General features: G+C 47.3%; 55 protein-coding genes (2 of these 55 only partly in view). 18 read left to right on the top strand and 37 right to left on the bottom strand.

Annotated elements, in window-relative coordinates:
* Positions 1 to 346: the final stretch of a galactose-1-epimerase gene (locus AAE250_RS13485; RefSeq protein WP_294602950.1), read on the top strand. Its footprint begins 779 nt before the window's first position; only the last 346 of its 1,125 coding nucleotides appear in the window; its start codon lies beyond the left edge, outside the window; its stop codon occupies positions 344 to 346.
* A gap of 37 nt (positions 347 to 383) precedes the next feature.
* On the opposite strand, the gene AAE250_RS13480 is transcribed toward AAE250_RS13485, so the two are convergent.
* Both AAE250_RS13480 and AAE250_RS13475 read right to left on the bottom strand, forming a co-directional pair.
* Positions 384 to 881 (bottom strand): cold-shock protein, encoded by a 498-nt coding sequence (locus tag AAE250_RS13480; protein WP_294602947.1) that lies wholly within the window; start codon positions 879 to 881, stop codon positions 384 to 386.
* Positions 882 to 954: 73 nt separating this feature from the next.
* Complete coding sequence (locus tag AAE250_RS13475) at positions 955 to 1,260, bottom strand: RNA recognition motif domain-containing protein (protein WP_294602943.1); 306 nt, start codon at positions 1,258 to 1,260, stop codon at positions 955 to 957.
* A gap of 319 nt (positions 1,261 to 1,579) precedes the next feature.
* Here AAE250_RS13475 and AAE250_RS13470 point away from each other — a divergent pair, with 319 nt between their 5' ends.
* The 4 genes from AAE250_RS13470 to AAE250_RS13455 all read left to right on the top strand — a co-directional run bounded on the left by AAE250_RS13470 (position 1,580) and on the right by AAE250_RS13455 (position 7,694).
* Complete coding sequence (locus tag AAE250_RS13470; RefSeq protein WP_294602941.1) at positions 1,580 to 3,226, top strand: diphosphate--fructose-6-phosphate 1-phosphotransferase; 1,647 nt, start codon at positions 1,580 to 1,582, stop codon at positions 3,224 to 3,226.
* 113 nt (positions 3,227 to 3,339) lie between these two features.
* Positions 3,340 to 4,209 carry a glycoside hydrolase family 25 protein gene (locus tag AAE250_RS13465; RefSeq protein WP_294602938.1) on the top strand — a complete coding sequence of 290 codons (870 nt, stop codon included), beginning with the start codon at positions 3,340 to 3,342 and terminating at the stop codon, positions 4,207 to 4,209.
* 902 nt (positions 4,210 to 5,111) lie between these two features.
* Positions 5,112 to 6,416: an ABC transporter permease gene (locus AAE250_RS13460; protein ID WP_294603310.1), complete on the top strand. Its 1,305-nt coding sequence runs from the start codon at positions 5,112 to 5,114 to the stop codon at positions 6,414 to 6,416.
* Positions 6,417 to 6,422: 6 nt separating this feature from the next.
* A complete protein-coding gene (locus AAE250_RS13455; RefSeq protein WP_294603313.1) occupies positions 6,423 to 7,694 on the top strand; it encodes an ABC transporter permease in 1,272 nt (423 codons plus the stop codon).
* Positions 7,695 to 7,768: 74 nt separating this feature from the next.
* On the opposite strand, the gene prmA is transcribed toward AAE250_RS13455, so the two are convergent.
* A complete protein-coding gene (gene prmA / locus AAE250_RS13450; RefSeq protein ID WP_294603315.1) occupies positions 7,769 to 8,611 on the bottom strand; it encodes a 50S ribosomal protein L11 methyltransferase in 843 nt (280 codons plus the stop codon).
* 238 nt (positions 8,612 to 8,849) lie between these two features.
* On the opposite strand from prmA, the gene AAE250_RS13445 reads away from it, so the two are divergent.
* The gene (locus tag AAE250_RS13445) at positions 8,850 to 10,268 is read left to right on the top strand and encodes a hypothetical protein (RefSeq protein WP_294603318.1); all 1,419 of its coding nucleotides are present in this window, start codon (positions 8,850 to 8,852) and stop codon (positions 10,266 to 10,268) included.
* Between the two features lie 37 nt (positions 10,269 to 10,305).
* Positions 10,306 to 11,958: a TonB-dependent receptor gene (locus AAE250_RS13440; RefSeq protein WP_294603321.1), complete on the top strand. Its 1,653-nt coding sequence runs from the start codon at positions 10,306 to 10,308 to the stop codon at positions 11,956 to 11,958.
* 120 nt (positions 11,959 to 12,078) lie between these two features.
* On the opposite strand, the gene AAE250_RS13435 is transcribed toward AAE250_RS13440, so the two are convergent.
* The 7 genes from AAE250_RS13435 to AAE250_RS13405 all read right to left on the bottom strand — a co-directional run bounded on the left by AAE250_RS13435 (position 12,079) and on the right by AAE250_RS13405 (position 17,616).
* Positions 12,079 to 12,984 (bottom strand): outer membrane beta-barrel protein, encoded by a 906-nt coding sequence (locus AAE250_RS13435; RefSeq protein WP_294603324.1) that lies wholly within the window; start codon positions 12,982 to 12,984, stop codon positions 12,079 to 12,081.
* A 20-nt stretch (positions 12,985 to 13,004) separates the two neighbouring features.
* A complete protein-coding gene (locus AAE250_RS13430; protein WP_294603326.1) occupies positions 13,005 to 13,475 on the bottom strand; it encodes a DUF6108 family protein in 471 nt (156 codons plus the stop codon).
* 13 nt (positions 13,476 to 13,488) lie between these two features.
* Positions 13,489 to 13,917 (bottom strand): hypothetical protein, encoded by a 429-nt coding sequence (locus AAE250_RS13425; protein ID WP_294603327.1) that lies wholly within the window; start codon positions 13,915 to 13,917, stop codon positions 13,489 to 13,491.
* On the bottom strand, positions 13,914 to 14,435 hold the full coding sequence (locus tag AAE250_RS13420; RefSeq protein ID WP_294603328.1) for an RNA polymerase sigma factor: 522 nt from the start codon (positions 14,433 to 14,435) through the stop codon (positions 13,914 to 13,916). The genes AAE250_RS13425 and AAE250_RS13420 overlap by 4 nt, the downstream gene beginning before the upstream one ends.
* Positions 14,436 to 14,556: 121 nt before the next feature.
* Complete coding sequence (locus AAE250_RS13415) at positions 14,557 to 15,114, bottom strand: NADH peroxidase (protein WP_294603331.1); 558 nt, start codon at positions 15,112 to 15,114, stop codon at positions 14,557 to 14,559.
* 69 nt (positions 15,115 to 15,183) lie between these two features.
* Positions 15,184 to 15,600 carry a Fur family transcriptional regulator gene (locus AAE250_RS13410; RefSeq protein WP_294603334.1) on the bottom strand — a complete coding sequence of 139 codons (417 nt, stop codon included), beginning with the start codon at positions 15,598 to 15,600 and terminating at the stop codon, positions 15,184 to 15,186.
* 117 nt (positions 15,601 to 15,717) lie between these two features.
* Entirely contained in the window at positions 15,718 to 17,616 is a 1,899-nt protein-coding gene (locus AAE250_RS13405) for a sensor histidine kinase (protein WP_294603337.1), read from the bottom strand.
* Between the two features lie 137 nt (positions 17,617 to 17,753).
* Between AAE250_RS13405 and AAE250_RS13400 the strand changes: the two genes are divergently transcribed.
* Positions 17,754 to 19,679, top strand: a complete 1,926-nt coding sequence (locus AAE250_RS13400; RefSeq protein WP_294603339.1) for an NAD(+) synthase — start codon at positions 17,754 to 17,756, stop codon at positions 19,677 to 19,679.
* Between the two features lie 198 nt (positions 19,680 to 19,877).
* Here AAE250_RS13400 and AAE250_RS13395 read toward each other — a convergent pair whose 3' ends face one another.
* A complete protein-coding gene (locus AAE250_RS13395; RefSeq protein ID WP_294600791.1) occupies positions 19,878 to 20,699 on the bottom strand; it encodes a transporter substrate-binding domain-containing protein in 822 nt (273 codons plus the stop codon).
* 11 nt (positions 20,700 to 20,710) lie between these two features.
* A complete protein-coding gene (locus tag AAE250_RS13390) occupies positions 20,711 to 22,807 on the bottom strand; it encodes a putative porin (protein ID WP_294600789.1) in 2,097 nt (698 codons plus the stop codon).
* A 420-nt stretch (positions 22,808 to 23,227) separates the two neighbouring features.
* On the opposite strand from AAE250_RS13390, the gene AAE250_RS13385 reads away from it, so the two are divergent.
* From AAE250_RS13385 to AAE250_RS13370, 4 genes are all read left to right on the top strand, one after another.
* On the top strand, positions 23,228 to 25,129 hold the full coding sequence (locus AAE250_RS13385; protein ID WP_294600787.1) for an ATP-binding protein: 1,902 nt from the start codon (positions 23,228 to 23,230) through the stop codon (positions 25,127 to 25,129).
* Between the two features lie 104 nt (positions 25,130 to 25,233).
* Positions 25,234 to 25,887 (top strand): response regulator, encoded by a 654-nt coding sequence (locus AAE250_RS13380; RefSeq protein ID WP_294600785.1) that lies wholly within the window; start codon positions 25,234 to 25,236, stop codon positions 25,885 to 25,887.
* 29 nt (positions 25,888 to 25,916) lie between these two features.
* Positions 25,917 to 26,510 carry a hypothetical protein gene (locus AAE250_RS13375; protein ID WP_294600783.1) on the top strand — a complete coding sequence of 198 codons (594 nt, stop codon included), beginning with the start codon at positions 25,917 to 25,919 and terminating at the stop codon, positions 26,508 to 26,510.
* Positions 26,511 to 26,544: 34 nt separating this feature from the next.
* Positions 26,545 to 27,777 (top strand): BACON domain-containing protein, encoded by a 1,233-nt coding sequence (locus tag AAE250_RS13370; protein ID WP_294600781.1) that lies wholly within the window; start codon positions 26,545 to 26,547, stop codon positions 27,775 to 27,777.
* An 87-nt stretch (positions 27,778 to 27,864) separates the two neighbouring features.
* Here AAE250_RS13370 and AAE250_RS13365 read toward each other — a convergent pair whose 3' ends face one another.
* From AAE250_RS13365 to AAE250_RS13265, 21 genes are all read right to left on the bottom strand, one after another.
* Positions 27,865 to 28,176: a HigA family addiction module antitoxin gene (locus tag AAE250_RS13365; protein ID WP_294600779.1), complete on the bottom strand. Its 312-nt coding sequence runs from the start codon at positions 28,174 to 28,176 to the stop codon at positions 27,865 to 27,867.
* Between the two features lie 9 nt (positions 28,177 to 28,185).
* Entirely contained in the window at positions 28,186 to 28,503 is a 318-nt protein-coding gene (locus AAE250_RS13360; RefSeq protein ID WP_294600778.1) for a type II toxin-antitoxin system RelE/ParE family toxin, read from the bottom strand.
* A 361-nt stretch (positions 28,504 to 28,864) separates the two neighbouring features.
* Complete coding sequence (locus AAE250_RS13355) at positions 28,865 to 29,407, bottom strand: 2-oxoacid:acceptor oxidoreductase family protein (protein ID WP_294600776.1); 543 nt, start codon at positions 29,405 to 29,407, stop codon at positions 28,865 to 28,867.
* Positions 29,408 to 29,425: 18 nt separating this feature from the next.
* On the bottom strand, positions 29,426 to 30,187 hold the full coding sequence (locus tag AAE250_RS13350; protein WP_294600774.1) for a thiamine pyrophosphate-dependent enzyme: 762 nt from the start codon (positions 30,185 to 30,187) through the stop codon (positions 29,426 to 29,428).
* A 12-nt stretch (positions 30,188 to 30,199) separates the two neighbouring features.
* Positions 30,200 to 30,373, bottom strand: a complete 174-nt coding sequence (locus AAE250_RS13345) for a hypothetical protein (RefSeq protein WP_294600772.1) — start codon at positions 30,371 to 30,373, stop codon at positions 30,200 to 30,202.
* Positions 30,370 to 31,455 (bottom strand): 3-methyl-2-oxobutanoate dehydrogenase subunit VorB, encoded by a 1,086-nt coding sequence (locus AAE250_RS13340; protein WP_294600770.1) that lies wholly within the window; start codon positions 31,453 to 31,455, stop codon positions 30,370 to 30,372. Before AAE250_RS13340 ends, AAE250_RS13345 begins: the two co-directional genes overlap by 4 nt.
* A 12-nt stretch (positions 31,456 to 31,467) precedes the next feature.
* The gene (locus tag AAE250_RS13335; RefSeq protein WP_004289820.1) at positions 31,468 to 31,695 is read right to left on the bottom strand and encodes a 4Fe-4S dicluster domain-containing protein; all 228 of its coding nucleotides are present in this window, start codon (positions 31,693 to 31,695) and stop codon (positions 31,468 to 31,470) included.
* Positions 31,696 to 31,713: 18 nt separating this feature from the next.
* A complete protein-coding gene (locus AAE250_RS13330; RefSeq protein ID WP_294600765.1) occupies positions 31,714 to 31,989 on the bottom strand; it encodes a tetratricopeptide repeat protein in 276 nt (91 codons plus the stop codon).
* A gap of 171 nt (positions 31,990 to 32,160) precedes the next feature.
* Positions 32,161 to 33,564 carry a glycoside hydrolase family 28 protein gene (locus AAE250_RS13325; RefSeq protein ID WP_294600763.1) on the bottom strand — a complete coding sequence of 468 codons (1,404 nt, stop codon included), beginning with the start codon at positions 33,562 to 33,564 and terminating at the stop codon, positions 32,161 to 32,163.
* A 177-nt stretch (positions 33,565 to 33,741) separates the two neighbouring features.
* Positions 33,742 to 34,182, bottom strand: a complete 441-nt coding sequence (gene rpiB, locus AAE250_RS13320) for a ribose 5-phosphate isomerase B (RefSeq protein ID WP_294600761.1) — start codon at positions 34,180 to 34,182, stop codon at positions 33,742 to 33,744.
* 29 nt (positions 34,183 to 34,211) lie between these two features.
* On the bottom strand, positions 34,212 to 36,221 hold the full coding sequence (locus tag AAE250_RS13315) for a transketolase family protein (protein WP_294600759.1): 2,010 nt from the start codon (positions 36,219 to 36,221) through the stop codon (positions 34,212 to 34,214).
* Positions 36,222 to 36,382: 161 nt separating this feature from the next.
* The gene (locus tag AAE250_RS13310) at positions 36,383 to 37,927 is read right to left on the bottom strand and encodes an alpha-N-arabinofuranosidase (protein ID WP_294600756.1); all 1,545 of its coding nucleotides are present in this window, start codon (positions 37,925 to 37,927) and stop codon (positions 36,383 to 36,385) included.
* Positions 37,928 to 38,382: 455 nt separating this feature from the next.
* Complete coding sequence (locus tag AAE250_RS13305) at positions 38,383 to 39,981, bottom strand: xylulokinase (RefSeq protein ID WP_294600754.1); 1,599 nt, start codon at positions 39,979 to 39,981, stop codon at positions 38,383 to 38,385.
* Between the two features lie 4 nt (positions 39,982 to 39,985).
* Positions 39,986 to 41,494: an L-arabinose isomerase gene (gene araA / locus AAE250_RS13300; RefSeq protein ID WP_294600752.1), complete on the bottom strand. Its 1,509-nt coding sequence runs from the start codon at positions 41,492 to 41,494 to the stop codon at positions 39,986 to 39,988.
* A gap of 34 nt (positions 41,495 to 41,528) precedes the next feature.
* A complete protein-coding gene (locus AAE250_RS13295) occupies positions 41,529 to 42,212 on the bottom strand; it encodes an L-ribulose-5-phosphate 4-epimerase (RefSeq protein WP_294600750.1) in 684 nt (227 codons plus the stop codon).
* A gap of 6 nt (positions 42,213 to 42,218) precedes the next feature.
* Positions 42,219 to 42,896 (bottom strand): NUDIX hydrolase, encoded by a 678-nt coding sequence (locus AAE250_RS13290; protein ID WP_294600748.1) that lies wholly within the window; start codon positions 42,894 to 42,896, stop codon positions 42,219 to 42,221.
* A 39-nt stretch (positions 42,897 to 42,935) separates the two neighbouring features.
* Entirely contained in the window at positions 42,936 to 44,630 is a 1,695-nt protein-coding gene (locus AAE250_RS13285) for a sodium:solute symporter (RefSeq protein ID WP_294600747.1), read from the bottom strand.
* Positions 44,631 to 44,658: 28 nt separating this feature from the next.
* Positions 44,659 to 45,798: an aldose epimerase family protein gene (locus AAE250_RS13280; protein ID WP_294600745.1), complete on the bottom strand. Its 1,140-nt coding sequence runs from the start codon at positions 45,796 to 45,798 to the stop codon at positions 44,659 to 44,661.
* Positions 45,799 to 46,011: 213 nt separating this feature from the next.
* Positions 46,012 to 47,166: a galactokinase gene (gene galK, locus AAE250_RS13275; RefSeq protein WP_294600744.1), complete on the bottom strand. Its 1,155-nt coding sequence runs from the start codon at positions 47,164 to 47,166 to the stop codon at positions 46,012 to 46,014.
* 65 nt (positions 47,167 to 47,231) lie between these two features.
* Positions 47,232 to 48,542, bottom strand: a complete 1,311-nt coding sequence (locus AAE250_RS13270) for an MFS transporter (RefSeq protein WP_294600743.1) — start codon at positions 48,540 to 48,542, stop codon at positions 47,232 to 47,234.
* A 42-nt stretch (positions 48,543 to 48,584) separates the two neighbouring features.
* Positions 48,585 to 49,682, bottom strand: a complete 1,098-nt coding sequence (locus tag AAE250_RS13265; protein WP_294600742.1) for an aldose epimerase family protein — start codon at positions 49,680 to 49,682, stop codon at positions 48,585 to 48,587.
* Positions 49,683 to 49,881: 199 nt separating this feature from the next.
* Between AAE250_RS13265 and AAE250_RS13260 the strand changes: the two genes are divergently transcribed.
* The gene (locus tag AAE250_RS13260) at positions 49,882 to 50,853 is read left to right on the top strand and encodes a type I phosphomannose isomerase catalytic subunit (RefSeq protein WP_294600741.1); all 972 of its coding nucleotides are present in this window, start codon (positions 49,882 to 49,884) and stop codon (positions 50,851 to 50,853) included.
* Between the two features lie 79 nt (positions 50,854 to 50,932).
* On the opposite strand, the gene AAE250_RS13255 is transcribed toward AAE250_RS13260, so the two are convergent.
* The 4 genes from AAE250_RS13255 to AAE250_RS13240 all read right to left on the bottom strand — a co-directional run bounded on the left by AAE250_RS13255 (position 50,933) and on the right by AAE250_RS13240 (position 53,323).
* Positions 50,933 to 51,196 (bottom strand): hypothetical protein, encoded by a 264-nt coding sequence (locus AAE250_RS13255; protein ID WP_294600740.1) that lies wholly within the window; start codon positions 51,194 to 51,196, stop codon positions 50,933 to 50,935.
* Between the two features lie 12 nt (positions 51,197 to 51,208).
* Entirely contained in the window at positions 51,209 to 51,568 is a 360-nt protein-coding gene (locus AAE250_RS13250) for a phage holin family protein (protein ID WP_294600739.1), read from the bottom strand.
* A gap of 23 nt (positions 51,569 to 51,591) precedes the next feature.
* Entirely contained in the window at positions 51,592 to 51,801 is a 210-nt protein-coding gene (locus AAE250_RS13245; RefSeq protein WP_005826568.1) for a YtxH domain-containing protein, read from the bottom strand.
* Positions 51,802 to 52,069: 268 nt separating this feature from the next.
* Positions 52,070 to 53,323, bottom strand: a complete 1,254-nt coding sequence (locus AAE250_RS13240) for a DEAD/DEAH box helicase (RefSeq protein WP_294600738.1) — start codon at positions 53,321 to 53,323, stop codon at positions 52,070 to 52,072.
* Between the two features lie 218 nt (positions 53,324 to 53,541).
* Here AAE250_RS13240 and AAE250_RS13235 point away from each other — a divergent pair, with 218 nt between their 5' ends.
* The 5 genes from AAE250_RS13235 to cysD form a co-directional block, all read left to right on the top strand.
* Positions 53,542 to 54,042, top strand: coding sequence for an SPOR domain-containing protein (locus tag AAE250_RS13235; RefSeq protein ID WP_294600737.1), 501 nt, complete (start codon positions 53,542 to 53,544; stop codon positions 54,040 to 54,042).
* Positions 54,043 to 54,264: 222 nt separating this feature from the next.
* Positions 54,265 to 55,089: a 3'(2'),5'-bisphosphate nucleotidase CysQ gene (gene cysQ, locus AAE250_RS13230; protein ID WP_294600736.1), complete on the top strand. Its 825-nt coding sequence runs from the start codon at positions 54,265 to 54,267 to the stop codon at positions 55,087 to 55,089.
* Between the two features lie 8 nt (positions 55,090 to 55,097).
* Positions 55,098 to 56,651: an SLC13 family permease gene (locus AAE250_RS13225; protein ID WP_294600735.1), complete on the top strand. Its 1,554-nt coding sequence runs from the start codon at positions 55,098 to 55,100 to the stop codon at positions 56,649 to 56,651.
* A 7-nt stretch (positions 56,652 to 56,658) separates the two neighbouring features.
* On the top strand, positions 56,659 to 57,267 hold the full coding sequence (cysC, locus tag AAE250_RS13220; RefSeq protein ID WP_294600734.1) for an adenylyl-sulfate kinase: 609 nt from the start codon (positions 56,659 to 56,661) through the stop codon (positions 57,265 to 57,267).
* A 20-nt stretch (positions 57,268 to 57,287) separates the two neighbouring features.
* Positions 57,288 to 57,671, top strand: the 5' portion of a protein-coding gene (gene cysD, locus AAE250_RS13215) for a sulfate adenylyltransferase subunit CysD (protein ID WP_294600733.1). The gene runs 528 nt beyond the window's last position; the window shows 384 of its 912 coding nt (coding positions 1-384); its start codon is at positions 57,288 to 57,290; the stop codon falls past the right edge of the window.

Here is a 57,671-nt window from a genome sequence, read left to right as displayed (position 1 = left end):
CTCGGATTATGATTTTGTGCAGTTGAAGAATGGTCAGGGTTACGACCATAACTGGGTGCTGAATGCCAAGGGTGACATCTCTCGCAAAGCCGCTACGCTCCAATCTCCGAAGACGGGCATTACACTGGATGTATACACCGACGAACCGGGTATTCAGGTCTACTCGGGCAACTTCCTGGATGGAACTCAGACCGGAAAGAAAGGTATTACCTACAACCAGCGTGCTTCCGTGTGTCTTGAAACGCAACATTATCCCGATTCGCCCAATAAGCCGGATTGGCCTTCGGTAGTGTTACGGCCGGGTGAGAAATACAACAGTCATTGTATCTTTAAGTTTTCACGATGATTGCATTACGAAGAAAAGAGGGCATGCCCTCTTTTTTTTATATATTTGTCTCAGTCTCCTTTTCTACCTTTGTGGAAGGCTTTTCTACAGGAGCCTTTTCTTTAGCAACATTTACCGCATTCATCCCTTTGGGGCCACGCTCCAAATCGAATGTCACGATATTGCCTTCTGTAATATCGGTAAGCACATTATTGATGTGGAAAAAGTATTTTTCGACTCCTGAAAGACTTTTAATGAATCCGAAGCCTTTGGATGTGTTGAAGAACTCGATCCGACCTCTCTGGATAACAGGTTCTTCGTCTTCTTTCTTGGGGGTTGAGATAATGATTTCTTCTAACTTTATCTCTTCTTTTTTGATGTTCTCATCGGGGGGAGTAGAGGTGAGCATTCCGTTTTCATCGACGTAAGCTATCATATCGTCGAAGGTGCTCTTGCTGGATAGCTTTTTTTCTTCTTTCTTTTTCTGTTTCTCGGCTCGCTTGGCGAGTCTTTTCTTTTCGTTTTCACGCTTGTCTGCGGTGATGGATTTAGCCATGTAGTCTATATTATTAAATTAGTTTATAAAAAAATAGGAGGTGCTTAACCTCCTATTTTGTAACGTAAGAATATTAATATCTTCTGGAGTTGTAGCCGCCTCTTCTGTCGCGGTTTCCACCACCTCTAGGTCTTTCTTCTCTGGGACGTGCAACGTTTACTGTGATAACCTTCTGGTCATATTCAGCACCGTTCAGTTCGTCAATAGCTTTTTGAGCAGCTGTATCGTCAGACATTTCTACGAATGCAAATCCTCTGGATCTTCCGCTTTCTCTGTCTGTAATTACTCTGGCTGAAGATACTTCTCCATACTCTGAAAATAAATCGTTTAAATCAGCATCAGTTGTGTTGAAGTTTAAACCTGAAATGTAAATGTTCATTTGAAATTGTAATTTAAATAAATAATAAATTTGGAGTGAGGAGGATAATTACAGAAGAGACCCGCTTAATAATACTATTCTATTAAAAGAAGAACTATACGATAATGATTCAATTCTCAAACTCTGGGGGCAAAGGTAACACAATAAATTGAAGAACCATATTTTATTTCATGATTTTGCACTAAAAAAGAATAATTGCTGTACTTTTCTTTGGGTCACCCAAAAGAAAAAGTACATTCCTTGCATATATTACGAAAAAACGCGAAATTTGCGACGTTTTAAGCTGAACTTTACTAACACCTTTAAATAATTAAAAGAAATGACTAAAAGTGCATTACAAATTGCAAGGGCTGCTTATCAGCCCAAACTTCCGAAAGCGCTGAAAGGAACTGTTAAAGCTGCCGAAGGTGCTGCTACCCAGTCTGTAGCCGACCAGGAAGAAATCAAGAAGCTGTTCCCCAATACGTACGGAATGCCTTTGATTAAGTTTGAAGCTACCGACGAGGCTGTTGACTTCCCCGCAATGAACGTGGGCGTTATCCTTTCCGGTGGTCAGGCTCCCGGTGGTCACAATGTGATTTCGGGTATCTTCGACGGTATCAAGAAACTGAACAAAGACAGCAAGTTGTACGGTTTCATCCTGGGCCCCGGTGGCTTGGTAGACCATAACTATATGGAACTGACTGCCGACATCATCGACGAATACCGCAACACGGGTGGTTTCGATATCATCGGTTCGGGACGTACCAAACTGGAAAAGGAAGAACAGTTCGAGAAAGGTCTTGAAATCCTGAAAGAACTCGGCATCAAGGCACTGGTAATTATCGGTGGTGATGACTCCAACACCAACGCTTGTGTACTGGCCGAATACTATGCTGCCAAGAAGTGCGGTGTACAGGTAATCGGTTGCCCTAAGACTATCGACGGTGATTTGAAGAACGATATGATTGAAACTTCTTTCGGTTTCGATACTGCTTGTAAGACTTACTCAGAAGTAATCGGTAACATCCAGCGCGACTGTAACTCAGCCCGCAAGTACTGGCACTTCATCAAGCTGATGGGTCGTTCTGCTTCTCACATCGCTTTGGAATGCGCATTGCAGGTACAGCCCAACATCTGTATCATCTCCGAAGAGGTAGAGGCTAAAGATATGTCTCTGGACGATATCGTAACCAGCATCGCCAAGGTAGTAGCCGAACGTGCCGCTCAGGGCAACAACTTCGGTACGGTTCTTATCCCCGAAGGTCTGGTTGAGTTCATTCCGGCTATGAAACGTCTGATTGCCGAACTGAACGACTTCCTTGCTGCCAATGCAGAAGAATTCTCTCAAATCAAGAAGTCTCATCAACGCGATTATATCATCCGTAAGCTCTCTCCGGAAAATGCTGCTATCTATGCCAGCCTTCCCGAAGGTGTTGCACGTCAGTTGTCACTGGACCGTGACCCGCACGGAAACGTACAGGTATCTCTGATTGAAACTGAGAAACTGTTGTCCGAAATGGTTGGTACGAAGTTGGCTCAGTGGAAAGAAGAAGGTAAGTTTGTAGGCAAGTTTGCTGCACAGCACCACTTCTTCGGTTACGAAGGACGTTGCGCTGCTCCGTCAAACTTCGATGCTGACTACTGCTACTCTCTGGGTTATGCGGCTTCGGCACTGATTGCTAACGGAAAGACCGGTTATATGTCTTCCGTACGCAATACTACCGCTCCTGCCGATGAATGGATTGCAGGCGGTGTGCCCATCACCATGATGATGAACATGGAACGTCGTCACGGCGAAATGAAACCGGTTATCCAGAAGGCGCTGGTTAAGTTGGACGGTGCTCCCTTCAAGGCATTCGCTGCTCAGCGCGACCGTTGGGCGATGGAAACAGACTATGTTTATCCGGGTCCTATCCAGTACTTCGGTCCGACGGAAGTTTGTGACGAGCCTACCAAGACGTTGCAATTGGAACAAGGTAAATAAATTCTGTTACCTGTCTTGATATAAAGAACACAAATTACACGAATTACGCAAACTCTCCCTATCTTTGATTTGTGTAATTTGCGTAATTTGTGTTCTTTCTTTAATATACCGATATGCCAGCTAAAACCAATACTGCCACCCGCCGCAAAACTACTGCCACCCGCCGCCCTTCTTCTTCTCCGCGGGGAAAGAAGAAGAAGCCGCAGCCTCGCACCATGCCCGCATGGTTGCGTTATCTTTTGTCGGCTTGTATCGTATTGGTGTTTTCTGCCGGGTTCTATTGGTTCTGCATCCGTCCTTATGCCTATCGCTGGAAGCCTTGTCCCGGTGAGAAGGGGTATGGCGTCTGCATGCCTTGCGATTACGAAGTGCATGGCATAGATATATCCCACTACCAGGGCCGCATCGACTGGGAGCAGTTGATACGCAACAAAGAAGCTCGCTTCCCCTTACACTTTATCTTCATGAAGGCCACCGAGGGCGGTGATCATGGTGACGATACCTTTACACAGAATTTCGACCAGGCACGCAAACATGGTTTCATCCGTGGTGCTTATCATTACTTTCTGCCCAAAACGGATGCACACAAGCAAGCCGACTTTTTTATCCGCACCGTGCAACTTTCCGAAGGCGACCTGCCCCCGGTGCTTGATGTAGAGACTACCGGCAAGAAATCTCCCCAGGAACTGAAACTTGCCGTCAAGACCTGGCTCGACCGGGTAGAGGCTCACTATGGAGTGAAACCGATTCTTTATACTTCCTATAAATTCAAGATGCGCTATCTCAGCGACTCTATTTTCAATGCCTATCCTTACTGGATAGCCCACTACTATGTGGACTCCGTGCGCTACGAAGGCAAGTGGCACTTCTGGCAGCACACCGATGTGGGTGTTGTGCCCGGTATTAAAGAAGAAGTCGACTTGAATGTTTTCAACGGAACGCTGGAAGAATTGCGGGCACTGACTTTGCAGAATAGAAAGTAGACGATACAAATCAAGTCTTCTTTTACTTTTTACATACTTTGCTTCCACACTACCACCCACTTCCCGCATCCCTTTATTCATCGGCATTTGCGATGCTGTGGAAGCAACTGAAAAAGGTGGAAGCAAAATTTGCTTCCACACTCTTAAGAAGTAATGTTTCGTCACTGAGTTTAAATTTAACGTGAGTTCGATATAAGATGATTGACTCATATCTGACAGGTTATAAGCAAGAGTATCTCAAACTCCTCCGCCTGAAAGGGGAGGTGCCCGTAGGGCGGAGGGGTTTTACATCCGCAGGGACTTATGTATTGCAAAGTTACTCTCTGCTTATGTGAAACCCCCTCCCCCCTACGGGGTACTCCCCCTTTCAGGCGGGAGAGTTTGAGATACTCATGTTTATCATTTCATTCATTTCTATCATCAATATGAGTCAATCATCTTATATCGAACTCACGTTAAATTTACCATAGCTTAATGTGTTTAGTACGGTTGTACAATACATCTGTGCCTTGTGCTGAATAGGTGCGGAGTACGTACTTCGTCTGCAAAAGTCTTAGAGATACCGATGCCTAACGGCCGTGAGCAGACATGTTAATGGCCGTTAGGTAATCGCTTTACGGCCGTTAACATGCTTGCTCACGGCCGTTAGGTGTTATGAAACCTTTGTGCAAAAGAAGACAAATGCAAAGGTGTAAGTGAAGGAATGCCTGTGCTTTTACTAAAAGGAATGCTTGTGCTTTTACTAAAGAGAGCGTGCGAGGAAATTCCCTTTTTATAGTGCCCGATAGCGGACAGGTGTTCATTATCGGACAATGCCTCTTCTTCGTCTTCTCTTGATAATCTGCTCGTTATCATTTTGGCGTGTTTTTTGTTTTCTATTTTACAGTTAATACATAATCTGTATGATAGGAAAATACTTACGGCAATCTTTCATGATGCTGAAACAGAATCTGTTGTTCAGCAGTTTCTACATTGTCGGTACCGGGTTGGCTATCTCTATGGTCATGGTGCTGGCTGTACTCTATTATATAAAGGTAGGGGATATTTATCCCGAAACTCATCGTAACCGTATGCTCATCGCACCTTCGGTACACATGCAGAATATTAAAGATACGAGTTGGAATAATACTTGGAAGTATTCCGGCATTTTTGTCAAGGAGTGCTTTTATTCTTTGGATGGAGTAGAGGCCGTAACTGCTGTGAACGATGCGGAAAGCTGGTTTGTTAAAGTAAAGGGTGTGAAGCGTCCCCTTTCTGCACTGGTGAAACTGACTGATACGGGCTTCTGGAATGTGTTCGATTTCTCTTTTATTCAGGGACACCCCTTCACGGAAGCCGATTTCCAAAGCGGCATCCGCACGGCAGTTATTTCGGAAGACGTGGCCCGTCGTGTTTTCGGAAAGACGGAGGTAGTGGGGGAGTATGTGAAACTGAATTATACGGATTATCGCGTTTGCGGTGTGGTGAAGTCTCCGAGTTATGCCATGAAACTGAGTTATGCACAAGTCTGGCTTCCTTATACATGCCTTCCGGGGTATGTGGAGGAGAATGACCAATGGGGAGTTATCGGACCGTTCCAGGTAGCTATTTTACTGCCTTCGGTGACGGATGAAGACAGAGTAAAGTCGCAGGTGGACGAGTATGTGCGCAAGTTCAATGCTTTGCCGCACGAGGACTATCAGCTGGTGATGCACGATCAGCCTTATCTTTATTGGAAAACGTTGTTCTATGCCAATGATATGGAAGACTTGGATTTCTTTATGGTAGCCCGGAAGATGGGATTGTGGCTGTTGATGCTGCTACTGGTGCCGGCGCTCAATCTGTCGGGGATGATCTCTTCGCGCATGGAACGGCGGTTGCCCGAAATGGGAGTGCGCAAGGCATTCGGAGCTACCGGAGGGCGCCTCTTCTCACAGATTGTTTGGGAAAATCTTTTACTGACGTGTCTTGGCGGCATCATAGGGCTGGTAATTTCCTACGGTATGGTGGTGTTTGCCAAGGACTGGCTGCTGACTATGCTGGATGGGGGAATGAGTCCGCTGCCCGACAGCGTGCAGATGAGCATAACGACAGATATGTTGTTCAATCCTACCCTGTTTCTGATTGCGTTTGTGGTCTGCATTGTGCTGAACATGGTTTCGGCATTGATACCGGCCTGCATTGCATTGAAGAAAGATATTGTTTATTCGCTCAACAAACAAAAATAACGAACTATGCTGCAACAAATCATAAAGTTTCTGTGGAACAACCATCGGCATAATCTCTGGATTATGTTGGAACTGACGGTAATAGCCATTGTAAGTTGGGCTGTCATCGACCCCTTGTTTGTACTGAATTACAATCAGTCCATTCCGGACGGTTATGAGCCGGATGGTTTGTATCGCCTGGAACTGACACGCAACAAGATGGATACTATTTCTGACCCTGCGCAAGACTATGAACGAATCATGAGGGGATTGCGCAACTATAAGGACATTGAATCGGCCACTTGTATTGTTTCGGGGGCTTATCCCAGTTCGCCGGGAAATAATATGAACGAAGTATTCAGGGACTCGGTAAGGGTGCGTATGACGTATATCCCTTTCTTTACTCATTCCGGCTTTTTCCGCACCTGGCGCTTCCGTTCGGCGAAGGATGGGAGTTGGGAGACGCTCGAGAACCTGGAAGTGCCGAAAGGCAGTGTGATATTGACAGAAGATGCAGCGATGCTGCTGTCCGGTGGCGCCGACCTGACGGGGCAGAGTGTGTACAGCGTTTATGACAGTACGGAAATTCCTGTTGTGGGAGTGATGCAGCCCATCAAGATGAGGAACAGCATGCAACCTTACTTGGTGCGGATGATTTCTTTGGGCGACGAGAGTCAGATGCCGGAATGGGCATACAACCGGAGTATGCGTATTTTTTTCCGTACCAGGGCAGGAGTGCCGGAAGGGCGTTTTATAGAGGAGTTTATGCCGTGGGTGGACGAGAATCTTTCCTCCGGATCGCTGGTATTCAGTAAACTGTCTCCTTTTCATCAAGTGCAGAGGGATAGTGATTTGCGGGAAGGGGTGACGAACGAGATACGGATGAAGTACGTTTTGGCCTACTTCTTTATGATTAATTTGCTGCTGGCGGTGAGCGGAACTTTCTGGCTTCATACGCGTACGCGCCGGGAGGAAATCGGTATTCGGTTGTCCTATGGTGCTTCGCCGGGAGGCATCTGCCGGATGCTGTTAAGTGAAGCTTTTGTGATGACGACGGTGGCTGTGGTTGTGGGCTGTTTCTTATACTTCCAGTGGGTTTATTATGAAGGCTTTTATGTATTGAACGATAGGGTGCCGGGAAATGACAGCCTTTATCTGACTAATCATTTCCTTGCACATTTCTGCATCGTTTCATTGATTGTTTATGTGGTGATGCTGGCAGTGACGTGGTTCGGAGTGTATATTCCGGCACGTAGCATCAGCAGGATCTCACCGGTGGAGGCGCTGAGGGACGAATAAAAAGGTGATAAAGTGATAAGGTGATAGGGGATTATCACTCTATCACCCTATCACCCTATCACCTTATCACTCTACTATTTTATCACTTTTATTGCTGCCCATCGATTCTTTTCCTGATAATGAACGAAGTGCAGTCCGTTGCGTTCCGCTTCTGCCCGGATAACGGGGATGTTGTCCACATAAAAACCGCTCATATAGAGTTCTGAACCGGGGTGCATGCAGCGTACATATTGCTTCATGTCATTTAGCAGGATATTGCGGTTGATGTTGGCAATCACTACGTCGAACGGGCCTTTGCCTTCCAGCGAAGAAGCGTCGCCCTGGAATACGTCAATGCTGTCTACGTTGTTCAGTTTGATGTTTTCGAGGGAGTTGCGCACGCACCATTCGTCTATGTCGATGGCTGTGCAGGGAGCTGCACCGCGCATGCATGCCAGGATGGCAAGGATGGAAGTTCCACAACCCATGTCGAGCAGGGATTTGCCTTGCAGGTCGCTGTCCAGCAGTTCACCGATGATGAGGCTGGTTGTTTCATGATGCCCCGTGCCGAATGCCATCTGGGGATTGATTACGATGTCATACTCAGCTTGGGGGACGTTGTTGTGGAATGTGCTGTGAATCACACAACGCTCACCGATGACGATAGGCTGGAAGAAATTCTTCTCCCATTCCTCGTTCCAATCTTTGTCTTCAGCTTCCGTATAGCTGTAAGCTATCTGTGCGTCGGGTAGCGGGAAATCGGCAAGCGCTTCTTTCAAGGCTGTTTCGTTGTAAGAGTCCTTTTGTATGTAGGCGGTGATTCCGTCGGCCTGTTCAACAAAGCTTTCAAAACCTACTTCACCCAATACTGCGGAAAGTACGTCGTTCACTATTTCTGTGCACGGAGTGGTGCAGAATGTAAATTCTAAATATTTCATTGCTACTGTTAATTAATCGAAGCAAAGATAAGGAATAAAGATGAAAGGTGCAGCACAATGCGTTATTTAGAGGAGATAATTCTTATATTTGGCGAGCACAAGAACGATATAAAGAGCTAATCCGATTTTAGGGAATTCCCTAAAAACCTTTGGGGAAAATCTGCTGAATGGAATGAATTCCGGCGTTATCTTTGTGACGTGAAGAAATATATAAACGTAATCTATAAACCCAACGAATATGAAAAAGATTGTTTTTTTATCGCTTTTTGCCTTGTGCCTTCCATGGACATTGGCGGCACAAAGTGTAGATGACGACCTTTACTACATTCCTTCCAAGAAGAAAGAAGAAAAGAAGGAAGAAGTGAAGCAGGAGAGAAAAGTTACTGCTCCGGTGCAAGAGGTCGTGGTAAAGTCGAACGTACCGACCACAGTCTATACATCTCCGGGAAATACCACCGTTGTGGTGAAAGACCGCAAAGGAAATACCCGTGATGTGGACGAATATAACCGCCGTTACGATGCCCGTGACAATAATTTTGTGATGGACAATGACACTTTGTACATTGAAGAAAAGAGCCAGCCCGATCTGGATGGCGAATGGGTAGGCGGCTTCGATGGTTCGCAAGACGATTATGAGTATGCTACCCGTATCATCCGTTTCCGTAATCCGCGATATGCCATCAGCATCAGCAGCCCAATGTATTGGGATGTGGTATATGGCTTGAATTCATGGGATTGGAACGTATATACCGACGGTTTGTATGCTTATGCTTTCCCGACGTTCACCAACCGCTTATGGTGGGATTGGCGTTACAACTCCTACGGATGGGGTTGGGGAGGCTATCCTTACTACGGTTATGGCTGGAACAGCTGGTATAGTCCGAGTTGGGGCTTCAGCTTTGGCTGGGGCGGCTTCTACGGCGGTGGCTGGTGGGGACACCATCATCACTATTATCCCGGTGGCGGCTGGTATCCCGGCGGCGGACACTGGGGAGGCGGCGGACATTGGGGAAATGCCTATACAACCAGACGTTCCTATGGCCCGAGCTATTCTACTGCGGGAAACCGTAGAGTTTCAAATGCTTCTACCACCCGTCGCTCTTCTGTTTCAAATGGTGGACAGACGGTACGCCGTAGCAGTGCGACTTCAACTTCTGGTCAGGTACGTCGTAGCAGCAGTGGAACTGCCACTCGCCGCGTAGTAGGTACAAGATCTTCATCGACTGTCCGTTCAGGTTCTTCTGCTACTCGTTCAGGTGTGAATCGTTCGAATGCAACTTCTACTTCTACCCGTCGCTCTTCTACTTATACCCGTCCGAGCAGTACGCGTAGCAGTTCTTACAATAGTAATGTAGAAGGAGTTCGTAGCAGTCGCTCTTCAAGTACGCGTTCTTCTGTAGGTACTTCGGGTAGTAGAGCAGGTAGCAGAACATCATCTACTTATAATAGAGGTTCAAGCACTGCACCGACACGCAGCTATTCTAACGGTAATAATCGTAGCAGTAGTACTCGTTCTTATTCTGCTCCTGCCCGTTCGTCCAGTGGTAGCAGCCGTTCTTCTTCCAGTTACTCTTCCGGTGGCAGTTCCCGTTCCTCTGGCGGTGGCGGTAGTGCAACTCGCTCCAGTGGTGGTGGCGGTGGTTCCAGAAGAAGATAATGCAAGTAATGTCTTAATCTAACAAAACTGAAGAATTATGAAGAAAATAACAATGATAGCCCTTGCTGTGCTTACGACTGTAAGCGCAGGGGCGCAAACGGTATATGATGCAACGAATATTGCACAGAAAGATTTGAATGGTACAGCCCGTTTCGTAGGAATGGGCGGGGCAATGGGTGCACTGGGTGGTGATATCTCCACTATCGGAACAAACCCTGCCGGTATTGGTGTTTATCGCAGCAACGATGCAATGATTACCTTCGGCTACTCAACTACAGGTACTGAAAGTAAATACTTGGGTAATAAATTCGAAGAGAATAAGAACCGTTGGAATTTTGATAATGCCGGCTTTGTAATTTCTACCAAGATTGGCAATCATACTCCTTTGCGTTATGTCAATTTTGGTTTCAACTATCATAAGTCTAAGTCGTTTTATAAAAATATGACGATGCAAGGTCTGATGGGAAGTATTGACGGACAATATGTTTCTCAGGTACGGAGCATGGCGCAGCAGGCTACGGACGCGGCTTATGAATATTATCATCGTCCTCAGTATGATTCCCCGGGTGGCGGCAAATACTTAAACTATGCCAGTGATGACATTTATAATAATCTTTATGCAGGATGGCTGGGTGCCATGGGTTTTCAAGGTGGTCTTTTTTATGTAGATGAAACCGAGACTAGTAATGTTTATAGTCCCTACATACCTTCAGAAGCAGATTCCTACTTCTTGTCGCGTGAGCGTGGAGGTATTGACCAGTACGACTTCAATATTTCTTTCAATGTTAACGATCGCTTCTATTTTGGTGTAACCTTCGGTGCATACGATGTGGATTATAATAAGTATTCTCTTTACGACGAGGCTTTCAATTATACTTGGGAGGATGGAAAGAACTATGAGGAAGGTTATTCCCTGGAGAGCTTTAATCGTATACATGGTTCGGGATTTGACATCAAGTTCGGTGCTATATTCCGCCCGATTGAAGATTCTCCATTTCGTATAGGTTTGGCTGTGCATACTCCTACTTTTTATAAATTGACCTACACTACGGGAGCATTATTGAATTCAGATATGTATCTGCCGAATGAAAATGGGGAAGAAACGTTGACTCGTACAACAGTAGATACCTATGCTGCTTTGGGAGGCAGAGACATGGATCGTGATTTTGAGTTACAGACTCCGTGGCTTTTTAATGCCAGTTTAGGATATACGGTTGGCAATTACCTGGCATTGGGAGCTGAATACGAATATGAAGATTATTCCAGTATGAAGTTCAAGTATCCGGGCGGTGATGAAATGGCATGGGAAACGGGCGAAGCCGACCTTTGTATGAAAGGTGTAAGTACTCTTCGTTTAGGAGTTGAATATAAACCTATACCGGCTTTTGCTCTTCGTGCAGGTTATAACTACAGTTCGGCGGCATACAAAGAGAATGCTATCAAAGCGTTACCTTCTAACTCTATAAACACGGATACGGATTTTGCTAATAACAAGTCAATGAATACCTTTACGTTAGGTATTGGTTATCGTGGCTCTTTGTTGTATGCAGACTTGGCATATAAGTATAATATGTATAAGTCGGATTTCTATCCATTCTATAATGATATAGACGGACCGGTAACTTCACCTGCAACAAGTATTACTAATACCCGCAGCCAGGTACTCCTTACCTTAGGTGTACGTTTCTAAAAAGAACAGTTTTCATTGCAAATAACCTTTCATTGCCAATACCTTCGGGTATAAAAGGAATCCCCGGAATGCTGGAGTGCATTTCGGGGATTATTATATTCGGGAGGGAAGGGGAGAGGATTACCAATACCACGCTACACCGAAAGAGTAGGGTGTTACTTCCGGGCCTTTGTTTTTCTGGAACAGTCCGTAAGTAGAATAGCGCAAGTAGATGCCGATGTCACCGTAACCGGCTTGTGCCAGCAGGTTTACACCTACGGGATGTACATACATGCCTTTGCCTACCGTCTGTTTTTTGCCTCCGTTGATGCGTGAGAAGGATTTTACTCCATGACGTATCTCAAACTCCGGACCGGCATTGAAGAATACTTTGCTGCGGCCTGCCTTCTGCTGCCACTCCAGCAGTACGGGGACGCGGAAGAAGAAGTGGCGCAGCCGGCTTTTGCTGTAGCTGGTGGTTTCGTCGCCTGCGGTGAAGAAGCTTTCTCCATCTCCTTTCAGCAAGGCATAGTTGCCGTCGATGTTGAATGAACGGTATCCCCAGCTGACGCCTAAGTTGACTCCCCAGTGCGGATTCTTCTTGAAGTTGTGATAGACGGACAATAGATTGAAGCCGAACTCCCAGGATTTTGACAGATCGAGGTTTGCCTCTTTGCTTGCACCGAATGACAGGAAATTGTCTGACATCCGGCTGAAGCCGATGAATACTCCCGAGCAGTGCGGATCGTACGAATTATACCTTTTTTTCTGCGGGATGAACGGCAGTGCATCCAGGAAAGTACGTTTGTCTGCATCTACCTTTTCAAGATACACCCCTTCAAAGATTTGCACTTCTTTCTTTTCACCTTCTTCCAACTGCTCTTCATACACTTTGATGCGCATGTCTCCTTTTCCCTTGCGGATGATGATGGAGTCTCCTTGTGTTTTCACAGTTGTTTTTTGTTCGGGGTCAGTCTGTTGCTGAGCGGATAAGTGGCCGGCCGGTACTGCGAACAGGCAAGCCAGGATCATAACTTTGGTTTTCATATTGTATATTGTTTTTAATGTTATTGCGGTTTATAAAGCATATCCATCATTTCTTTTTCGCTGAGCATGCCTTCGATATAAATCAGGGTGCCCATCGAGTCCTTGCCGGTCTTGAAGAGGATGTAGCGGTTGAGTTCCTTCCCGTCGCGCTTTACCCCTTGCAGTTGGTAATAGGCACTCCGCAGAACGCCGCTTTCCATTACTTCCTGGGCTTTCTTTACATTGTCCTGCTTGTCGTGGGCGAGGGCTTGCTGTATCTCCTGGCGATAGGGCGTTACGTTCTTGAACACAAGGCTTTTGTAGGTAGTCATGCGGTACGACTTCAGGATGCTGCCGTTCAGTTCCACCCGGGTTACGTCCTTCTGTTCGCCGTACTTGTTGAATAAGGAGGCTATCTGCAGGCCATCTTGTGCTTGGGCAAAGACTGGCAGGCAAATCAGCAGGGAGAGGAGGAAGAAACCTCGCAGGCGGATAAGTATAGATGTTTTCATAACCTGGTTTATATTAATGTTGAAACAGTAAGTTACTTAAATCTTCATCGGTGAAGCTGGCGTTCTGCAAGGCTTCCATCGCTTTGGCTTCTACCAGTTTCTCGTCCGTATAGCGTTTCCCGTCAATGATTACATAATTTTCGGGAGTGGCGGAGAGCGGGAAGATTCTGGCTATTGCAAGGAGCAGAAGCAATCCGGCTGCAATACCGCTGAGGGTATAGAGCGCACGGTGCAGGAGGGCAGGCTTCTTCAAAGTCGGCACGGATGCCTGTTCCTCCTCTTGTCCGGCTTTTGCTTCCCGGTCTATGTAGGCAAACAGCGGACGGTATACTTGCAGATGTTCCGGCACTTCCTTTTCTGTAAAGAAACGGCGCAGCTCCCGCTCTTCTTCGCAGGAGGTTTCTCCTTCGAAATATTTGTTCAACAGTTCGTCTATCTTCATGACTCATTTCTCCTTTTCTTTTCTTGAATGGTTTGCAGGTAAATGTCCCTCACTTTCTTTCTCGCTCTCGACAGGTTGCTGCGTATGGCTTCTGCTCCGCAGCCGGTTATTTCGGCGATTTCATCCGTCTCGTATTCCTCGATATCTTTCATCCGCATGATGGTGCGCTGAAGAGGGGGCAGCGAGTCGATGATTTCGTGCATCAGGTGCATTTCATCTTTTATCTCCAACAATCGTTCCGGTGTTCCGGTAGGTGCTGCTGCCTGTACGTTGTCCAGGGGCAGGTTGCTGCTGTGCTTGCTCCGCCACATGTCTATGCAGAGGTTGTGCGTCAACGTCGTGGCAAAGGCTTCGATACTGCGGTATTGCTCCAGTTCAAGCCTTTTGTTCCATAGCTTGAGCAATACTTCCTGGACAGCATCTTCGGCATCTTCCGGATCGTCGGTCAGCTTCCGCGCATAGTTCAGCAGCTTGGCGCGGAGAGGAAGAACGGTTATTTTGAATTGTTTGAGTTCCATTTACATTGTTATGACGAACGAGTGGCGCAAACGTGACATTGCAAACACAAAAAAGTTTCCAATAAAAAAGGGACTTGCTAAAGATAGCAGTCCCTTTTCTTACATTACTATAATTACCGGATTATTTTTTGAAGTAGCGATTGTACAAGCCTTCAAAACCTTTACCATGACGAGCTTCGTCCTTAGCCATTTCGTGAACGGTATCGTGGATAGCATCCAGGTTCAACGCTTTGGCACGGGTAGCAATGCGCTTCTTGTCTTCGCATGCGCCGGATTCAGCGTTCATTCTCTTTTCGAGGTTTGTTTTGGTATCCCATACACAGTCGCCCAGCAGTTCGGCAAACTTGGAAGCGTGTTCTGCTTCTTCCCAAGCGTAACGCTTGAAAGCTTCCGCAACTTCGGGATAACCTTCGCGGTCGGCCTGGCGGCTCATAGCCAAGTACATACCAACTTCTGTACATTCGCCCATGAAGTGGTTGTTCAGGTCTTTAATCATTTCGTCGTCGCAACCTTTGGCTACGCCGATAACATGCTCGTCAGCGAAAACCAACGGACCGTCAGCCTTAGCTTCTTCTACTTCAACGAACTTGCTGGCAGGAGCCTTACACAATGGACATTTCTCGGGAGCTGCGTCACCTTCGTATACGTAACCGCAGACAGTACATCTAAATTTCTTCATTTTCTTTCAGATTTTAAATCAGTTGAATTAGTTATTCTTTATATCAGTTGAATTAATCATTCTTTGTCTTTACGCGTTCTTTTTCTCAATACAGTGTTTGCAGATTCCTTTGTAATAGTAGTGGACTTCTTGTACGTCGTGTCCATCCAAATCCATGTCTACTACTTTCTTTACGTTGTCATCGCATTCCAGGTCATAAATCTTTCCGCAACTCTTGCACAGAAAGTGACCGTGCGGGCTGGTATCTGCGTCATAACATGTATTTCGTTCATCAATGGTCAGTGTCTGTGCAGCACCTTGTTCACTCAGCAATTTTAGTGTGTTGTATACCGTTGTCTTCGACAATGTAGGTATAGAGGGAGCCAATGCTGTGTAAATTTCATCCACTGTGGGATGCGTACGATGCTTTATCAGATAGTCCATAATCGCCATGCGTTGCATTGATGGCTTAATGTTGTGCTCTTGCAATCGTTTTACTACATCCATATCATCTCAATTTTCAAACTTGTAATAATTACATTTTTAATTCACTTGCAAAGATAGAGACTTCTTTTCATTCTCCAAAAGATTTCCATCATTTTTTTATTGGTTTCTTAAAAATACTTAGGCAAGCTTGTCTGCGGGGTGAACAGGAATTTCCAGCCAGAACTCTGAGCCTTTCCCTACTTCGGAACAGATGCCGACGGTTGCCCCCATCTTTTCTGCAATCATGCGGCAGATGGATAATCCCAGTCCGGTGCCTTGCCTGAAGCTGTCCAGCTTGACAAAGCGTTCAAAGATTTGCTGGTGCTTTTCGGGAGCAATACCGCATCCGGTATCGCGGATAAAGAGGCGGAGCTTTCCGTCTTTGGGAGGATAGTAGCCGATGGTGATGCTGCCTTCCGCAGTATATTTTATGGCGTTGGAGATGTAGTTGCCAAGTATCTGCATGACCCGGTTTTTCTCCGTATGGAGGAGGCACTTGTCAAGGGAGGGCGCCAGTATACATTCCACATTTTCCGGCATCCGCAGGTGGAAGGCTTCTCTCAGTTCTTCGAGGCAGTGGTTGATATCTACATTACTATATGAGAATTCCAGCAGTCCGGCTTCTATTTTTGATAAATCGAGGATATCGTTGATGAGTTGCAACAGCAGGTAATTGTTGTTCTCGATGATTTTTATGTACTCGCGGTTTTCCGGTGTATCGGCAGTTTCGGCGAGGATGCTGGAGAAGCCGACAATGGCATTGAGTGGTGTACGTATCTCGTGGCTCATATTGGCAAGGAAGGCTGATTTTAGCCGGTCTGCTTCTTCGGCATGTTCTTTGGCCTTGATAAGTTCCCTTTTAACTTTCAGTGAACGGGCGTGGTATACGGAATATAACACGATGGACAGCAGGATGAAAAAGCCTGTCAGCCAGATGTAGACCCTGTATTGCTGGTAGAATGTAGGGGGCTTGTGGTAGTAGATGGCTTTGTCGGGGTACAGTTTCTCCGGGATATTATACCATTTCAAGTCTGCATAATTAAGATAGGTATGAGGTGTGCCGCCGTCTTGATAGGGGATGGAGGATGCCGGTTCTCCATCCAGGATACGATTGATGACGGACATTGTGGTATCTGTAAAATCTGAAATGGAGATATAATGTCCTCCTGCAAACAGATTTTCCTGCAAGTTCAGATCTGCTATGGTGAATATCGGTACTTCGAGGAATGTAGGGAGTATTTTCTTCAGATGGTCGGACAGGTAATAATTCTCTCTTTTTCCGTATTGCTGAAACCAGGAGTAGTAGATGATTCCGGCGGTTTTGCCGTAAGTTTTCAGTGTGTCCAGCAGTTGTTCGGTATTTAGTATGTCCGATGACAGCTGTTCGAGTTTCATATCCGGGAATTCTGCCTGCATGGTTTGCCGGACCATCTGACGTGTGACGACGCTGATGTACCGGTGGTCTGAGATAAAGGCAATCCGTGTAATATCCGGCTGCAACTGTTTGATCAGGTGCAGGGTTTCTGATATAAAATAGGGCTGTTCTAAGACTGTAATGTTATATTTCTTATTGAATTCCTCGATGGGAATGCTGTTTTCCTCAGTCAGTATGGCTTTGGACAATAAAGTTTGCAGGTCGGCGGGTACTTTTTTGCGTGAGTAGCATAGTACAACGGGAATGTCTTTCCACGGACCGCAGAAGAGGGGGGCGCTGACCATCCAACCGGGATCGCCTATAATCACTACTGCTTTGGGCGGATCGGGGAATGTTTGCAAAACCTTTTCTTGCAACTGCTTTACTTCCTCTTCATCATTTAGCAACGGTATTGACAAGAAAAATTCTTTTAAGACCATCTCTTGCTTACTGATGCGACGGTGCAACTCATCACTGAAACTTTTGGTCCAGGCTTCTTCTTTATTGATAGAGTTGAGTAGCAATATATAATCTTTATCTGTCTCTCCGGCTGAGGCAGATAAAAAGGTGGCCAAGAATAGTAGAAAGAATGATATGCACTTAAATGATGGATGTATCCTCATGATAATAGACACCGGTTTTCGTTAAATGAGCGCTAAATTACGAGTAATTCGGTGAACGGCAAAGTGAAACAACTGATAATTTTGTGTTTGTAGATAAATTACCGTATTTTTGTGGCGAATAAATAAGTAACATCCTTATGAATTACGGATATGTAAAAGTAGCGGCGGCTGTGCCCCGTGTCAAGGTGGCGGACTGTAAGTTCAATGCCGGACAAATTGAAAAAGAGATTATTATAGCCGACGGAAAAGGTGTACAGGTTATTGCCTTTCCAGAGTTGTGCATCACCGGATATACATGTGGCGATCTTTTTGCCCAGCAACTCCTGCTTGAGGAGGCGGAAATGGGATTGATACAAATCCTGAATAATACACGCCAGTTGGACATCATCTCGATATTGGGTATGCCCGTTGCCTTGAACGGTTCTTTGCTGAACACGGCAGTTGTCATTCAGAAGGGAAAAGTGCTGGGTGTGGTTCCTAAGACCTATCTTCCCAATTACAAGGAGTTTTATGAGAAGCGTTGGTTCACTTCCGCTTGCGAGGTGTCTGAAAACAGTGTGCGCCTTTGTGGGCAGATTATTCCGATGGGAAGGAACTTGCTTTTCGAGACGGCAGATACTACGTTCGGCATAGAGATATGCGAGGATTTGTGGGCGCCTATTCCTCCGAGTTCTGCACTTGCCTTGCAGGGGGCGGAGATTCTGTTCAATCTTTCGGCCGATAATGAAGGTATCGGGAAGCACAGTTATTTACGTTCGCTCATCAGTCAGCAATCGGCACGCTGCATTGCGGGATATGTTTTCAGCTCGTGCGGCTTTGGCGAATCGACTACGGATGTGGTGTTTGCAGGTAACGGATTGATTTATGAGAACGGTACGTTGCTGGCAGCAAGTGAGCGTTTCTCTTTTGAAGAACAGGTGGTGATCAGTGAGATAGACGTGGAACATCTGCGTACGGAGCGCCGGGTGAATACTACATTCGCCGCATGCCGGGCAAATTGTGCGTCGGAGCTTCCGGTACGCATCTCGACGGAATATGTCAATAGCAAGGACTTGAACCTGACCCGTAGCTTTGAGCCGCATCCGTTTGTACCGCAAGGACCTATGCTGGATGAGCGGTGCGAGGAAATATTCTCCATTCAAGTGTCCGGCCTGGCGCAGCGCCTGGTGCATACGCAGGCCAAGAGTGCAGTGGTCGGCATTTCCGGCGGACTGGACTCTACGTTGGCGCTGCTTGTGTGCGTAAAGACTTTCGATAAATTGGGCTGGTCGCGCAAAGGCATTATCGGTGTAACGATGCCGGGCTTTGGAACGACCGACCGTACTCATACCAATGCCATCGACTTGATGAATTCTCTTGGAGTGACTGTTCGTGAGGTCAGTATCAAGGAGGCGTGTATTCAGCATTTCAAAGATATAGACCATGACATCAATGTGCACGATGTTGTTTATGAGAATTCGCAGGCGCGCGAGCGTACTCAGATTCTGATGGATATTGCCAATCAGACGTGGGGCATGGTTATCGGTACGGGTGATCTTTCGGAACTTGCATTGGGATGGGCTACTTATAATGGTGACCACATGTCTATGTACGGTGTGAACGGCAGTATTCCTAAGACACTGGTGAAACATCTTGTCAAGTGGGTGGCAGAGAATAATGTGGACGATGCTTCGCGTGCTACGTTGCTCGATATTGTAGATACGCCTATCAGCCCGGAACTTATTCCGGCAGATGAAGACGGGAATATCCGGCAGATTACGGAAGACCTGGTTGGTCCGTACGAACTTCATGACTTTTTCCTTTATTATTTCCTGCGTTGCGGTTTCCGTCCTTCCAAAATCTTCTTCCTGGCGGCACGCACTTTCAAGGGGACTTATGACGAGGAGACTATCAAGAAATGGTTGCAGACGTTCTGCCGCCGCTTTTTCAACCAGCAGTTCAAGCGTTCTTGTCTGCCCGACGGGCCGAAGGTGGGAAGTATTTCCATCAGTCCGCGCGGTGATTGGAGAATGCCGAGCGATGCTTCATCGGAGATGTGGTTGAAGGAGGTTGAGGGGCTTTGATAAATGGGAATTTACGGAGTATCTCAAATTCCTCCGCCTGAAAGGGGAGGTGCCCGTAGGGCGGAGGGGTTTCACATCCGAAGGGACTTGCACTAAGTTACTTTCTATTTATGTAAGACCCCTCCGCCCGCAAGCGGGCACCTCCCCTTTCAGGCGGAGGAGTTTGAGATACACTTGTTATCACACGCCCCTAAATTATCATTTATAGTATCGTCTATAGATTTCCTTGTATTCTTTTCCTTTCTTGAAAGATTCCAGCCACGTGTTGAGGCTGTCCAGCAAGACGGGAGATTGTTTGCTCACTCCCCAGGAGTAGAACTGTGTAAAGCTGATGGCAGTATTGATATCTATTTCGGGCATACTGTCTGACGCAGCCTGCGCAATACTTTCGTCGCATACTGCGTAGTCTATATCCCCGTGGGCAACTAATGAAATCAACTGTTCCGAACCATACTTCTCTATCTCTTTGACGTAGATCGTATCGCCAATCTCATTTCCCAGGTTGCGGATGCGCAGTATCGAAGGAGATCCCTTTACTACATGCAGCGTTTTTCCGGCTAAGTCCAGTTGGCTTTTGATGAACAGCGCTGAGTCGGAAGCATTGTCCGGTTTTCGCTGCACCAATACCTGCTTGCTCAGTACAATCGGGGTTGTAAGCAGCAAAGAATCCTTCAACTCGCTGGTGGCAAGGATGCCGTAAGCAATCACATCATATCTGCCTTCAGCCAAGCCTTCCAGCCGATTGTCGAAACTCATCTCCGGCGAAATGGCAGCTTGCAACCCATGATCGCGGGCAAAAGCCTCTATCAACTCATAATGGAAGCCGGACAACGTATCGCCGTCTACGTAGAAACTGATGGAGTTGTATTCCGTTGCAGCATGTATGACGCCTTCGGCTGCTATTTCGGCATAATCACGCGGCTGCCCTTTCGGCTTCTCTTCTTTTTTCATGAGGTAATGAGCAAGAAGGACGGCTATAATCCCCAGCAACGCATATTTCAAGAGTCTGCTTTTCGTCATACAGCAAGCATTTAATCATAGAAATTCCACGAAATACCAATCTTGAACAAACGTGGATTGATAGGATAGTGGGGCACCAGGAAGTAATTGGGCTTACCCATACCTGCATTGACATGATACATCATGGCAAAGATACGTGTCCGCTTCAATTGCAGGTTGGCATAAACATTCACGATGGGGTAACCACCGATTTCCACCTGGTCGTTGGTTGGTTGCAGGTGGAACTGCTGGATGCCGGGCGCGTAGGCAGGTGCATTGTAGGTAGTGAAGTATCTGACGTCGGCACCCAACTGAACAGTCAGCACCTTCTTTGCCAACTTAGTCAGTATATATAAGTTATGGTAAAGCGAGAATTGTGGCAACGGAAGTACCGCTTCATTACTTGTCTTTTGCCAGGTTACTTCATTGTCCAGGTGAAGTATCCCAAGACGGAAGTTTTGCGCCAGCGTGGCGGACAGTATCTGTATGTTGCCTCCGTTCTGCTCGGGCATAGCACTTGGGTTGAAATAAGTGTAGTTCTTTATATTCTCCACATTGGCGCGTAGATTCGTTCCCCAGCGGGCAATGTTCAATTCACCTTCCACGCGGGTGCGGAATTCTTTGTCCATATTATCATTGTCCCAACTGTAGTGGTTGGAGTGATAGTGGCGCATATAGAAGGAGGGGAGCGTGTTGCTCACGAAACCGCGGGCATAGAAGTTCACCGTATCTTTCCATAAACGGAAGTTCAAGTCCAGGTTGGCATTGACACGGAACTGACCGATAGCTTTGTCGAGCAGGCCCACTTCACCGTTCACATTGTAATGCAGCAACTTGCCTTCGCGTTTGGCAAGTTCTCCACCTACGAAGACTTCCTGCTCGGTATAGCGGATGCGGCGCATGTCCGTAAGCGTATCGACATTCATCAGGTCGTACCGGCTGAATTTATGGGAGATATATGCTGTAAGCCCTGCTTTGGCATATTTGTTGAATCCCTCCAGCAGTGCTATGCCGAATACGTTCTTTACGCTGAAGGCTGTGGTGGAGTCATTGCTATGATCCTTGTAGAGATAATACTTTTCGGGAAAGAATCCTTTAGGTTCGTTGCCCGAACGGAATTCATGCCGTGAGCGTTCCACCTTGAGTGTATGTATAAAACTGGTGACGGGCACAAACTCCTCTGTAACAGTGGTATCTTGTACTGCCACCGCAGGGATGCTGTCGTTTAACGGTTTCTTGGCAGGACCTTCCTGTTCTTTTATTTCAGTCGTTTTCCGGGTGAAGCCTAGTCGGTAACGTTGTGTCAGGTACACATAGAAGTCCTTGTTGCGGTTCGAGGTCTGTTCCAGTTTGACGGGGATAGTGGTCGACTCGTACTCCTTCTTTCCACCCGACATATTTTCGGGACGGGTGATGTACTGATCGTCCGCAATACCGCCGTTTTCGTTCATCTTCATGAAGAAGTTGTTGTATACGGCTTGTAGTTGGTACTTTTCGCCTATGTAGCTGGCAAACAGTCCGGCATTGAAGTGCGAGGTCGATTGGTTCTGGTAATATCCGCGCCCATAGAGGTAATCGATATTGAAGCCAAAGGCAAACGCTTTGTTGACGTTGACGGAGAAGTATGACTTGAACCGCTCTTCACCGTTCACTTTGTTTCCTGCCTTGTAGTAAGTCAGGTTGGTGTAGGGGATGTTACTGTTGGTAAACATCACCTGGTCGGGGCGGACGAAGAAGCTGGAGAAAGGTGTCATGAAAATGGTAGGTTCGTCGTCCGAGCGTTCGAAGAACAGCCGCGAGAGCCGTGGAGAACCCAGGTTGCCCAGGTAGTTATAGTGCCCGAACATTCCTTCTACCAGGTTTGTATTCTGGAAGTTGAGGCTGACAGTATCAGCAGGCAGAATAGTGCGGTTGCCCAGTGTCTCGCTCAGTTTCCACATATAAAGTTTGGGGGGAAGACTTTGGATTTCGGTGTTGGTGCTGTCTTCCAGGTTGTCCGGTTGGGTGTTCGGGTCAATTTGATTGCCGAATCGGTCACGGTTATTCATCGGGTTCAGGGTGTTTTGCGCCATTGCCCCCCATATCCCGACGACGGACAGAAATATATATGTCAGTACAATTCGTCTCATAATTAGGCGCAAAGATACAATAAAAAATTATTCGCTTACTGAATTCGGCCTTTTTTGCTTCTTTTAAAAGTGTCTGTCCTCCTTGTTATGAAATGTTTTCGTAAGTAGGCGCTTGTATATACCCCATACCGGATGTATAGAGAAAAGTTGTCCGGCATTAAGAGAAAAGATCCAGGGCATTAGGAGAAAAGTTCCTTTCTTCAGTGATAATTCTCTGTTCAAAGCTTGCGAACGGATATTCACAAGGCTTGAATATGTATTCGCACGGCGCGAACAAGCGTTCGCGCAGCAAAAACCGATTTTCTTCTAAGGATGGTGTTACTAATATCTTTTACTTACTTATCTTTGCAGGTAAATGAATATCTTTACAGCTTCTTTATTCTTTAATAAAAAGCCGATATCCTTAATACATTATCTATTATGAAAAACTTGTTGCTACTTTTCTGTTTGTTCACAACTTGTACTTTGCTGCATGCACAGGAGGCAGACCTGGCGGAATATCAAAAAGAACTTGCCCGCGCTGAGAAGTTGAAAGACCGGGACAGTATTGCTGCGGCATACTGTCATTTGGGAGAGTATTATACGCGCCGTTCGGCAGACAGTGCCCTTTATTATTCGGAGAAAGCACTGGCAACGCTGAAGACAAAGCCTTCATCTTTGCATATCACTCTATTAAATGATATAGGAGATGCTTACTTCTCTTCGGGCGACTTGGATAAAGCTTTTTCTTATTTTTCCATGGCACGCCACGAAGCGTCCGAGCTGAAAGATACGGTACTATGGGCTAATGCAAACACAAATCTCGGGGTGGTTTACCGTCAGAGAGAGAATCCCGATTCCGCACTGATTTACTATAATGAAGCATTACACTTGCTCGAAGGTCGCGAAAACTATTCCGAGCTGGCACAGGTATTAAGCAGCATTGCCATACTCTATGCCAATAGAAGTCGTTCGGATGAAGGCATATTGTATGGGAAACGCGCAGTGGAAGCGGCTGCAAAAAGTAAAGATATGGATATGATACTATATGCCAACTATGCTTGCGGCAGTATCTACTTTCAGCAAAGACGGCATGACGAGGGTATCGGTATGCTGCGGGCGGTAGTGGAAGAAGGAACCCGACAGCAGATGCCCCTATATGTCCTAAAAGGTTATACAACGATGCTTGAGATGTTTAAGGCTTTAGGCAAGCGCGATTCTGTTGATTTCTATATGAAAAAAGCGGAAGCTGTGGTGCGGCAATTACCGGAGGACTCGCAAGAGGTCTTGGGATTTCTTGAAGAACAATTTCTTATTTACATGGAGCAGGGACGCTATCGCGAGAGCTTGGACATACAGATGAAACTGTTGAAGCGTCGTGAGAGAGGAATGTACATGCCGGTCGACAAACTGTATCTGATGATAGCGCGTAATTATCGTGGCCTGAAAGAACCGGAAAATGCCATGTACTACTATGACATGGCTTATCGGACATGTGACAGTTTGTACTCCGAACGCGTCACCAAGGAGTTGTCCGACATGACCGTAAAGTATGATACTAAGGAGAAAGAACTTGAGATAGTTCGTCTGAATCAGGTCCAGTTGGAGCAAAAAGCACAAACCATGCGCTGGCTTGTTGCAACGATTGTAGTTGTATTCGTGTTCCTGCTTTTCCTTCTTTATTATATGTTCCGTCGCAAGCGCGTCAAGAAGGAGGAAGAATTGAAACTTGCCCGAAGTTATATCGAAGGTTTGGAACGTGAGCGCACGCGTCTTGCCAAAGACTTGCACGACGGTGTATGCAATGACCTGCTGGGCATCGGTATGCAGATGCAATGTATGCCGCCTACCGATGAATCGAAGCAAGAATTGCTGGGCTTGCTGGAGCAGGTGCGTACCGACGTGCGTTGCATCTCTCATGAACTGATGCCGCCTAAGTTCCAATACACCACGTTGGCCGAGACAATAGAGGCGTATGTGGAGCGACTTGCTGTACCTTCGTCCGTGCAACTGGCTTTCAGTGGAGAGAACGAGGGAGCGGAATGGCATCAAGTGCCGGAGCAAGTAGCTTATGAGGTTTATCGTATTTTGCAAGAACTGCTGTCCAACGTGCTGAAGCATTCCGGAGCAACTGAAGTATATGTAAGCCTTTCCCTGACAGAGAAGTTATTGACACTGCAGATAACCGACAACGGAAAGAGCTATTCCGACGGCAGTGCTGCGGGAAATGGTATCGGCCTGACTACTATCCGGGAGCGGGTAAAAGCAATTGGCGGAGTGTTTACTACGGATATACAGAACGGCGAACAATTGTTCAAACTTGAGATTTTGTTGTCTATTTAACTGAAAACCGTTCTATCCGGGACTAAAATCACTATTTTTGATGATGCCGTATATTGATAAATAGTTTTTCTTTGCAGAGAAAATTAGAACACAAAGATAGGTTGATGAAAGAGAAAGATATACGCATTTTGTTGGTAGATGACCATGATTTGGTGCTTCAAGGGCTGAAGCGGATAGTAGAATGTTCGTTACCGGAAATAAAGACCGTATGTACAGCTTCGTCGGGGCAGGAAGCGCTGCAATTTATAACGTCCCAACGCTTCAATCTTTTCGTGTTGGATATAGAATTGCCCGATTTATCAGGGTTGGATGTTATCTCCTGCATTCGTGAGAAAGATCCGCAGGCACGTATCATAGTGAATACCGTACACGAAGAAATCTGGTTCATCAAGAACCTGGTGCAGTGCAATGTAGATGGCATCCTGTTTAAATCCATTGATTCTACCAAGATTGCCGAAGCTATCCGCCGCGTGCTTGACGGCGAAACTTACTATTGCCCCTATGCCGAGCATGTGCGTGCACAGATGCGGCGTTCGGATGAAGGACGGCGCGAAGAACTTACCCTGCGCGAACTGGATGTGCTGAAACGTATCTCCGAAGGGAAAAACACCCAGGAGATAGCGTCGGAACTTTGTGTCTCTACCAATACGGTAGATACGCACCGGCGTCATCTGTTGGAGAAACTCAATGCAAAGAATGTGGCAGACCTGATAATGACAGCTATTTCCAAGGGCATTATCCCTATCCGCAAGTGTTGACGGCATTACTCATTTTAAAACATATTGATATGATGAAGAAGTTTACTATTGCAGTTTTATCCGCAATCTTTTGCGGAGTGGTTGCGCTGTCGGCATGCGGTGGCGCGAAGAAGAATGGCGGAAGTACGGAAAGTACAGAAAGCCAGGGAACGAGTGTTGCCGAAGATAATGCTCCGCGTGGTTACCTTATGCCTGCCATCTCGGTGAATGACTTTTGTGGCGATTTCACTACGATGAGTCCCGACTACGGTTATCTGATGCCCGAGAAAGGATTGTTCCTTAAGATGAATGATATACGGGGGGCATACGGGATTGATGTCTATACTTATGTGATGGATGGTGACAAAATACAATGTACACCGGGGCATTTTGTGATGATAACTCCGCGAGGTGGCGATAAACTGGAAGTAACCATCAAGAAAAGCTCCAGTAACAATACTCCTTCCTTCACGTTCGTACCGACTCCCAATTGTGAAAACTCTGCTTATGTAGCTACTGAAGCGGTAGCTGGTAACTATTACTATCTCTGTGGTGACGGTGAAGCTCGCTACAAGTTCGAAGACTTGTTTGAGGATGAGCGTTGTGCAGAGTTTAAGAATTTAGTGGATAATTATGGTAAATAACCACTATGACAAAAGTGATTTAATGATGGATATTATGAAAAAAGTGATATCGATTTGTTTATGCGCTGTGTTTACTTTATTGGCAGCCTGTAGCAGCGATAGTGAAGGCGAACAGAAGAAGATACAGGTTAATAATGAGAAAGAACTGAATCAGACTCTGTATGCCGACCAGCAGAAAGGCGGTATTTCATTTGTTGCGGAGGCTGATTGGACAACTTCCGTATCGGAGAGCACTGCCACAAAAGCCGCAGCAACATGGGTTACTTTAGATCCCGATCATGGAGGCAAAGGCAGCTATACTGTTTCGATCAATTTGGAACCCAATCTTACGGGGCAGAAACGTACGGCTACTATCACCATCACGTGTGGTGATACAAAGATTACGGTAACTGTCACGCAAGAAGGTACTACCGAATCCGGTGATGTGCCGGGAGCCAACCAAAATTACCTGGTAAGCCGCATACAAGAGGTCTATGAAACGGTGGTAGCTGCTACGGGGGCGAAAGAAACGAGTACCACTGCCTATACGTTCGAGTACGACAGTCAGAATCGTATTACTAAAGCGCAGGAAGATGAAACCTACTTCTCCGGAGAAAAAGAAATGAGCGGAAACACATTTACTTACGGTGATAATACGATTGTGATGAAAAGTTTCTCCGACGATAAGACCGATGAGCAGGATGAAGCTACTTTTACTTTGGGCGAGGACGGCAATATCGTTAAGTATGAGATTGTGGAGGTTGAATCCGGTTCCCGTTCATGGTATTCGGCAGGTACGTTGACTTACGACAGTGAAGGTTACTTGACGACTGCCGAAGGTCAGGTGGATATGTCTTCCGGCGAACCTGAGAACAGAGTGGATATGGCTGTATGGAAAGATGGCAATCTGATAAGAGCGTACAACGACTATTACGGAACGGATCAACAGAAGACACGTTCCGAAATGGAATATGCCAATTCGGAATACATCAATAATCCGAATGTCAATCTCGATCTGAACTTCTTTGTTTGCGACAGCGAATGGCTGGACTGCTTTGCTTTCGGTGGAGCGTATATCAAACCCTATGGTCACATAGGCAAGCGTAGCAAAAACTATATGACTGCGGAGTATGATAAGTATCACGGCGACAATGAGTATTGTACTTATCAGTACGAGTTCGACGAAAAAGGGCTTCCGGTAAAGGTTATTAAGACCCGCCATGATAAGGAAAACTATTATTCGAAGAATCAGATTACATACACCATCACTTATAAGTTAGCTCAATAGGTATAAAAAAACGGATGATGCATTCACTCAGAAGACATCATCCGTTTATGCATTTGGTTCTGCATTTTCATCAATGTCATCCGCCGCTTAAAGCAATGCGGCATACTTGCGTATTTTATTCAAACGTTCAATGAGCGTCCGGTCGTTGCTTGCTTGCTGCATATTGTATTTCAGCTGCAGACGCATTAGCGAATCGGCAGGAATATCCAAGGCTGCCTCAAACATCATAGCGGTGGGAGTGGTCAGCGTACGCCGCCCGTTCAGCAGGTCGTTGAGTGCCTTGTAGGAGATACCCATTTGTTCCGCTAGTTTCCGCTGTGATATTTTGCGGTATTCTATTTCATCTTTCAGCACCTCACCAGGATGAGTGGGGGTATATCCGAATCTTACAGTTGCCATATCTTTCGCTTATTTATAATGATTAGACAATTCGATAATGTTGCATACAGTGACTACAATCTCGGAAACTACTTTTGTGGTCTTGAACTCTATACGGTATTGGTCATTCACTCTGACCGATTCCATGCCTGCTCTATCGCCAATAAGTACCTCGTAGTGTAACGAATGATACCTAAAAAGATCTTCTACCCCCGACACTGATTCCAACAAGTCTATCGTCTTACGATATTTGGCGACGATTTGGGGTTGAAAGCGATGCTTCTTGTCGGAAGTTCTTCCTTCAAGGTAGAGTTGCTCCAAATATTCCTTATCAAACTTAATTTCCATGCTTTGATTGTAATCAACAAAAGCAAAGGTAGTGCAAATCTTTATAAGTCCACAATATTTGAGGATTTATTTAGAAGGTTTTTCATTTGTATCATCGGAATATACCTATCCCGTTCTGTTGCCCGTCCCGGCGGATATGTTATCCGCCGGTCATGATTATCAGGATTTTCGACCACCTATGATTACAAATCCGATTGAACGAAGAATCAGATTACATATACCATCACTTATAAATTAGCTCAATAGGTATAAAAAAACGGATGATGCATTCACTCAGAATACATCATCCGTTTACTATAAACGCATCATCCGTTGAGGGCAAACACATCATCTGTTTGCACCGAACGGATGATCTGTTTTTTTAGACTTCCTTAATCAGCTCCATACCGCGCTTGATAGCCTCTTCGTTCATCGGTATCAAGTGGTGGTGACGTTCGGGAAGCGTCTTCTTCAAACCTTTGATTACGTTCTCCAGCGTTACTATCGGCGCAATCTTCAGCAGTCCGCCCAGTACAATCATGTTGAATGCCTTGGCGTTGTTCATTTCATTGGCAGCATCCATGGCATCAATGCGATATACCTTGATGTCCTTACGCGTAGGTGGGTTGATGATACCGTAGCCGTCGTAGATCAGTACGCCGCCGGGCTTCACTTTGCTTTCGAACTTTTCCAGTGACGGTTGGTTCAGTATGATGGCGGCATCGTACTTGCTGAGGATGGGCGAAGATATCTTCTCGTCGCTCACAATGACGGTTACGTTTGCCGTACCGCCGCGCTGTTCCGGTCCGTAGGCGGGCATCCAGGTTACTTCCTTGCCTTCCATCAGTCCGGAGTATGCCAAAATCTTTCCCATGGACAATACACCTTGTCCACCGAAGCCTGCTATAATGATTTCTTCTTTCATTGTTCTTCTGTCTTTAGATTATTTATCTTTCAGGTCACCCAGCGGATAGAACGGGAACATATTCTCTTCCATCCATGTGTTTGATTTCTCGGGAGACATCTTCCAACCGGAGTTGCAGGTAGAAACAATTTCTACGAGGTTGGAACCTTTGCCTGCCATAGAGTTCTCGAATGCCTTGCGGATGGCTTTCTTTGCTTTGCGGATGGCGGGAACCGTTTGCACGCTCTGGCGGGTTACGTAAGCCGTACCTTCCAGTTGGGCGGCGATTTCGGTCATCTTCAGCGGATAGCCGTGCAAGTGAACGTCGCGGCCGTAAGGACTTGTTGAGGTCTTCATGCCGACGAGGGTAGTGGGGGCCATCTGGCCACCGGTCATACCGTAAATGGCATTGTTGATGAAGATGATGGTGATGTTCTCGCCACGGTTCAGGGCGTGGATGGTCTCGGCTGTACCGATACATGCCAGGTCACCGTCGCCTTGGTAAGTAAACACCAGGCGGTCCGGCCAAAGGCGCTTGATGGCGGTGGCAAGGGCGGGCGCACGTCCGTGTGCGGCTTCCTGCCAGTCGATGTCTATATAGTTGTAGATAAACACGGCACATCCCACGGGGGAGATGCCTACTGCTTTGTCTTCCAGTCCCATTTCTTCGATTACCTCGGCTATCAGTTTGTGAACCACACCGTGGCTGCATCCCGGACAGTAATGCATGGGATTATCGTTCATGAGAGTCGGTTTCTTGGCAACCAGGTTCTCGGGCTTGATAATATCTTCTCTTGTCATAATCACTTCTCCTTATCTATTGGTGAAACGTATGAAAAATTCCATCAGCTTGACGAATATCGCCGCACCGCACACGTAGATGAACAGTTTGAAGTCATCCCGTGCTGCAAAATATACAATGATAGCTGCCAGGGCAAGTATCAGGAACAGAATATTCAGTACGTTTCTTATTTTATCAGGATTCATTTCTCAATAAGTTTTTCTTTTAATGCTGTCACAATCTCATCCGGGTCGGGAACGATGCCGCCAAGGCGTCCGAAGTGTTCCACATTTACTTTACCGTTCACGGCGAGACGAACGTCTTCAACCATCTGTCCGGCATTCAGCTCGGTAACCAGCATACCTTTCACCTTGCCGGCATATTCGGCAATGGCTTTGGTGGGGAACGGCCACAGTGTGATGGGGCGAAGCATACCTACCTTGATACCTTCTTCGCGTGCCAACTCCATCGCTTTTTGTCCGATACGTGCCATAGACCCAAAGGCTACAATCAGGTATTCGGCATCTTCGCAATGGATTTCCTCGAAGCGTACTTCGTTTTCTTCTATCTCCTTGTACTTGGCCTGGAAGCGGATGTTGTTCTTTTCCATTTCTTCCGGTTTCAGTTCCAGGGAGGTGATGATGTTGGGCTTGCGGCCTTTGGTTCTGCCGGTAGTGGCCCAAGGGCATTGTGCGATGACTTCTTCGTCCGTGCGGCGCGGCTTCTGTGCGGGGAGTACGACTTTCTCCATCATCTGTCCGATAACACCGTCGGCAAGGATGATGGCCGGGTTGCGGTATTTGAAGGCAAGCTCGAATGCCAGTCCTACAAAGTCCGCCATTTCTTGCACCGAAGCCGGGGCAAGGGCAATCAGTCGGTAGTCACCGTGACCGCCGCCTTTTACAGTCTGGAAGTAGTCGGCCTGGCTCGGCTGGATAGTTCCTAGTCCGGGACCGCCACGCATTACGTTTACAATCAAGCAAGGCAATTCGGCACCTGCCAGGTAGGAGATACCTTCCTGCTTCAGGCTGACACCGGGGCTGGACGAGGAGGTCAATACCATCTTTCCGCTTCCGGCACCGCCGTACACCATATTAATAGCTGCCACTTCACTTTCTGCCTGGAGCACCACCATGCCGGTAGTTTCCCACGGTTTCAGTTCGGCAAGAGTTTCCAATACCTCCGATTGCGGAGTAATAGGATATCCGAAGTATCCGTCGGCACCGCAGCGGATGGCTGCATGGGCGATGGCTTCGTTTCCTTTCATTAATACAACTTCTTCTGCCATATTCTTCCTAATTTATTCTACTTTTACTTTATAAACTGAGATACATCCGTCCGGACATACGGTAGCGCACGAGCTACATCCGTTGCAGGTATCTTCTAATATTTGGTGGGCATAGTTATACCCTTTCACGTTCACCTCTTTGGTGAGGGCTATTACATTGAGCGGACAAGCTACCACACACAGGTTGCAGCCTTTGCAACGCTCGGTGTCCACTACGATTGCTCCTTTGATTTTTGCCATAATTTACGTCCTTTATTTTTATTGATTGTACATATCCTTATTATAGAAGTTCAAGATATCCATAGCCATGCGGTGTGCATGTTGAGCGGGGCTTTCCGGATTAAGGTCGATGGCATACTGATAATTGTTCAATGCCTGCTGCCAATTGCCTTGTTTCCGGTAGGCATTTCCTCGAAGATAGTAAGCCTCATCTTTACCGGGGAAGTCGGTTTGTAATATTTCGTCGAGCTGCCGGATGGCTTGCTCTACATTTCCCTGGTTGATAAGCTCTTTTATGGTATTTAATTGTTCCATATCATTCTTAGTTCGGGATTACTGACCTACAAAGATAGTTTTTATTTAAAGACAATATGCATCTTCACTGTGAAAAATAAGAAAAAGGGGGTAAGAAAATAGCCCGAAGTCCTCTTCTGATCTATCAGAATGTCAGGACTCCGGGCTGATAATATGGAAAATATGGTTGGACTACTTTACAAGTTTGCCGTTTATATATAGATTCTTGAACGTAACGTCTTTTGCTCCTTTTATGTCGTTTCCGTCTTTGGCAACGTTGTTGAAATGGCAGTCTTCTACGCTGATGTTGGATACGTGGTCGTCATCGTCCAGGCCGATAATGAGTACGCCGAGCTTGCTCTTTTCGCAGGTCACGTTCTTCAGGTGTACGTTGCGGACGATGGATGGGAAGCTGCGGTCGCACTTCTCGCGGTTTTCGTATTGCAGGTTGATGCGGAGCACGGCTTCACGGCATTGGCCTACGGTGACATTGCGCACGAATACGTTCTCTATGATTCCGCCGCGGCAGGTGCTGGTCTTGATGCGGATGACGCGATCCAGGTCGGGGCTGTCCATCTTGCAGTTCTCCACGTATAAGTTGCGGTAGCCGCCGGAGATTTCGCTGCCGATAACTACGCCGCCGTGACCGTTCTTCATGAAGCAGTTGCGCACGATGATGTTCTCACTGGGGGTGTTCCATTTGCGCCCGTCGGCATTACGACCCGACTTGATGGCGATGCAGTCGTCGCCGGTATCGAAGATACAGTCTTCTATCAGTACGTTCTTGCAGGATTCGGGGTCGCAGCCGTCGCCGTTGGGACCACGGTTGAAGACGTGTACACCGCGTACGGTGAGGCTTTCGCAGAACAGCGGGTGGATGACCCAGAAGGGGGAATTCAGCAAAGTAACGTCTTCAATCAGTACTGTGTTGCAAGAGTATAGGTTGATGAGTTGCGGACGCAGACCGTCTTCGGGCGTCATTACACGTTTATAAATAGGAGTGGAGGTTTCGCCGTACATCAGCAGACGCTCGCGCCCGCCGTTTCGCTGGGCTACCATGCCTTCTTTCCAGCCGTACTTGGGAGCGCCGCACATGGGCCACCAGGTTTCGTTGGAGCCTTGTCCGTCGATGGTGCCTTTGCCGGTGATGGCGATGTTGGTTTCGCCGTAGGCATAAATCAGCGGGCGGGCATTGTAGCAATCCAATCCTTCCCACCGGGTGATGACACCGGGGAAGTAGAGGCTCTGGTCGGTGGAGAACTTCAGCACAGCACCTTCTTCTACATGAAAGTTTACGTTACTTTTCAGGGTGATGGGGCCGGTATAGAATGTTCCTTTCGGTACGATTACCGTTCCGCCGCCGTTGAGGCTGCACGTCACTATGGCTTGATTGATGGCTTCGTGGCAGGGGCTGTCCGGTGTATCGGGTTTTGCTCCGAAGTCGGTGATGAGATACGTTTTCTTAGGGAAGGACGTTTTCTTGATCTGCTGTTCAATCTTGGCACTCTCCTTGAAAGCCTTGTCGAAGTCTATCGGGTTGGCCACGGCCAAAGTTGCCGATAAAAGCAAGGAAAGGATTCCGAATACTTTCTTCATGTGTTTCTTATACTTTTTAAATGGTTATTAGATGTCGGTGGCAAAAGTACGAAAAGAGAGGGATTGCCGGAGATGAGATTTTGATTGAAAAGGTGTAATAATTGATGGCTTTCAATAAAAATGGCAGACTCTCTTGATGAAAGCCTGCCATTTCCCTATTGGATGGATGTTTTAAATCTACTTGCCTGATACCGGAATCTTCTCTATCCTTCGTTGATGGCGTCCGCCTTCAAACTGGGTTGCAAAGAATTCCTTCAGAATCATATCCGCTTCTTCGGTGCTGATAAAGCGTCCCGGCATTACGAGTACATTGGCATCATTGTGCTGGCGTGCCAGACGGGCAATCTCAGCCGTCCAGCAAAGGGCGGCGCGGATGCCTTGGTGCTTGTTCAGCGTCATGCTGATGCCTTCGCCGCTGCCGCAGATGGCGATTCCCGGATAACACTCTCCGGCTTCTACGGCCAGTGCCAGCGGATGGGCATAGTCGGCATAGTCACAACTCTCCGTAGAGTAAGTACCGAAGTCCTTGTATGCCCAGCCTTTTACTTCCAGCCAACCGCGAACGTATTCTTTCAATTCAAATCCGGCATGGTCGGAACAGAGTCCTATTGTTTTCATTGTGCTGATGTGCTAAAGGATAGAATGATTTATAACATTGCTTTTACTTGCTTATAAACATTCTCAGCCGTAAAGCCCAGCTTCTCGTCCAGTACGGTGTAGGGAGCGGAGAAGCCGAAAGACTCCAGACCCCACACTTTACCGCAGGGACCTACCAAGCCTTGCAGCGTCACAGGCAGACCGGCCGTCAAGCCGAATACCTTGATGCCGCAAGGTATGATGCTTTCCTGATATCCCGGAGCCTGGCTGCGGAACAAGCCTTCGGACGGAGCGGATACGATACGTACCTTCACGCCGTCTTTGCGCAACAGTTCTGTACCGGCTACCAGCGTAGATACTTCGGAACCTGAAGCAACGAGGATTACATCCGGGTTCTCATCCGAACCTGCTACGATGTAAGCACCCTTGGCAGCTTGTGAGTAATCGTTTCCTGCGGGCAGGTTGGTGATATTCTGACGGGAGAAGATCAAACCGGTAGGAGTAGACATGTTCTCCATGGCGAGTTTCCAGGCGATGGTCGTTTCTTCGGCATCTGCCGGGCGAAGTACCAACATGGAGTTGTGGCCTTTATGGTTCTTCAGTTTCTCCATCAGGCGGATTTGAGCTTCCTGTTCTACAGGTTCGTGAGTAGGACCGTCCTCACCTACACGGAAGGCATCGTGTGTCCAGATGAACTTCACGGGTACTTCCATCAGTGCAGCCATGCGTACGGCGGGTTTCATATAGTCGGAGAATACGAAGAACGTTCCGCAAGCGGGAATAACGCCGCCGTGCAGTGCCATACCGATGCAGCAGCAAGCCATGGTCAGCTCGGCAACACCTGCCTGGAAGAATGCACCGCTGAAGTCGCCCTTCTTGAAGGCGTGGGTTTTCTTCAGGAAACCGTCGGTCTTGTCGGAGTTGGAGAGGTCGGCGGAAGCTACAATCATATTCTCTACCTGAGTGGCGAGGGCACCGAGTACGGTAGCCGATGCGGCACGGGTGGCAGTGTTTGCCTTCTGCTCAATGGCAGTCCAGTTCACTTCGGGAGCTTTGCCGGAGAAGAAGAGTTCCAGTTTGGCAGCCTTTTCGGGATTGGCTTTTGCCCATGCGGCTTTGGCTGCATATTTTTCGGCCATGATTTTCTTCAGCTCAGCGGCACGCTTGGCGTAGAGTTCGGCTACTTCGGGGAAGATGACGAACGGATTAGTCGGGTCGCCGCCGAGGTTCTTGATGGTGTTGACGTAAGCGTCGCCGCCCAGCGGAGCACCATGAGTGGCGCAGTTGGCTTCGTAGCTGCTGCCGTCGGCCTTGCGGGCGCCTTTGCCCATTACGGTGTGGCCGATGATCAGAGTCGGGCGTTCTGCTTCGGCTTTGGCTTCGTTCAATGCACCGCGGATGGCATCGGGGTCGTTACCGTTGATCTTGATGACTTTCCAGCCCCAGGCTTCGTATTTCTTGGCAGTATCTTCGATGGTAACATCTTTGGTCTCGGTAGAGAGCTGGATGTCATTGGCATCGTAGAACATGATAAGGTTGTCCAGACCGAGGGCTCCGGCGATGCGGCCTGCACCTTGGGAGATTTCTTCCTGCACACCACCGTCGGAGATGTAGGCGTAGATGGTCTGTGGCATCACTTCTTCGAAACGGGCTTTCATGAACTTGGCGGCAATGGCTGCACCTACGGCAAAGGTATGTCCCTGTCCCAGCGGACCGGACGTGTTTTCGATGCCGCGCATGATGTCGCGTTCGGGATGTCCCGGAGTGGGGCTTTCCCATTGACGGAACTGCTTCAGTTCATCGAGCGTGAACTTGCCGGTGAGGGCGAGTTGTGAATAGAGCATCGGTGACATGTGTCCCGGGTCGAGGAAGAAGCGGTCGCGTCCTTCCCATGCTGGGTTTTCGGGGTCGTATACAAGGAACTCGGAGAAGAGTACGTTTACGAAGTCGGCACCACCCATGGCACCACCGGGGTGTCCGGAGTTGGCTTTTTCAACCATAGAGGCAGCGAGGATACGGATGTTATCTGCTGCGCGGTTCATAAGTTTGTTGTCGTTCATATTGGTATAATTAGTTTTGAATGTAAATATGCACAAGCGGTTCATTTTTGCAGGGACAAAGATAACTCTTTATGTGCAATTCGCAATATAGAAAGAGTGTCTTTTTTATCGTTGCTACCGCCCGCAGGCTGCTAAAAATACAAGAAGTGTTTTTAGCAGAACTACTGTAACTCAATAGTAACAATAGACTTGGCAGGAAGTTTTACCTTTAGTACACCTTTATTAATTTTTACCTCTTTGAACGGAGCCGGTTTCACTGTATTCGGGTTCTCAAAAGAATTATGATCGGTCAGGCGGGCGGCAGTCAGTATTTCGCCCGCAGCCTTCTTGGCGTCTATGCCGGGCAGGTTGATGGTTACTTCCTGGGCGCTGTCGGCGTCGATGTTCGACATAGAGATGTGGATTTTCCCGTTCTTATCCTTGGAAGCGGTGGCGCTGATGAGGGGCACACGACGGTTGTCGCGCACGTCGACGATGTCGCAGTTCAGTTCGAGCGGGATGTAAGTGGCATCCTGGTGGACGTTGTACATCTTGAAGACGTAGTAGGTGGGCGTCAGCACCATGTTCTTGCCGCTGGTCAGGATCATGGATTGCAGTACGTTGACGATTTGGGCGATGTTCGCCATCTTCAGGCGGTCGGTGTATCGATGGAAGATGTCGAGGCTGAGGGAGGCTACGAAGGCATCGCGCAAGGTGTTCTGCTGGTAGAGGTGGCCGGGCGTGGTGCCGGGTTCTTCGTCCCACCAGGTTCCCCATTCGTCGAGCATGAGGGCTACGTTTTTGTCTTTGTCGTACTCGTCCATGATGGCGCAATGCTTCCGGATGACGTCTTCTATTTCGCGGCATTTGCCCAGCGTCCAATAGTAATCGTCTGTGCTGAACTGGGTGGCGGCACCTTTGCTGCCGTTCCAGCCGCTGACGGTGTAGTAGTGGAGGGAGAGGCCTTGCATGCGGCTGCCTACGCGCTCCATCAGGACGCGGGTCCAGTTGTAGTCGTAGTCGCTGGCGCCACTGCCTATCTTGAAGAGGCGGTTGCCGTCGTAGTTGCGGCAGTAGGTGGAGTAGCGGCGGTAGAGGTCGGCATAATATTCGGGACGCATGGAGCCGCCGCAACCCCAGCTTTCATTGCCTACACCGAGGTATTTCACTTTCCAAGCATGGTCGCGGCCGTTCTGCCGGCGGAGGCGTGCCATGGGGGAGTCGCCTTCGGAGGTCATATATTCCACCCATTTGGCAAGTTCCTCGACGGTGCCGCTGCCTACGTTTCCGCTGATGTAGGGTTCGCAGCCCAGCATTTCGCAGAGGTTGAGGAATTCGTGCGTGCCGAAGCTGTTGTCTTCGATGGTGCCGCCCCAGTTGTTGTTCACCATCTTGGGGCGGTTTTCTTTCGGGCCGATGCCGTCCATCCAGTGGTATTCGTCGGCAAAGCAGCCGCCCGGCCAGCGGAGGACGGGGACTTTCAGCTCTTTCAGGGCATTGAGCACGTCGGTGCGATAACCGTTGGTATTGGGAATGTCGGAGCCTTCGCCCACCCAGAGCCCGCCGTAGATGCAGGTGCCCAGGTGTTCGGCAAACTGGCCGTAGATTTCTTTAGGGATGATTTGCGTGCCTTGGTCGGCATGCAGGGTGATTGTTGCGCTCTTCTGGGCCGATGCGGAAAGTGTGGCTGCCAGGAAGATACTGCTGATGATAAGTTTGTTTCTCATGGGTATTTCGCTTTTAATTGTTAGATAAAGTTTAATGATTGGGGGGATTGGGGAAAAATCGGGGGGGACTGAACGTTACATTTCCTCCGCCGGGAAAAATCGGAGCCAACTGCACGTTACATTTGCCCCGCCGGGAAAAATCGGAGCTAACTGCACGTTACATTTGCCCCGCCGGGAAAAATTGGGGCCAACTGCACGTTACATTTCCTCCGCCGGGAAAAATTGGAGCCAACTGCACGTTACATTTGCCCCGCCGGGGAAAATTGGGGCAAAAGGAACGCTATTTACATTTCAGTAGTATCTCGATTCTCCTCCTCCTGGGAGGAGGAGTACCCCAACGGGGGGAGGTGGTAGGCGAAACGATATACCTATTTAATCATAAAAACAAGGATTTCTTTTCTCACCTACCACCCCGCCCTTTGGGCACCCCTCCTCCCAGGAGGAGGGGAATTAAGTTACTTCTTGAATTGCACGGCTGCCTTTTCGATGGGTAGTGCCGCCTTGTAGCTCTGGATATATGCGTTGAATCCCGCCACCTCTTCCGCCGTAGGCGATATCTCCACCCCGGCATCTCCGCCGAACACTTGCTGGTCGAGGAAGGCATCGAGCGGTTGCTTCTTCCCGTTGTTCACGAGGAACGAACCCAGCAAGGCGATGCCCCAGGCGCCACCTTCGCCGGCCGTCTCCATCACCGAAATCGGCGAGTTCAGCGCGGCGGCAAGCACCCGTTGGCCTACGCCCTTGGTCTTGAACAATCCGCCGTGACCGGTGATGCGGTCCACCTTCACCCGCTCTTCCTGGAAGAGGATGTCGTTGCCAATCTTCAGCACACCGACGGAGGCATAGAGGTGCGTCCGCACGAAGTTTGCCAGCGTGAACTTGTCGTCCGCCGAGCGCACAAACAGCGGACGGCCGTCAGCAAGCCCCGTCACCGGTTCGCCGGAGACGTAATTGAATGAAAGGAGGCCTCCACAATCCGCATCGCCTGTCAGCGCGTGGTTGTAGAGCTTGCCGTACACTTCGTTCATATCTACGGGCACGCCCAGCAGTTCCTGATATTCCTTGAAGAGGCCGATCCAGGCGTTGAGATCGGACGTGCAGTTGTTGCAATGCACCATGGCCACGGGGCTTCCGTCCGGCGTGGTCACCATGTCGATCATTTCGTAGGGGCGCGACAGGTCCTTCTCCAGCACAATCATGGAGAAGGACGAAGTGCCTGCCGATACATTTCCCGTGCGTTGCTTCACGGCGTTCGTGGCCACCATGCCGGTACCGGCGTCTCCTTCGGGTGGGCAGAGCGGTATGCCGGCCTTCAAGTGGCCCGATACATCGAGGCGTCGGGCACCTTCCGGCGTCAGGAATCCGGCATTTTCGCCTGCCGGGAGCACTTGGGGAAGGAGGTCTGCCAGTTTCCAACCGTAACCCTTGGGGGCCACCAGGCGGTCGAACTTCTCCACCATCGTGGCGGAGTAGTTCCGGGTCGCGGGGGCGATGGGGAGCATGCCCGATGCATCACCTATGCCCAGCACCTTCTGGCCTGTCAGCTGCCAATGGATGTATCCGGCAAGCGTGGTCAGGTAATCAATCTTGCCTACGTGTTCCTCCTGGTCCAGAATAGCCTGGTACAGATGTGAGATGCTCCATCGCAGCGGAATGTTGAAGACGAACAGTTCCGATAGCTCTGCCGCCGCCTGCGCCGTATTCGTGTTCCGCCAGGTGCGGAAGGGCACGAGGATCTCTTCCTGCTTGTCGAATGCCATGTAGCCGTGCATCATGGCGCTGACGCCGATGGCGGCTAATGTTTCGACTTCGATGTCATATAGGTTCTTCACCTCCGCGCGCAGGTCGGCGTAGCAATCCTGAAGTCCGTACCAGATGGCCTCGATGCTGTACGTCCAAAGCCCGTCAACTAACTGGTTTTCCCAGGTATGGCTTCCTTGGGCGATGGGCTTGTTTTCCTCGTCAATCAGGACGGCCTTGATTCGTGTCGAACCAAGCTCTATGCCCAGAACGGCCCGGCCTGCTTCGATGGTTGATTTTGGATCTGATTTCATAATCTTAGCAGAGTGCCTTGTTCAACATATAGTATACTTCGTTCATGCGCAGTTCTTTCTTGAACTCGCTGATGGTAGTATTCTCGTCGATAACCACCATCTCGATGCCTGCCATTTCGGCAAAGTCTTCCCAATATTCCACGGTCAGGTCGTAGGAGAAGCTGGTGTGGTGTGTACCGCCTGCCAGAATCCAGGCAGCGGCGCCCACTTCGAGGTTGGGCATCGGAATCCACAGGGCGCTGGCAACGGGAAGTTTCGGTAGCGGCTTGCTCTTGATGCATTCCACCTTGTTCACGATGAGGCGGAAGCGGTTGCCCAGGTCTACGATGGTAGCAGCTACACCTTCGCCCTGCTTGCTGGTGAAGACGAGACGGGCGGTTTCGCTGTCGATACCGATGGCGAGGCGGTGTACTTCCAACTTCGGCTTCTGCTCAGCAATGAGCGGACAAACTTCCAGCATGTGTGCCTGCAAGATGGCGCTCCGTTCACCGTCGAAGTTCAGCGTGTAGTCTTCGAGGAAAGAACAGCCTTTCGGCATGCCCTGGCTCATGAACCAAGTGGTGCGGTAGAGGGCGGCGGTCTTCCAGTCACCTTCGGCGCCGAAGCCATAACCTTCTGTCATCAGGCGCTGCGAAGCCAGTCCGGGGATTTGGTCGAAGTCGCCCAGGTCGTTGAAGTTGGTGGTGAAGCCTTTGGCACCCGTATCTTTCAGGATGCGGCGCAGGGCGATTTCAGCTTTAGCGGAGTTCCAGACTTTCAGATAAGCCTCTGTGCGTCCGTCTTCCAGTTCGGGGGCGTGGTCGTATTCCTTGAAGTAAGTCTCGACCATGGCTTGCACATCTTTGTCTTCTACGGCATTGTAGTACTTCATCAGGTCGTTCACTGGACAATAGTCCACGTGATAGCCCAGCACCTGTTCGGCTGATACCTTGTCACCGTCCGTCACGGCCACGTTGTTCATCTGGTCGCCGAAACGGATGATGAGCATGTCCTGTGCGTCGGCCCAAGCAGCGGCAACGCGCATCCAGGCAGCAATCTGTCCTTGTGCTTTCTCATCCTGCCAGTGACCTACTACTACTTTGCGGTTCTTACGCATGCGGGTCACGATGTGTCCGAATTCGCGGTCGCCGTGAGCCGACTGGTTCAGATTCATGAAGTCCATGTCCATCGTGTCCCAGGGAATCTCCTTGTTGAACTGGGTGTGGAAGTGCAGCAACGGTTTCTTCAGTTCCTGCAGGCCGTGAATCCACATCTTGGCGGGCGAGAAGGTATGCATCCAGGTGATGACACCGATACACTTCTCGTCATTGTTGGCTGCCTTGAAGGCGGCGGTCACTTCCTTGGAGGAGTTCACCGTGCCCTTATAGACTACCTTTACAGGCAGACGGCCTGAATCATTCAGTCCTTTTACCATTTCATTGCTGTGTGCATCTACTGCTACCACTGCGTCACCTCCGTACAGGAGCTGTGCTCCGGTTACGAACCATACTTCATATTGATCAAATGCGTTCATATTGCTTTAGTTTTTAATTTGTTATTCTTGATTTTTATTGTCCATAATAAGCGTTCGGACCGTGCTTGCGGCTGAAGTGTTTCTCTACAAGCAGCGGATTCATTGTCAGGTTCGGATTGATGGTGTATGCTATCGAAGCCATCTTTGCAACCTGTTCCATGACTACTGCGTTGTGCACAGCGTCAGCAGCATCCTTTCCCCAGGCAAACGGTCCGTGATTCTTTACCAGCACTCCGGGGGTATGTACCGGGTTCAGGCTTTCAAAGCGTTTCACGATTACGTTGCCTGTTTCCAGTTCGTAGGCGCCTTTCACTTCCGTTTCTGTCATATCTGCCGTGCAGGGGATGGCGTCGTGGAAATAGTCGGCATGCGTCGTTCCTATGTTGGGGATGTCGCATCCGGCCTGCGCCCAGGCGGTAGCGTAAGTGGAGTGCGTATGTACCACTCCGCCTATTTCGGGGAATGCTTTGTAAAGCACCACATGGGTCGGTGTGTCCGAAGAAGGTTTCAGCTTTCCTTCTACGACGTTGCCGTCAAGGTCGACGATGACCATATCTTCTGCCTTCATTTCGTCATAACTCACTCCGCTGGGCTTGATGGCTACCAGACCGGTTTCGCGGTCGATAGCCGAAACATTGCCCCAAGTGAAGATGACCAGTCCATGCCTCACCAATTCAAGATTGGCATGGAATACTTTTTCTTTTAATGCTTCTAACATAATCGTTTAGAGTTTAAACTTCGGTGCCTTGCGGTATGCCTTCTCGTTGAACTGATATAAGGCGGCTCCGCGCTTGGACCCTGTTTTGTCTATCTTATCCGTCTTCTCTATGTAGTCCATTTCGGCTATCCGTTTGCGGAAGTTCCGCTTGTCGATAGCTTCGCCGTAAATGGCTTCGTACAGGCTTTGCAACTGCGACAGTGTGAATAGCTTGGGCAGAAGATTGAAACCGATAGGTTCGGTCGATGCTTTCTGCTGCATCAGCTTCCGTGCCTGTTCCACCATCTGCGGGTGGTCGAAGATAAGCTCCGGCAGGTCGTTGATATTCACCCAGAAGGCATTGTGTTGCTGCACCAATTCCTTGTCGTACTCGTTGATATTGATCAACGCATAATAGGCGATAGAAATAACCCGTTCGCCGGGATCACGTCCTATGTTGCCGAAGGTGCTTACTTGCTCCATATATACATTGCTCAGTCCGGTCAGCTCATTCAGAACTCTTTTGGCCGCATCATCCGCGCTTTCGTCTTCTTGCACGAAACCGCCCATCAGTGACCATTCGCCCATTGCCGGCTCAAAGTTACGCTTCAGTAGCAATAGGTTCAATTCTCCTTCGTTGAAACCGAAAATAATGCAGTCGATGGCTACGTAGAATTTCGGGTTTGAACTGTAATAATTACTCATATATTCTCTTGTTTTATATTGTTGGGTATCTTGTGTGCTTTACCAGAAGTACCAATAGAAAGCAGCCGTAATCGCCAGGATGATAACCGAGTGAATGACGTCCCACTTATTCCAACTGGCACGCGTCGCAGCCCTTTGTGCAGGAGTCGACGTACCGAATACCAACCCTTGTATCTTTGCAGCGCTTGGTGCCGCAGTGAACATGCTGACCACAATGACCACAATGATGCAGAACAGGAACATCCATCCGCAGAAGAACAGCCAGTTCATGTCGTAGAACAAGTATTTGAATACACCGCCAGCTACATCGCCTGCATTGCTGTAGTAAACCTTTGCTCCCAAACGGGTTAATCCGATAACCATACCGGCAATCAATCCCCACATACCACCTTGTGCCGATGTCCGCTTCCAACAGATGCCCAGGAGGAATGCAGCCGCAATACCCGGTGCCAATACAGATTGGACGTCTTGCAGGTAAGTATAGAGCACATCGCCTACGCTACGCATGATGGGAATCCACAGGATGCCCAGGATAACAATAACGACTGTTGCCGTCTGTCCGATAACTACTAATTTCTTTTCCGAGGTTTGGGGTTTGAACCGCTTGTAGAAGTCTATCGTGAAGAGCATTGCCGACGAGTTGAACAAAGAAGCCAGCGAACTCATCAATGCAGCCAGGATGCCGCATACAACGAGGCCTTTTACTCCGGCGGGCAGTAACTTGGCCACCAGCGTGGGGAAGGCTGCATCGGCATTGGCAGTGCCGTTTGCCAGCAGCGGCAAGAAACCTTCACCGCCTGCACCGAGGTATTTCTGATGCAAGGCAAAAGCAATCATGCCCGGAATGAGGAACAGAAATACGGGCAGCAGTTTCAGATAAGCTCCGAAGATGGTACCGCGTCGTGCTTCCTTTTCATTCTTTCCTGAGAGGACACGCTGTACGATGAACTGGTCTGTACACCAATACCAGAAACCGATAATCGCCGAGCCAATCAATGCACCCAGCCAGGGGAAGTTGGGATCGTTGTTGCTGCGTATAAGTTCCGTCATTGTATTGCCGTAGTCGTTTACGGTGACAGCACCGCATATTCTCATCATTTCGTCCCAGCCGCCCAGTTCTCTGAAACCAAGCACAAGGATGATTAATGAACCCAACAGCAGGATGGGAGTCTGCAATACAGAAGTATAAAGTACCGATTTCATTCCTCCGAAGATGGTATATAGTGCCGTCAGAAGAACGAGGCCGATCGCTGCAATCCAGAAGAAATCGATTCCCCATAGTTCCTTGATGCCGAATACTTGTTGGAAAACCAATCCACCGGCATATACCGTAACGGCAACTTTAGTCAGCACATAGCTGATTAAGGAGATTACAGACAGTATGGTACGGGATTGGGGATTGTAGCGGCGTTCCAGAAACTCCGGCATAGTGTATACCATGCTTCGTGAATAGAATGGTACGAATACCCAGCCAAGGATAAGAATCATCCATCCTTGTATTTCCCAGTGGGCCATAGCCATACCACTGGAGGCGCCGGCACCTGCCAGCCCGATCAAGTGTTCCGAACCGATATTGGATGCAAAGATAGATGCCCCGATTGCAAGCCAGGTTGCATCGCGTCCACCCAGGAAATAATCTGCGGAGTTGTTCTGTTTCTGTCTGACAACCCAAACAATAATACCAATCAAAGCCAGGAAAAATATTCCAATGACTAACCAATCTAATGTTCCCACGATACTAATTTGATTTATAAGGTTACTATTACTTCTCTACCGAGAATTTGAAGATACATTCGCTGTTGTATGTTTGTCCGGGTTTCAGTATAACGGACGGCCATTGGGGCTTGTTAGGACTATCCGGATAGTGTTGTGTTTCGAGGCATACGGAAGCACGCTGGTTGTAGGTGATACCTTTCTTGCCGGTCACTGTGCCGTCCAGGAAGTTGCCGGAGTATACCTGGATGCCCGGTTCGTTGGTGTAGACTTCCAGAGTGATGCCGCTTGTAGGTGACGTCAGTTTGGCGGCTACCTGATTAAGATCGCCTTGTGTATTCAGCACCCAGTTATGGTCATATCCGTTTCCGTTTTTCAACTGTACGAAGTCGAAGTTAGTAATATCTTGTCCTACTGCTTTCGGAGTGGTGAAATCCATCGGAGTATCTTTTACGGTAACTATTTCTCCGGTGGTCATAAACGTACTGTCTACCGGAGTATAGTTGTCTGCATTGACATATAAGATATGGTCTGTTGCTGCTTTTGAAGGATCTCCGGACAGATTGAAGTAGGAGTGGTTGGTCATGTTGATAATCGTCTTTTTATCTGTCGTTGCACTATACTTTATATCAATAGCATTGTCGTCCGTCAGTTTGAAGAGAACTTTTGCCGTTACATTGCCGGGGAAGTTCTCGTCGCCGTCCGGTGAAATGCGGGTCAGTTCCAAAGTCGTATTATCAATGAGATTGGCATTGTATACCTGATATTGCCATCCTTTGGGACCACCATGCAAGCAATGCCCGAAGTTATTCTGCGGCAATTGGATGGTATCTCCGTCTAAAACAAATTTCCCTTGGTTAATACGGTTGGCATAGCGTCCGATGGAAGCTCCGAAATCACTTGGAACATTGATGTAGTCGGCAATGCTGTCGAATCCAAGAACAACATCCTGCATATTCCCGTCTTTATCGGGAACCATAATGGAAACGATACGTCCGCCGAAGTTGGTGATGCATACTTCCATGCCTGCTTCATTCTTTAAAGTATAAAGATGTGTAGCGGCATCATTTACGGTTGTTTCGAATTTTGCCGGATTGAGTCCGGACAACGTAAGCTCGGTTTCTGCCTTTTGATTGCACGCAGCCAGCATCAGTGCGGCAATCCCTGCGAGTAGTGCATGTCTTTTCATGGTACTTATATTTAATGTAAATGAGTTGATTATCTTTCTTTGGGTGTAAAAGTAACACTTTTGTTCGGTGTATGATATACACTACTATATGTTATGCAACATATATGTAAAAAAAACAGGCCTTAGATGTATATTGTCGGGATGGGAATTGAAAAGAGAAAAGGGCATCTCCCATTGCTGGAAAATGCCCTTTATAGAGGATTTGTAGATTTCTTATTCTAATCTGCGAGCACCATCGCTGATGACCACATCATAGATCTTCGGACTTCTTCCGAATTTGTTCTTGAATTCTTCTTTTGCTTTGTCAACGAAGGTTTGATACAATTCTTCTTCTACCAGGTTGATTGTACATCCGCCGAATCCACCACCCATAACGCGTGAACCGGTAACGCCGCAGTCAAAAGCAAGGTCATTCAGGAAGTCAAGTTCTTCGCAGCTTACTTCGTATAACTTGCTCATGCCGTGATGCGTTTCGTACATCTTTTGGCCTACAGTTTCGTAATCTCCTCTTTCCAAGGCGTCACAAACATCGAGTACGCGTTGAATTTCTTCGATTACATATTCTGCACGCATGTAGTCTTCTGCACTGATGTCAGCTTTTGCTTCTTCCAGCATTGCCATTGTACAGTCACGCAGGAATTCTACATGAGGATGCTTCTTCTGAACAGCAGCAACAGCAGCCTCGCAACTTTGACGGCGCTTGTTGTATGCAGAAGATGCCAATTCATGTTTTACTACTGAATCAACAAGTACCAGACGATAGCCTTTCGGGTCGAATGGGAAGTATTGGTATTCCAATGAACGGCAATCCAAACGGATGAGGCTGCCCTTCTTGCCGAATACGGAAGCAAACTGGTCCATAATACCGCAATTAACGCCGCAGTAGTTATGTTCGGTAGCTTGTCCTACTTTCGCCAATTCAAACTTGTCAATCTTGTTATCTCCGAACAAATCGTTCAAAGCATAAGCGTATGTGCTTTCCAAAGCTGCAGAAGAGGACATTCCGGCACCCAGAGGTACATCGCCCGCAAAAGCAGTATTGAAACCTTTCACGTCTACGCCACGTTTCATCATTTCCCGGCATACACCGAAGATATATCTTGCCCAGCTGGCGCGGGGAGCATCTTCTTCATTCAAGCCGAATTCCACGTAGTCTTTCAAGTCGATGGAATAAGCTTTTACTGTGTTTGTGCCGTTGGGCTTTACTTCGGCAACCATTCCTTTGTCGATTGCTCCGGGGAATACAAAACCACCGTTATAATCAGTGTGTTCACCGATAAGGTTGATGCGACCCGGAGAAGCATATACTGCTCCCGTTGTTCCGTCAAAATGCTTGATGAAACGGCTTCTTACGTATTCTATATCCATAGCTATTTATGTTTTATAAGGTGAATATATCTAATTACCTGTATTTTCCCTATTTATCCTGTCTATTATTCTACGGGGATGTCTTTGTTAACATTCTTGCAACCTACCAGGCCGTAGAACAGCAAGTATGCAAGCGCTGCGATGATAACCCAGTAGCTTTCCATAAAGCCTGCTACGTCGGCTACCCAACCCTGAAGAACGGGGAGGATACCACCACCGCAAACTAATACCATAAACAGACCGGAAGCAGCAGCCAGATATTTGCCCAGTCCTTCTACTGCGAGGTTGAAGATACCACCCCACATAATAGAGGTACACAAACCGACCAGTACCAGATACATAGCGTTGATAGGTACTTCAGCAAGTCCGAAGGACAAACCGCCGGTAGCACTCTGCTGGAGCACGGGCAGGTTTACCAAAGAGTCTGTTGATGAGAAGATGGCAAGGAATACCAGTAACAAACCTAATGCGGAAGTAAAGGTAAGCATTGCTTTACTGGAAATCTTGGCACCCAGTGAAGCACCTGCCAGACGGCCGATCAACATCAGGAACCAATAAGTTCCTACTACGAAACCGGAGATAGTGGAAGCTATACCGGCACCGCCCTTTTCGATCGGGTCAGTCAGGAACAAGTTCAATGTACCCGGTACACCTACCTCGATACCTACATATACGAAGATTGCGATAGCTCCCAATATGAAGTGACGGAATTTCAAAGCACCTGACATCAACTTGCCGATAGGTTCTGTAGAAGCAGTGGCGTTGGGTTCCGGTATCGGCACGAACAAAAGTACGAAGAATGCAAAAGCAAATACAGCCATTGCTGTGTACATTACCGGGAAAATCTGAGAAATAGTAGCCTTCTCAATAGAACCGGCAATAAGGATACCTACGAACATCGGAGTGATAGTAGCCATTACGGAGTTGAAAGAACCACCGATCTGGATAAGTTGGTTACCCTTGTTTCCTTCACCACCGAGCTTGTTCAACATCGGATTTACAACGGTGTTGAGCAAACACATAGAGAAACCGGCAATAAATGCACCTGTCAGATATACGGCAAAAGCCATATCGGGGCTTGCATGGCCGGACAAATACTGAACACCTACGCCGATAAAGCCGACAGCTACTGCGATAAGCGCTGTCTTCTTATATCCAACTCGTTGTAATAAAATGCCACTTGGTATTCCCATCACTGCATATGCAATAAAGTTACCGAAGTTGCCCAGCATTCCTAATGCATTGGATACTGAAAACTGGTTCTTCAGCACAATTCCCATAGGGGCGGCAAGATTAGTAACAAATGAAATCATACCAAAAAGGAAGATCATCGTAATAATAGCGATGAGTTTACCATTCTGTTTTTGTTGTGTCATGGTTTTTGAATTTAATAAGTTTATAAAATTAGATTAGTTATTTCATTCTTGTACGCCAAACTTGTAAATAGTCACCTGTTGGTACTCGTCATCGGGCAGCAGCACAGCAGATGGAAAGTGAGGCTTGTTTGGAGTGTCGGGGAAGCATTGTGCTTCGAAGCATACGGCACTTCGGGCTGGGAAAGTGGCTCCATGAGCACCGGCAAAACCTCCCAACCAGTTTCCGGTGTAGAGTTGTACGCCACATTCTGTGGTATAGACTTCCATGGTACGTCCGCTCGTCGGTTCCGTGCAAGTAGCGGCAAGGCTCAATTCTCCGTTTTCTGTCTTGCTCAGTACATAGCAATGGTCATATCCTGCGCCGTTTATCAGTTGCTGGAATTTATCGTCAATCCGTTCTCCGATGGTATGGGGAGTGCGGAAGTCCATCGGAGTACCTTCTACCTTCAGAATTTCTCCGGTAGGGACAGATACTTCGTCGATTGGAACATAAAAATCAGCGTTGATAGTAATGATATTATTGAGGACGGTAGGAGTGGGGTTGGCAATGCCGGCGAGATTGAAGAATCCGTGATTGGTCAGGTTTACAACGGTAGCCTTGTCTGTAGTGGCCCGGTATTCGATTACCAGAGCATTGATTTCGTCTTCCAGGCGGTAGGTCATTTCTACTTCCAGATTTCCGGGGAATCCTTCTTCGCCGTCGGCCGATGTATAGTTGAAGATTACAGTCGACTGATCCGGTTGGATGGCATCCCATACACGGGTGTGGAAACCGGTAGGACCACCGTGCAAGGAATTAGGACCATTGTTGATTGCCAGTTGGTGCTCTTCGCCGTATAAGGTAAATTTGCCTTTTGCTATGCGGTTGCCGTAACGTCCGATAGTCGTATTCAAGAAAGGTTCGGGACTGTTGATGACGTGGTCGATACTGTCGTGCCCTAAAATGACATTGTCGTATTTTCCATTTTTGTCGGGTACCATAATGGAGAGGATAGCACATCCGTAATTGGTAACTGCCACTTCCATTCCTTGGGCGTTTTTCAGGATAAACAAATCTGTCTTTTTGTTATTTATATCCTTTTGAAAGTCTTTTCTGTCCAAACCGGACAGATTGCTTTCTGTTGGAGTAGTGTTCATCATAACCATGGTATTAATTAAATTTCTTGCAAATAAAAAGAAATTCTTTTGTTCTCCCAAGTAATTAGAAAGAAATGTAGGGAACATTTTAGGAAAGTTTAGCGTTTAACAAATGGAAGACAAATTAATATTTTTCGTATGTTTGTCCCCGTAATCTAAAAAAATCACATCATTAACAGAACGTTTTAATTAAAAACAGCGAATGTATCCTCTAAAATTTGAGCCTATTTTGAAGCAAACGCTTTGGGGAGGCGACAAGATTATTCCATTCAAACATTTGAATGATACCCTTACCAACGTAGGTGAGAGTTGGGAAGTGTCGGCAGTAGATGGCAGTGAGTCTATCGTAGCCAACGGTGCTGACAAAGGGCTTACACTGCCGGAGATGGTCCGAAAGTATAAAGAAGACCTGGTGGGCGAAGCTAACTATGCACGTTTCGGCAGTAAGTTTCCTTTGTTGATTAAATTCATCGATGCCAAGTTGGACTTGTCTATTCAGGTACATCCGGGTGATGAGTTGGCAAAAAAACGCCACAACAGTTTTGGAAAAAACGAAATGTGGTATGTTATTGCCGCTGATAAGGGAGCTAAATTGATTTCCGGCTTTTCCGAGCAAATAACTCCGAAAGAGTATAAGGAAAGAGTCTACAATGGTACATTTGCCGAAGTGCTGCAAACTTGTGCTATCAAACCGGGGGATGTGTTCTATGTTCCTGCTGGTCGTGTGCATGGCATCGGAGCCGGTGCTTTTGTAGCAGAGATCCAGCAGACGTCAGATATTACCTATCGTATTTTCGACTATAACCGGAAAGACAAGGATGGTAAATCGAGAGAGCTGCATACCAGCCAGGCTATTGATGCTGTCAACTTTGCAGATGTGCAGGATGATTTCCGTACGGAATACGAGCAAGTGCAGAATGAACCGGTAGAAATGGTGGCAAGCCCTTATTTCACTACTTCCATTTATGACATGACGGAAGAAATCACTTGCGACTATTCGGAATTGGACTCATTCGTTATTTTCATTTGTGTGGAAGGCGCATGCCGCGTCATCGATGATGAGAAGAATGAAATCTCATTGCAGGCCGGAGAAACAATCCTGCTACCGGCTGCTACTCAAGAAGTAACCATTGTTCCTGATGGTGCAGTGAAATTGCTCGAAACGTATGTCTGAGACTCCGATTGGACTGAGTAAATAAAACAGGAGGGGCAGCTGTCTGACAGTTGCCCCTCCTGTTTTATTTACTTAAATCCTACTTCTTTCTTCTTCCGAATAGCATTCTGAATTTCTTCATCAGCTTGGCTCCCAACATTATCCCGTCAAAAACAGCCATGCCGGTATTGAATGCTCTCATCATTGCATTCGCCTTATTAGTGGCAGGAGCAAGGGGAGCAAAGATTTCCTGGGTCAGGTCGGTCATGATTTCTTTCTGTGCACGAATTTGTTGCAGCAGTGTTGCTTTTCTTTGAGCAATGCTTTCTAAGGTGACAGGAGTGGTATCGGGCATATTATTCATGGATATTCATTTTTATTTGGATGTATCTAAGAATAGTTCTGCAATGAATCTCACCGTTGGATCGATGATCAACTTTTTGCGGAATAGTACAAGCAGGACAATGATCAGAATATGAAAACAGGTGATGAGTGCAAAACTCATCATAAGTCCACCTACCAGTGGCGCCAGTATATAAACCAGCGTGAATGACAGATGAAACAGAACCACTACGCCGAGGATGACAACCAGCAACACTAACAAAAGTGTAGAAAGTAGCTTGGATAATTTTTCTGTAACTTCCAGCTTCGTATATTCCTTTTGCAGTTCCAGATATTTCTTGAATTCAATGAATAGCTGCTGCATATTCTCAATACTTTTGTCGTCTGCAAACATAGTGGTTCTGTTTTAATACTTTTTTATTCCGTTACTTCGCCTTTAATTTCTGCGGCAATTTCATCCACCAGATCTTCCATTTCACTCCGGTTCAGGCGAATGCCTTTTTTGCGAAGTATTTCCGCGATTTTGTTACGGGTATCTTCTCCTTTTTCTGGAGCAAATAAAATACCGAGGGCTGCACCAACTGCGGCACCACCCAAGAAAGCTGCTAATACATTCAATCCTTTCATAATGTTGTTCCTTTCTTTTTTTAGAGGTTCATGTAGCAAAACTAACAATATTTTTTGAAAAAATGTTCGGAACGTCTGCTTTTTTTATACTTTTTCTTTGTTTAAGGGAAAATGATAATTTAGAAGCGCTATGGAGCATTTTGAATGATTTCAGAAATCATTGCTACAATGATCTCTGAAATTATTACTGCAATGATTTCTGAAATCATTGCAGTAATAAGATGAAGGGAAAAAACATAAATAGAATTGCGCTAAATTCCCATTTAATTTATTTCTGAGCAGCTTGCTTTTTTCTTCTCCAGAAATCTCCGTTTGCGCGGCTACCGCGGTATTTCTTGTTCTCTTTCGCTTTTGCCTTTATTTCTTCGGCTTTTATTTCCTGTGCCTTTGTTCCTGCTGTGGTGACAAAAGGATGGTCTTTAATGACCGGAATAGTCTTTCCTATCAATTTCTGAATATCTTTCAGGTACGGCAGTTCTTCCGATTCGCAGAATGAGAGTGCAATGCCGTCATGTCCGGCGCGTCCGGTTCGTCCGATACGATGCACGTACGTTTCCGGAATATTGGGTAACTCGTAGTTGATGACGTGAGACAGTTGGTCTACGTCGATACCGCGTGCTGCAATATCTGTTGCAATCAGTACGCGCAAACTGTGGCTCTTGAATCCGTTCAATGCACGTTGGCGGGCATTTTGCGATTTGTTGCCATGTATGGCTTCTGCACCGATTCCCGATTTATTGAGGATGCGTGCCAGTTTGTCTGCTCCGTATTTCGTTCTGGTGAATATCAGTACGGATTCGATAGCGGGGCCTTTCAATAAATGGATCAGCAGGTCTTTCTTTTCATTCTTTTCCACGAAGTAAACTGCCTGTGAAATTGTATCGACGGTAGAGGAAGCCGGGGTAACTTCTACTTTCTCCGGATTCGTTAACATCGAGTTTGCCAAGGTCTCTATTTCGGGTGGCATTGTTGCCGAGAAGAAAAGAGTCTGTCGCCGCGCAGGCAGTAATTTCAAGATACGCCGGATATCATGGATGAATCCCATATCCAGCATCCGGTCTGCTTCGTCCAGCACAAAGAACTCAAGCGCTTTAAGACTGATGAATCCTTGATTGATCAAGTCTTGCAGGCGTCCGGGGGTGGCGATCAGTATCTGTACTCCGCGCTTCAGCTCATCGGTTTGCGGTTTTTGACCTACACCGCCGAATATCACGGCATGCCTTAATCCTGTATATTTCCCGTATGCTTCGAAACATTCGCCTATCTGTATGGCCAACTCCCGGGTAGGTGTCAGTATCAGGGCTTTTATACTTTTACGATTATCCGTTTTATATAACTTTTGTAAGATAGGAATGGAGAAAGCGGCGGTTTTGCCTGTTCCGGTTTGAGCACATCCTAATAAATCTTTTCCTTGAAGCAATATGGGGATAGATTTCTCCTGAATCGGAGTAGGGGTAGAATACCCCTCTTCTTGAAGAGCCTTCAATATGGGCTCTATCAGCTTTAAATTTTCAAATGTCATGTAATCAATTAAGTGAGCCTCACGCTCTGTTTATATTCAGCAAATATACGGCAAGTCTTTGGGGGAAATCTCTTTTTATGGCAGGGTTTAATTATATTTAACTAAGGAAACAGGGGCATAATTGTGCGTTATGCTGTACTTTTGTTCCATATTTTAAAACAGTAAGATAAAGAAGGTAAGAATAGGCATAGAATTTACTAACAAAAACGATAAAAAAGATGAAAAAATTAGCCGTATTGGGAATGGGAGTGTGCATTGTATTGGCATTCTCTTCTTGTAAATCAAGTGAAAGTGCTTATAAAAAGGCATACGAAAAGGCAAAACAACAAGAATTGGCAGAACCTCAAACTACTGCTCCTGTTGAAGAAGTGGCTCCGGTTGTAACTGCTCCTGTAGAAGCAAAGGTTGTGGAAAGTGCTCCTGCTGGTATGCGCCAAGAGAAACTGACAGTTGTTTCCGGCGTTGACGGCCTGAAAGCTTACAGTGTGGTCTGTGGTAGCTTTGGTGTAAAAGCAAATGCCGAGAGCCTGAAAAACTTCTTGGATGACGCAGGTTACGATGCAGTGATTGCCTTCAATGCAGAAGCTGCTATGTATCGTGTGATTGTGAACACCTTTGACGACAGAGCTTCGGCTGCTGCAGCACGTGATGCATTTAAAGCTAAATACCCTAACCGCAAGGACTTCCAGGGTGCATGGCTGTTGTATCGCATCCATTAATTGAATTCTTTTTGGTAATTCATAGAAAGGAGGATTTCTTTCCTTTCAGAATGAGGCAGTAACTGGGAAGTTACTGCCTTTTTTGCATTCGGTGGGTTGTGATGTGAAAAGTACTTATAAACTTCTCTCTTTCGTTTAAAAGAAGTTATAAAATGAGATACGGAAACTTTTGAACGTAGAAAAGTTTTTAATTTTGCATCTTATCATAAGAGGAATTATAGTATGGAACGACAATATATGTTAAAAGCAATTGATGCTGCTCTACGGGCTGGTGAAGAAATACTTTCTATCTATGAAGACCCGGCATCCGATTTTCAAATAGAAAAAAAAGCAGATAATTCGCCTCTTACTATTGCTGACCGTAAAGCCCATGAAACGATTTGCCGATGGTTGAGTGACACGCCTTTCCCCTTGTTGAGCGAGGAAGGAAAACACTTGTCCTATTCAGAACGTCGGACGTGGGAAACGCTGTGGATAGTAGACCCTCTGGATGGTACCAAAGAGTTTATCAAGCGGAATGGTGAATTTACGGTAAATATAGCATTAGTTCACAATTCAATTCCTGTGATGGGCGTTATTTACTTGCCGGTAAAGAAAGAGCTCTATTTTGGAGCTGAAGGGGTGGGAGCCTATAAACTTTCTAACATAGCTGCATGTGGCGAATCTTCTTTGGATGAGTTGATTGCTGCTGCTACCCGGTTGCCGGAGGCTGGAGCGCACGATAAATTTGTAATTGTAGCTTCCCGTTCGCACCTGACTCCCGAAACCGAAGCCTACATTGAAGAAATGAAACATCGTCATGCAGAAGTCGAATTGATATCAAGTGGAAGTTCCATCAAAATCTGTCTGGTTGCAGAAGGTAAAGCAGATGTATATCCCCGTTTTGCTCCTACAATGGAATGGGACACAGCTGCAGGACATGCCATTGCACGCGCTGCCGGCATGGAAATATACCAGGCCGGAAAGGAAGAACCGCTGCAATATAACAAAGAAGACTTGCTGAATCCTTGGTTTATAGTGGAGACCAAGCATACTGAAACCAAATAACAATCCGTATGACATTCGAAATATTGTTTGTGTTGTTGGCATTGCTGGGCATGGTACTTGCTTTGGTACTGGATAAAATGCGTCCGGGCATGGTGCTGTTTTCTGTTGTAGTGTTGTTTTTGTGCGCAGGTATTCTCACTCCTAAGGAAATGCTGGAGGGGTTCAGCAATAAAGGAATGATTACGGTTGCCATGTTATTCCTGGTCAGTGAGGGAATCCGGCAGTCCGGTGCATTGGGACAAATCATAAAGAAATTGCTTCCTCAGGGAAAGACTACCGTTTTCAGGGCACAAGTCCGCATGTTGCCGACTATTTCTTTCATTTCCGCTTTCCTGAACAATACTCCGGTGGTTGTTATTTTTGCTCCTATCATTAAGCGTTGGGCAGAATCGGTGAAACTTCCGGCTACTAAATTTTTGATACCTCTTTCTTATGTGACAATTCTTGGTGGTATATGTACGCTGATAGGTACATCGACCAATCTGGTGGTACATGGCATGATATTGGAAGCCGGATATGAGGGTTTCACAATGTTCGAACTGGGTAAAGTCGGAATATTCATTGCCATTGCGGGCATCATTTATTTGTTTGCTTTTTCTTCAAAGCTTTTACCCGATGTGCGTACGGATGCTGTGAATACGGAAGAAGAGCCGGAGGAATATGGCAATCTGCATCGGGTGGAGGCTGTGCTTGGAGCCCGTTTTCCGGGTATCAACAAGAGACTTGGAGATTTTAATTTCGAGCGTCATTATGGGGCTGAAGTAAAGGAAATCAAGCGGGGCGGACAAAGCTTTACCCAGAATCTGGAGAATGAATATCTTCGTGAGGGCGATACGCTGGTAGTGATGGCAGACGATTCTTTCGTACAGACCTGGGGAGAATCTTCCGTATTCGTGTTGCTGGCCAATGGAAAAGATACCGAACCTGTGCCCGGAAAGAAAAAACGCTGGTTTGCACTGTTCTTGCTGATCATGATGATTACGGGAGCTACAGTTGGCGAACTTCCGGCTGTCAAAGAAGCCTTTCCCGGCATCAAGTTGGATATGTTTTTCTTTGTCTCCATTACTACTATTATTATGGCCTGGACAAAGATCTTTCCTGCCCGCAAATATACGAAATACATTTCCTGGGATATCCTTATAACAATAGCTTGTGCCTTCGCCATCAGTAAAGCGATGGTAAACTCCGGAGTGGCAGATGTTGTGGCACGTTTTATCATTGATATGAGTGATCATTATGGACCTCAGGTATTGCTGGCGGCAATGTTTATCATAACGAATCTGTTTACGGAGTTGATTACGAATAATGCAGCTGCGGCTCTTGCCTTCCCGCTGGCACTTTCTATTTCCTCGCAGATGGGAGTCAGCCCGATGCCATTCTTTGTTGTGATTTGTATGGCTGCATCCGCCAGCTTCTCAACTCCTATCGGCTATCAGACGAACTTGATCGTTCAGGGTATCGGTAACTATAAGTTCACCGACTTCGTACGTATCGGACTTCCACTGAACATTATTACATTCTTGATATCTATTTTTTTAATACCTATAATCTGGCCCTTTTAATTGAATTATGACAGAAAAGAATATATATCCTATTTTTGATAAAATGCTTTCCCGAAAAGATAGGGAGGCATTGATTGGACAACATGCTGTAATGGTATGGTTTACCGGTCTCAGTGGTTCGGGCAAGAGTACTCTGGCCATTGCACTGGAACGTGAGTTGTATAAACGCGGTTTTTTCTGCCGCATATTGGATGGTGATAACATTCGCAGTGGCATCAATAATAACTTGGGCTTTACGGAGGCCGACCGTATAGAGAATATCCGCCGTATAGCCGAGGTCTCTAAACTCTTTATCGATGCAGGTGTTATTACGATCGCAGCATTTATCAGTCCCAACAATGAGATGCGCGAAATGGCAGCCGATATCATCGGGCGGGATGATTTCCTGGAAGTTTATGTCAGCACTCCACTCGAAGAGTGTGAGCGTCGCGACGTGAAGGGCTTGTATGCAAAGGCGCGCCAGGGTGAAATTAAGAATTTCACAGGTATTTCCGCTCCCTTTGAAGTGCCTGCGCATCCGGACCTTTCTCTCGATACCTCTGTTTTGAGTATTGAGGAATCGGTAGACAGGCTGCTTGAACTTGTATATCCACATATCTTAAAAGAGCAAGACTAAATTACACTTTTTGATTGATAATGAAAGAAGAATATAAATTGAGCCATTTGAAAGAACTCGAAGCAGAGTCCATTCATATTATCCGTGAAGTGGCAGCGGAGTTTGAGAATCCGGTGATGCTGTACAGCATTGGCAAGGACTCTTCGGTAATGGTGCGCCTGGCCGAAAAAGCATTCTACCCGGGAAAAGTACCGTTTCCTTTGATGCACATTGATTCTAAATGGAAGTTCAAGGAGATGATACAGTTCCGTGACGAATATGCCCGGAAGTTTGGTTGGAATCTGATTGTAGAGAGCAATATGGAGGCTTTCCATGCAGGTGTAGGCCCGTTTACGCATGGTAGTAAGGTACACACGGACTTGATGAAGACGCAGGCCTTGCTCCACGCATTGGATAAATATAAG

The organism is Bacteroides sp. GD17, from assembly GCF_038448625.1.
Lineage (GTDB): Bacteria > Bacteroidota > Bacteroidia > Bacteroidales > Bacteroidaceae > Bacteroides.
This window is presented reverse-complemented; position numbering and strand designations above follow the sequence as displayed.

Bases quoted from the DNA above. Each gene is read 5' to 3' on its own strand.
- AAE250_RS13465 (WP_294602938.1), top strand. From the start codon at position 3,340: ATGCCAGCTAAAACCAATACTGCCACCCGCCGCAAAACTACTGCCACC.
- AAE250_RS13435 (WP_294603324.1), bottom strand. From the start codon at position 12,984: ATGAAAACCAAAGTTATGATCCTGGCTTGCCTGTTCGCAGTACCGGCC.
- AAE250_RS13385 (WP_294600787.1), top strand. From the start codon at position 23,228: ATGAAAAACTTGTTGCTACTTTTCTGTTTGTTCACAACTTGTACTTTG.
- AAE250_RS13395 (WP_294600791.1), bottom strand. From the start codon at position 20,699: ATGACGAAAAGCAGACTCTTGAAATATGCGTTGCTGGGGATTATAGCC.
- AAE250_RS13335 (WP_004289820.1), bottom strand. From the start codon at position 31,695: ATGGCAAAAATCAAAGGAGCAATCGTAGTGGACACCGAGCGTTGCAAA.
- cysC (WP_294600734.1), top strand. From the start codon at position 56,659: ATGACAGAAAAGAATATATATCCTATTTTTGATAAAATGCTTTCCCGA.
- AAE250_RS13370 (WP_294600781.1), top strand. From the start codon at position 26,545: ATGAAAAAAGTGATATCGATTTGTTTATGCGCTGTGTTTACTTTATTG.
- AAE250_RS13475 (WP_294602943.1), bottom strand. From the start codon at position 1,260: ATGAACATTTACATTTCAGGTTTAAACTTCAACACAACTGATGCTGAT.
- AAE250_RS13315 (WP_294600759.1), bottom strand. From the start codon at position 36,221: ATGAACGACAACAAACTTATGAACCGCGCAGCAGATAACATCCGTATC.
- galK (WP_294600744.1), bottom strand. From the start codon at position 47,166: ATGGATATAGAATACGTAAGAAGCCGTTTCATCAAGCATTTTGACGGA.
- AAE250_RS13455 (WP_294603313.1), top strand. From the start codon at position 6,423: ATGCTGCAACAAATCATAAAGTTTCTGTGGAACAACCATCGGCATAAT.
- AAE250_RS13375 (WP_294600783.1), top strand. From the start codon at position 25,917: ATGATGAAGAAGTTTACTATTGCAGTTTTATCCGCAATCTTTTGCGGA.
- AAE250_RS13360 (WP_294600778.1), bottom strand. From the start codon at position 28,503: ATGGAAATTAAGTTTGATAAGGAATATTTGGAGCAACTCTACCTTGAA.
- AAE250_RS13390 (WP_294600789.1), bottom strand. From the start codon at position 22,807: ATGAGACGAATTGTACTGACATATATATTTCTGTCCGTCGTCGGGATA.
- AAE250_RS13255 (WP_294600740.1), bottom strand. From the start codon at position 51,196: ATGAATAATATGCCCGATACCACTCCTGTCACCTTAGAAAGCATTGCT.
- AAE250_RS13480 (WP_294602947.1), bottom strand. From the start codon at position 881: ATGGCTAAATCCATCACCGCAGACAAGCGTGAAAACGAAAAGAAAAGA.
- AAE250_RS13400 (WP_294603339.1), top strand. From the start codon at position 17,754: ATGAATTACGGATATGTAAAAGTAGCGGCGGCTGTGCCCCGTGTCAAG.
- AAE250_RS13340 (WP_294600770.1), bottom strand. From the start codon at position 31,455: ATGGCAGAAGAAGTTGTATTAATGAAAGGAAACGAAGCCATCGCCCAT.
- AAE250_RS13260 (WP_294600741.1), top strand. From the start codon at position 49,882: ATGTATCCTCTAAAATTTGAGCCTATTTTGAAGCAAACGCTTTGGGGA.
- AAE250_RS13425 (WP_294603327.1), bottom strand. From the start codon at position 13,917: ATGAAGATAGACGAACTGTTGAACAAATATTTCGAAGGAGAAACCTCC.
- AAE250_RS13405 (WP_294603337.1), bottom strand. From the start codon at position 17,616: ATGAGGATACATCCATCATTTAAGTGCATATCATTCTTTCTACTATTC.
- AAE250_RS13305 (WP_294600754.1), bottom strand. From the start codon at position 39,981: ATGAAATCAGATCCAAAATCAACCATCGAAGCAGGCCGGGCCGTTCTG.
- araA (WP_294600752.1), bottom strand. From the start codon at position 41,494: ATGAACGCATTTGATCAATATGAAGTATGGTTCGTAACCGGAGCACAG.
- AAE250_RS13380 (WP_294600785.1), top strand. From the start codon at position 25,234: ATGAAAGAGAAAGATATACGCATTTTGTTGGTAGATGACCATGATTTG.
- AAE250_RS13265 (WP_294600742.1), bottom strand. From the start codon at position 49,682: ATGATGAACACTACTCCAACAGAAAGCAATCTGTCCGGTTTGGACAGA.
- AAE250_RS13430 (WP_294603326.1), bottom strand. From the start codon at position 13,475: ATGAAAACATCTATACTTATCCGCCTGCGAGGTTTCTTCCTCCTCTCC.
- AAE250_RS13460 (WP_294603310.1), top strand. From the start codon at position 5,112: ATGATAGGAAAATACTTACGGCAATCTTTCATGATGCTGAAACAGAAT.
- AAE250_RS13225 (WP_294600735.1), top strand. From the start codon at position 55,098: ATGACATTCGAAATATTGTTTGTGTTGTTGGCATTGCTGGGCATGGTA.
- AAE250_RS13240 (WP_294600738.1), bottom strand. From the start codon at position 53,323: ATGACATTTGAAAATTTAAAGCTGATAGAGCCCATATTGAAGGCTCTT.
- AAE250_RS13440 (WP_294603321.1), top strand. From the start codon at position 10,306: ATGAAGAAAATAACAATGATAGCCCTTGCTGTGCTTACGACTGTAAGC.
- AAE250_RS13410 (WP_294603334.1), bottom strand. From the start codon at position 15,600: ATGGATGTAGTAAAACGATTGCAAGAGCACAACATTAAGCCATCAATG.
- cysQ (WP_294600736.1), top strand. From the start codon at position 54,265: ATGGAACGACAATATATGTTAAAAGCAATTGATGCTGCTCTACGGGCT.
- AAE250_RS13470 (WP_294602941.1), top strand. From the start codon at position 1,580: ATGACTAAAAGTGCATTACAAATTGCAAGGGCTGCTTATCAGCCCAAA.
- AAE250_RS13350 (WP_294600774.1), bottom strand. From the start codon at position 30,187: ATGACAAGAGAAGATATTATCAAGCCCGAGAACCTGGTTGCCAAGAAA.
- AAE250_RS13245 (WP_005826568.1), bottom strand. From the start codon at position 51,801: ATGAAAGGATTGAATGTATTAGCAGCTTTCTTGGGTGGTGCCGCAGTT.
- AAE250_RS13270 (WP_294600743.1), bottom strand. From the start codon at position 48,542: ATGACACAACAAAAACAGAATGGTAAACTCATCGCTATTATTACGATG.
- AAE250_RS13345 (WP_294600772.1), bottom strand. From the start codon at position 30,373: ATGAATCCTGATAAAATAAGAAACGTACTGAATATTCTGTTCCTGATA.
- AAE250_RS13330 (WP_294600765.1), bottom strand. From the start codon at position 31,989: ATGGAACAATTAAATACCATAAAAGAGCTTATCAACCAGGGAAATGTA.
- AAE250_RS13365 (WP_294600779.1), bottom strand. From the start codon at position 28,176: ATGGCAACTGTAAGATTCGGATATACCCCCACTCATCCTGGTGAGGTG.
- AAE250_RS13310 (WP_294600756.1), bottom strand. From the start codon at position 37,927: ATGAGAAACAAACTTATCATCAGCAGTATCTTCCTGGCAGCCACACTT.
- AAE250_RS13235 (WP_294600737.1), top strand. From the start codon at position 53,542: ATGAAAAAATTAGCCGTATTGGGAATGGGAGTGTGCATTGTATTGGCA.
- AAE250_RS13415 (WP_294603331.1), bottom strand. From the start codon at position 15,114: ATGAAGAAATTTAGATGTACTGTCTGCGGTTACGTATACGAAGGTGAC.
- rpiB (WP_294600761.1), bottom strand. From the start codon at position 34,182: ATGAAAACAATAGGACTCTGTTCCGACCATGCCGGATTTGAATTGAAA.
- AAE250_RS13355 (WP_294600776.1), bottom strand. From the start codon at position 29,407: ATGAAAGAAGAAATCATTATAGCAGGCTTCGGTGGACAAGGTGTATTG.
- AAE250_RS13325 (WP_294600763.1), bottom strand. From the start codon at position 33,564: ATGAAGAAAGTATTCGGAATCCTTTCCTTGCTTTTATCGGCAACTTTG.
- AAE250_RS13420 (WP_294603328.1), bottom strand. From the start codon at position 14,435: ATGGAACTCAAACAATTCAAAATAACCGTTCTTCCTCTCCGCGCCAAG.
- AAE250_RS13280 (WP_294600745.1), bottom strand. From the start codon at position 45,798: ATGAAAAGACATGCACTACTCGCAGGGATTGCCGCACTGATGCTGGCT.
- AAE250_RS13295 (WP_294600750.1), bottom strand. From the start codon at position 42,212: ATGTTAGAAGCATTAAAAGAAAAAGTATTCCATGCCAATCTTGAATTG.
- AAE250_RS13290 (WP_294600748.1), bottom strand. From the start codon at position 42,896: ATGAGTAATTATTACAGTTCAAACCCGAAATTCTACGTAGCCATCGAC.
- AAE250_RS13250 (WP_294600739.1), bottom strand. From the start codon at position 51,568: ATGTTTGCAGACGACAAAAGTATTGAGAATATGCAGCAGCTATTCATT.
- prmA (WP_294603315.1), bottom strand. From the start codon at position 8,611: ATGAAATATTTAGAATTTACATTCTGCACCACTCCGTGCACAGAAATA.
- AAE250_RS13445 (WP_294603318.1), top strand. From the start codon at position 8,850: ATGAAAAAGATTGTTTTTTTATCGCTTTTTGCCTTGTGCCTTCCATGG.